Source organism: Vibrio sp. Isolate25, assembly GCF_022398025.1.
Taxonomy (GTDB): domain Bacteria; phylum Pseudomonadota; class Gammaproteobacteria; order Enterobacterales; family Vibrionaceae; genus Vibrio; species Vibrio coralliilyticus_A.
Genome location: NZ_JAKEUT010000005.1, coordinates 57,672 through 114,874, shown reverse-complemented (window position 1 = coordinate 114,874; position 57,203 = coordinate 57,672). Strand labels below are relative to the sequence as shown.

Below are 57,203 nucleotides of genomic sequence, written 5' to 3'. Positions count from 1 at the left end.
TCGGCGGGATCGATTCCTTCATAACCTATACCAGCATCTAAATCTATTGACGGTAGATAAGCGCCACTGGACGCATCTGCTTGCTTTATAGCGCTTTGATACTCATTGAAAGCGCTTTTTATTTCGGGATTGCTAGCTAATGTAATAGCGACGGCTTGCTCGAGGGTTTGACCGAAAGTGAAACTGTGATAAATGGCAAATAGAGCAACGATTGGTGCAAACTTGTTTGTAGACACATCGTCCTCCTTATTGAAAGGCAATTATGTATTTAGTGGTAAGTTATTAAAATCGTAGTACATAAATGTCTAAAAAGGAGAAATTATCATGAAGAAATTGGCACTATATGGCGAGCCTTCAAATTGCAAGCTTCACTTATTGTGATTAGTTGATGAACTAACATTCTTAATAGAAGATTGAAAAAGGGTTCGAGTTTTCAATGGTAGAGGTACTTCGTCAAGTATGCAGAATAGCGAAGGAAATGTACTTTAGTTTTACACAAGTTGGTATTTGATAAGTTCCAACTCAAAAAATGTTGCGAACTGTTTTCATTTTGTGATAACTTCGCGCGCAATCTCGGAGGTGAGTCGCAAAAAGACATTCTGGGGGATACGCGTAGTGAGCATTCAGGCTGAGTGAACACTCCGTAGGGTAGGTATCGGCAAGTCCTTTTGTCGATAGACGGGATACTGTTGTCGCTGTAGCGGCATGTTTATGGGAAACCCAACATTGAACTCACATAACAAACAACCATTAATCAGCTTAGTTCTTCCTAAATGCCCTGTTTTGCAAAACAGCAGCATTACTGAACCTTGATTTACCGATTGAACATGTAGTCCATCGAAATGATGGAGCGATTTCGTGTACGCGCTATTTGAGTTGCTAACACGAAATGGATAACTGTACCTGCTATTTGCATTTCACGTATGGCAGGAGAATTACATTTCAAAGGGATTAAATCATGAGCACAGCCTTTGAAGTCGATAATCCAGTGAACGACACTGTTATCGCAACACCATTTTCCACCCAGATTCCTGCTGTAGAAGGCGTTTATGATCTGACACCTGATCGGGTTTTACAAGATCAGGCCGAGCACGAATCAGCGGTACGTTCTTATCCTCGCCGCCTTCCTATTGCGATTAAGCAAGCTTATGGCGCACTGGTTGAAGACACTCGCGGTCAAGTATTTTTAGATTGTCTTGCCGGTGCGGGTACGTTGGCTCTGGGTTACAACCATCCAGAAATCAACCAGGCACTCAAAGATCAGCTCGACTCTGGTCTTCCTTATCAGACACTGGATATCGCAACAGAAGCCAAAACAAATTTCATACGCTCAGTGAAGAATTTTCTTCCTCAAGAGCTGAGCGAAAACTGCGTGATCCAATTTTGTGGTCCGTCAGGTGCGGATGCTGTGGAAGCTGCAATCAAACTGGCGAAGCAAACCACAGGCCGTAATACCATGTTTGCTTTCCGTGGTGCTTACCATGGCATGACAAATGGCACGATGGGAATGATGGGTAATCTAGGAACAAAAGCGCGTCGTACTGGCTTGATGTCAGATGTGCACTTTATGCCATTTCCCTACAGTCTGCGCTGCCCATTTGGTTTAGGTGGTGATGAAGGTGCAAGAGCCGGTATCCGTTACATTGAGCGTCTACTCAATGATGATGAAGCTGGAATCATGAAACCAGCCGCTATAGTTGTTGAGCCTGTGCAGGGCGAGGGCGGTGTTGTACCTGCGCCTGCGTTTTGGTTGAAAGAACTACGTCGTATCTGCGATGAGCACGGTATCTTACTGATCTTTGATGAGATTCAGTGTGGTGTAGGTAAATCAGGCTACAACTTTGCGTTTGAAGAAGCGGGCATAGTGCCAGACATTCTTTGCCTATCGAAAGCGATTGGTGGCGGTATGCCAATGTCGCTCCTGGTCATCAATAAGAAACATGATACTTGGCTGCCAGGTGAGCACACGGGCACATTCCGTGGTAATCAGTTGGCGATGGTCTCTGGGGCGAAAGCTCTGGAAATCATCGAGCGAGACAATCTTGTTGAGCACGCGAACGTTGCTGGTCAGTACTTGCGTTTAGGGCTTGAGTCGATTCAAAAACGAGTCAACTGTATTGCTGAAGTCCGTGGCAAGGGCTTAATGCTTGGTGTGGAAATCCGTAAACCCGGTACAGAGCGTAATAAATTTGGTGAGCCAGTCGCTGATGGTGAATTGACCTTGGCGATTCAGAGAGCAGCCCTTGAACGCGGGCTGATGGTTGAAAAAGGTGGACGTGACGGTTCGGTGATTCGATTCCTGCCACCATTGATCATCACCTTTGAGCAGATCGACTTTGCACTTCGAGTGCTGGAAGAGGCGATTCTGGTCGCTGGTGGAAGCCAAGTAGAGCCGCAAGACGCCAATCAGCAATGGAAACAGCATTTCATTCATACCGGTGAGTCTGGCAGTGATGAGTTCTGCAAAGTCATGAATCACACAACTGCGGCAATGAAACAAGTCTTTGAACAAGTCGATGCGCCTTATTCAGGTCTTGAACCAAAGCAGTTAGAACAAGCTATTAATGCAGTTGATCTGAATAACAAAAATGCCTGTCTAACCGATGTGATTAGTGATACCGCTGAGCTAGTGGCGAAGAATGCTATTTTCACCCAGCACCCAAACTGTATCGCTCATCTTCACACTCCGCCGCTAATGTCTGCCGTTGCAGCAGAAGCGATGATTGCGTCTCTTAACCAGTCAATGGATTCCTGGGATCAAGCTTCTTCTGCAACTTATGTCGAGCAGAAAGTGGTGGATTGGCTGTGTGAGAGATACGAGCTTGGCACACAGGCTGATGGCATATTTACCAGCGGTGGTACTCAAAGTAATCAAATGGGTTTAATGCTGGCTCGTGATTGGATTGCAGACAAGCTGTCAGGACACTCTATCCAGAAATTTGGATTGCCGGATTATGCCGACAAACTGCGTATCATCTGCTCGAAGAAGTCTCACTTCACGGTGCAAAAATCAGCGTCTTGGATGGGGCTGGGTGAGAAAGCGGTGCTAACCGTTGACGCTCATAGTAATGGCACGATGGATGTTGCTCAGCTTGATGAAGTGATTAGTGAGGCGAAGTCTCAAGGGTTGATTCCATTTGCCATCGTTGGGACGGCAGGAACCACTGACCATGGTGCTATTGATGACTTGAATGTGATTGCCGATGCAGCGCAAAAACACCAGATGTGGATGCATGTTGATGGTGCTTACGGTGGTGCACTGATTTTAAGCCGCCACAAAGAGCGCCTAGCGGGTATCGAGCGCGCAGATTCAGTCAGCGTCGACTTTCATAAGTTGTTCTACCAAACCATCAGTTGTGGAGCTTTGTTAGTTAAAGACAAACACAACTTTAAGTATCTGCTGCATCATGCGGATTACCTCAATCGTGAGCATGATGAGTTGCCTAACTTGGTGGATAAGTCGATTGCGACGACGAAGCGATTCGACGCATTGAAAGTCTTTATGACGATGCAGAATGTTGGCCCAGATACATTGGGTGCAATGTATGACCATCTTCTCGAACAAACTCAGCAAGTCGCGGAGCTCGTTCGTAGCAACGACAACTTAGAATTGCTGACTGAGCCATCATTGTCGACCGTGTTATTCCGCGTCGCGAATGCTCAGGTAGCAGATCTGGACGAGCTGAACAAAGTCGTAAGACTGGAAGCCTTGACTCGTGGCGTTGCGGTATTAGGTGAAACCATTGTTGATGGTAAAACCGCATTGAAATTTACGATTCTGAATCCGTGCCTGACGATGGCTGATTTTGAATCTTTACTAATTAAAATCAATAAGCTAGCCGCTGAGCTGGCGTAATTAAGGTAACGGAAAACTATGGCAATTCTACAGATTGGTGCAGGCGGCGTTGGCTGGGTAGTTGCACATAAAGCGGCGCAAAACAACGAAGTACTGGGTGACATCACTATTGCATCACGTACAGTGAGCAAGTGTGAAAAAATCATCGAATCTATTCAAAAGAAAAACAACCTGAAAGACCCATCGAAGAAGCTGGAAGCGCGTGCTGTTGATGCGGATGACGTTGATGCATTAGTTGCTCTTATTAAAGAAGTTCAACCTGACCTTGTCATTAACGCAGGCCCTCCTTGGGTTAACATGACGATCATGGAAGCCTGTTACCAAGCAAAAGTGAACTACCTAGATACCTCTGTTGCTGTTGACCTATGTTCTGAAGGCCAGCAAGTTCCTCAAGCTTACGATTGGCAGTGGGGCTACCGTGAGAAGTTCGCTGAAGCGGGCATCACAGGTATTTTGGGTGCTGGTTTCGATCCGGGCGTGGTTTCGGTATTTGCAGCTTACGCAGTGAAGCATCTGTTTGATGAAATCGACACCATTGACGTAATGGATGTAAATGCAGGTGATCACGGTAAGAAGTTCGCGACCAACTTCGACCCAGAAACCAACATGTTAGAAATCCAAGGGGACTCTTTCTACTGGGAAAATGAAGAGTGGAAACAAGTCCCGTGTCACTCACGTATGCTTGAATTCGATTTCCCGCTAGTGGGTAAGCACAAAGTGTACTCTATGGCGCACGATGAAGTTCGTTCTATGCAAGAGTTCATTCCAGCTAAACGTATCGAGTTCTGGATGGGCTTTGGTGAAAAATACCTGAACTACTTTAACTGCATGCGTGACATCGGGCTACTAAGCCCAGATCCGCTGACGCTTCACGATGGTACGGTTGTACAGCCCCTACATGTACTTAAAGCACTGCTGCCAGACCCAACTTCTCTTGCTCCGGGTTATACAGGTAAAACTTGTATCGGTACTTGGGTTCAGGGGACGAAAGATTGCAAGCAGCGTAGCGTATTTATCTACAATAACGCTGATCATGAAGTCGCGTACGAAGACGTTGAGCATCAAGCAATTTCTTACACCACAGGTGTACCAGCGATCACCGCTGCACTTCAGTTCTTCCGTGGTGAGTGGGCGGGTAAAGGTGTGTTCAATATGGAACAGCTCAATCCAGACCCATTCCTTGAGACTATGCCAAGCATTGGTCTTGATTGGCATGTTCAGGAACTAGAGCCGGGTCAACCTGTTATCCACAAACTAAAGTAAGCACTTATTGTTCTTAATTTGGATTTATAAGATTAAGCCGATGCACTAGTGTCGGCTTTGTTCGATTTTTACGGTATTAATTGGGTAAGAATATAAAATGCAAAAAAACGAACTGAAAACACCATACTTTATGATCAATGAAGATAAGTTGGTCGAAAATCTAGAAAAAGCCAAGCAACTCAAAGAAATCTCGGGTGTGAAGCTGGTATTGGCGTTGAAGTGTTTTTCTACATGGGGTGTTTTCGACATCATCAAGCCTTACTTGGATGGAACAACGAGTTCTGGCCCATTTGAGGTTAAACTGGGGCATGAAACTTTTGGTGGTGAAACTCACGCGTACAGTGTCGGATACAGTGAGGATGATGTACGTGATGTGGCTGATATTTGCGACAAAATGATTTTTAACTCACAAAATCAATTGGCTGCGTACCGTCACATTGTTGAAGGCAAGGCTTCGCTTGGTTTACGCCTTAATCCAGGTGTGAGTTATGCCGGGCAAGATTTAGCGAATCCAGCGCGTCAGTTTTCTCGTCTTGGTGTGCAAGCGGACCATATTGATCCAGAAGTCTTTGAAGATATTGACGGTGTGATGTTCCACATGAATTGTGAGAACAAAGACGTCGACGCGTTTATCGGTCTGCTTGGCTCCATCTCAGAGCAATTTGGTCAGTACTTGGATAAGCTTGACTGGGTGAGTATGGGCGGAGGTGTGTTTTTTACCTGGCCGGGCTACGACATCGAAAAACTTGGCTTAGCGCTTAAAGCCTTTTCTGAGAAGCACGGTGTTCAAATGTACCTTGAACCGGGTGAAGCTATCATCACCAAGACAACAGACTTGGTTGTGACCGTGGTGGATATCGTTGAGAACGTTAAAAAAACAGCGATTGTTGATTCTGCAACTGAAGCTCATCGCTTGGATACGCTAATTTACAATGAACCCGCTTCTATTCTAGAAGCTTCGGATAAAGGTGAGCATGGGTATGTGATTGGCTCTTGTTCATGTTTGGCGGGTGATCAGTTCTGTGAAGCTAGCTTTGATAAACCATTGGAAATAGGTCAGCGTCTTCATATCTTAGATAGTGCGGGCTATACAATGGTGAAGCTTAACTGGTTTAACGGCTTAAGAATGCCTTCTGTGTACTGTGAACGCTCAGGCGATGAAATTCAGAAGCTAAATGAATTCGATTATTCAGATTTCAAACGCTCGCTCTCACAGTGGAGTGTCGAATAACCTAAAAGAGCAGCCTAATCGCTGCTCTTTGTGTTTATTATGCTTCCACCATGACTCGAATATCTTCGCTTAAGGCTTCAAGCTCTTTAGCTACATCGTCTATCTGAACTTCGGTCGGTAACTTCAATGCGATATTCGCCGTGAACAAGCTAGAGCTAACGCCTCCACCACCCGCGATAAACACACGCTGGCAGTCCATATCTAGAATATTAATGCCTTGATTGTCCAGAACATGGGTGATCTCATTAACAATACCCGCTCGGTCATTGGAGTCTAAGCGGACCTGATAGATGGCATCGGCATTGTGCGTATTACTTTCAGAGTCGACTATCTGGACCAATAACTCATCGTTGCTGCGAAAGGCCGCTTTAACTGCATCCGCTGACTCCTCAGGGAGTTCCACTTTGATGACTGCAGCGACCTGATTCTCAATAAAGTTCACTTTACTGATTAACCATTTACCTCCATTCTCGTGAGTGACCGCCGCCAACTGCTTGATCGTGGCAGGGGTTGCTTTACCAACAAAGTTGACGATAAATGTGCAATTCATAATGTGCCTCCTGAATGCAAGCATTTCTTTTTATAGAACTAAATTGAGTGTAGGAGTCGCAGAAAAGTTAGGTTTGATTTAGGTCAAACTTTAGCCTTGTCTCCTAGGTTATGGGGATAATGTTGTGCAGCAGGCATAAAAAAGCGGCAACTGAGTGCCGCTTTTTCAATGACTGTTGAGTTCAGGTTAAAAGCTGATTTTCATTTCTACGCCATAGAAGACGCTGTCGTAGCTGGCACCAGCATCCATTGCAAATTTCGCGGCATCCTGATTACCAAACCAAGGTTTACTATTATATTGAAATTCAGCGCTGCCGCCCCAAGCATTGCTTACCCAGCCGTGGATGTGCCCAACAGGGTTAAGGAAGAACAAGGTTACGTCACCCATGGTTTGAGAGCCCCAAACTTCACCGCCAGTCGCGACGATGTCTTGTTCTGCCTCAAACATCATCTCACCAACAACGGCACCAAAGAAGGGCGTTATGAAGAGATCTTGCCATGATGGGACTTCAGCAAAAGCCTCAACACCATATTCCCAGAAGAAGGTCGACAGAGTGGCAGAGTATAAAAAAGATTCGAATTCATTGAACCCAGCGTGACGGGCTGCTGTATAGTAAACACCACCAAAATAAGGATGCATGACATAGTTTAAGAAATGGTCATCTCGGTCCCAAACCGGTCCTGAGGTTACATTATCTTTCCATTTTGTACCTAAACCACTCAAATCACGATCTTCTTCATCCCATTTTGTTATGGATTCCGGCAGTAGTGTCATCAAGCCAACTGTCGCAACACTAAGACCTAAAATGGTGTAAGTTTGGCCTTTGAGGTAATCCCAATCTTTCTCACTTTGTACAGTGAGATATCTAGGGAGTTCTGGCTCTTCAAGTTTTAATTCACTTTCTGTTAAACCTAAGGCATAACTATTGCTAGGCTTATAGGAGTAAGAGTTGCTGAAAAGACTGTAGTTTTCGGTGTTATCTACGGTATAAGAGAACTCAATATGTTGAGGAGAATCGTAGATATTGGCATTGGCGCAAGCAGAAGCCAACAACATCAAAGCGGTGATGTGTTTTTTGTACACGGATAAACTCCACAGTCTATATCTTATTATGATCAGGCTCACAATTATCCATTAAAGCAAGAGGAATGGAAACCGGAAATTGTCTTAATTAAGAAACTTAGTTTCTTAATTACACTCAAACAATGAAAACATGCAGTTTGATTGTCTTTGTTTGTGACACAAAACCAAAGGCTTCCTGAAAGGAAAAATAATTATGTTGAAAATAGCGATGTTAAGTACCGGTGAAGAAGTCCTTCACGGCGATATCGTTGATACTAATGCGGCTTGGTTGTCAGAAAAATTCTTTCAACAAGGCTTTTCCCTATCGAAACGCTCAACGGTTGGTGATAGCCAGTCAGCGCTGGTTGAAGAGCTGATGATGTTGAGCTTTAACTGTGATGTTGTCATTGTAAATGGTGGATTAGGCCCAACCACGGATGATCTTAGTGCAGAAGCAGCAGCGCAAGCCTCGGATAAGGAGTTAGAGCTTTATCCTGAATGGCTAGAGAAGTTGGAGCAGTTTTTTAGTGCTCGCGGTGTTGCAATGCCAGAAAGTAATCGTAAGCAAGCTATGTTGCCACAAGGGTCGGTAATTCTGGATAATCCAATCGGTACTGCTTGCGGTTTCTTGTTGAACTTTAACGATTGTGATTTTTACTTTACTCCTGGCGTACCAAGCGAATTTAAGTTGATGACAGAGTCCCAGATTTTGCCACACCTGAAACAGAAGTATGCTGATGTTACTGGTTATGAATGTAGCAAACTTCATACTTTTGGGACCTCAGAGTCCGCGTTGTCAGATAAACTTGATAAAGTGCAGCTACCCGAAGGTTATTTCTTAGGTTACCGTTCCTATCTGCCTTATATTGAAGTCAAATTATTTGGCCCTAAAGGTGATTTAGATAACCGCGTTAAGTTACTTCAGCTGGTTTTCAACTTGATAGAAAGTAACGTGGTGAGCGTTGATGAATCAATGCAAGAGAATGTCGGCCATTTGATTCTCGAGAAAAAGCTGTCGATTTCGACTGCGGAGCAATCGACTCACGGTAGTTTGTCGCAATGGCTTCACTCAAACGAAGAAGCGGCTAATTACTGCGGCCATGGGTGGGTACTCGGTAATAAAGTGGATGTCGGGAACAGTGATAACGACGAACTTGCTGCTGCGTTTGCACTTGCAGGTGCGACCAAAGATAAATGTGCGACCGATATAGCCATCGCTACAGGTAAAGTAACAGAAAGAACTTTTTCAGTGGCTATGTCGGCAAGAGAAGGGGAGTGGGGGCAGACACTCACCTTTAACCGAACGTTTTCTAGAACTGACCAAACGACCATTATCACGACAGTCGCAGCGGACATGTTGAGACGCTATCTCTCAGGAAAAACCATGTTTCCGAATTACAGTTCACTGACCAGGGAAAAAGAAATGTATGTCCCTCAAAGTGTTATTGCTGGCTAGAACAAGCTTAAAAAACTGTCAAACTCCTACCGAGCAGCATGCAGTAATAAGTGAATGAATATGTTTCTTATTACTCGCATGCTTTCATAAATATTTCTTAGAAGAAAATCATCTATCACTTAAATTGATGATTTTAAATAGATGCCAACTTTGTCGCTTATTTGCAACGTGCATTTGCTTCAATTGTGCTTAAAATGATAGTTCGTTGCGGGTTTTGCTCAGGGAGGTAAGCATGTTCCATCATTCAAAAATAATGGTTTGGTATCAGGTGGCGAGTCAGAAAGTTGTTTTAGGAGAGGCACTTAGCGATGATAATCAGGACGTTATTTCTATGTGGCTCCATGCTCCGGAAGAAAAAAATCAAGAAAATTCATTAGGCTACCGCCTGTCTTTATTCGATGATGACGGACGAGAGATTGCCGACAAAGCAGTGTCCATGTTGACCGCCGATGAGTTCTTATCCGGTATTCAGATTCGTGCCTAAATAATAAAACAAAACCCGGCATAACAGGCCGGGCTTTTTATAATTTGCATAGTTATGCGCGTTTTTCTTTTAACGCATAATTTACGCTTTCAATTTCAATGTCGGATTTAGCCTTGCAAATACAAGGTAATATCTCATCACTTTGCGTATATGCCATTGCAAAACCAACGTATTCCACTGCACCTTTGACTAGCTTGCAGCGGCAAGCGCCACAATGCCCGTCTCGGCAGTTGTATTCAGGTTCAATTCCTGCCTTTTCCATTGTTTCGAGAATGGTGTTAGAAGGATTAGATTGAATCGCAGTGATCCCATTGATTTTTATGTTGGGCATTACAGCTCGAAATCTTTAAAGTCGTCTGCGCGCACATCACTATCAATCTGACCGACTAGGTAAGAGGAGATCTCTGCTTCTTGTGGAGCAACCTGTACGTTATCGGAAGATAACCACGCATTAATCCATGGGATAGGGTTGGAGGTCGCTTCTGGATATGCGGCATCTAGGCCTACTGCTTGCATACGGATATTGGTGATGTACTCAACGTACTGACAAAGAATGTCCTTGTTTAGACCAATCATAGAGCCATCTTTGAAAAGGTACTCTGCCCATTCCTTCTCTTGCTCTGCGGCTGCTTTAAATAGATCAAAACATTCCTGCTTACATTCTTCAGCAATTTGCATGAAGGAAAAATCATCCTGACCGTTACGCAGCAAGTTAATCATGTGCTGTGTACCCGTTAGGTGAAGGGCTTCATCGCGAGCAATTAGCTTAATGATCTTCGCGTTACCTTCCATTAGCTCACGCTCAGCAAAGGCAAATGAACAAGCAAAGCTTACGTAGAAACGAATCGCTTCTAATGCGTTGACGGACATCAGACATACGTAAAGCTTTTTCTTCAGCTCATGAAGTGACACCTTCACTTCCTCACCATTGATGTTATGCGTCCCCTCACCGTAGCGATGGTAGTCATTCGTCATTTGGATCAGGTCGTCATAGTATTGCGAAATGTCTTCAGCACGCTTTAGGATGTGCTCGTTTTCGACGATATCATCAAATACTAAGCCTGGGTCGTTTACGATATTACGTATGATGTGTGTGTAAGAACGCGAGTGGATTGTTTCAGAGAACGACCAAGTTTCGATCCACGTCTCTACTTCAGGTAGTGAGACTAATGGAAGTAGCGCGACGTTTGGACTACGGCCTTGGATAGAATCCAGAAGAGTTTGGTACTTCAAGTTTGAGATGAAGATATGCTTCTCATGCTCTGGAAGTTTGTTGTAGTCGATGCGATCGCTTGATACGTCAACTTCTTCTGGGCGCCAGAAGAAAGACAGCTGCTTCTCGATCAGCTTTTCGAAGATTTCGAATTTTTGCTGGTCATAACGAGCTACGTTTACGGATTGACCTAAGAACATTGGTTCTTTTAGCTGGTCATTTTTGTTTCGGTTAAAAGTACTGTAAGCCATGATGCCTCAATTCCTTTTAAGCCCCTCTCAGAGGGGCAAATAATCTGTTAAGCCTTGCTAATCCAATCGTTGGATTAGTGATTAGATCTTACAACCGCCGCCTGCACAATCGTCATCTTGTGGTTGTACTGCGTCTTTTTGGTCATCACTCGCGCCATCACGAGTGTTATGGTAGTAAAGTGTCTTCACACCATATTTATACGCAGTCAAAAGATCTTGTAGCAGTTTCTTCATTGGCACTTTGCCACTTTCAAAACGGCTAGGGTCATAGTTAGTGTTAGCTGAAATTGCCTGATCGACAAACTTCTGCATGATACCAACCAGATGTAGATAACCATCGTTAGAACCAATGTTCCAAAGAAGCTCGTAGTTATCTTTGTATTCAGTGAATTCAGGCACAACCTGTTTCAAAATACCGTCTTTCGATGCTTTAACTGACACGTAGCCGCGTGGTGGCTCGATGCCGTTTGTTGCGTTCGAGATCTGAGAAGACGTTTCAGAAGGCATCAAAGCAGTCAGTGTTGAGTTACGTAGACCATGAGTCATGATCTCTTCTCGCAAACCGTCCCAATCGTAATGAAGAGGTTCATCACAAACTAGGTCAACATCTTTTTTATACGTATCAATTGGAAGCAGGCCTTTCGCGTAGTTGGTCTCGTGGAAAGAAGGGCATTTACCTTGTTCTTTCGCCAGAGCAACAGATGCTTTGAGCAGGTAGTATTGCATCGCTTCAAAAGTACGGTGTGTTAGGCCGTTTGCACTGCCGTCAGAGTACTTCACGCCATTCTTAGCTAGGTAGTAAGCGTAGTTAATCACACCTACACCCAGAGTTCGGCGGTTCATCGTTGATTTGTATGCCGCTGGAAGTGGGTAGTCTTGATAATCCAGCAGAGCATCAAGTGCTCGAACAACCAACTCAGACAGCTCTTCGAAATCATCAAGAGACTTGATGGCCCCCAAGTTGAACGCTGAAAGCGTACATAGAGCAATTTCACCAGAGTCATCTTCTACGTTAGTCAGTGGCTTGGTTGGAAGAGCAATTTCCAAACATAGATTCGACTGACGAACAGGCGCCACCTCTGAATCAAATGGGCTGTGCGTGTTACAGTGGTCTACGTTTTGAATGTAGATACGACCAGTTGAAGCGCGCTCTTGCATCAAGATAGAGAACATCTCGATAGCTTTAACGGTTTCTTTCTTGATTGACGGATCGTTTTCGTACTTAACGTACAGACGTTCAAACTCGTCTTGATTCTCAAAGAACGCATCGTATAGGCCCGGCACGTCTGACGGAGAGAATAGGGTAATATTTCCGCCTTCAACCAAACGCTGATACATCAGGCGGTTTAGCTGAACACCGTAATCCATATGACGAACACGGTTCTCTTCTACACCACGGTTATTCTTAAGCACCATCAATGCCTGAGATTCACCATGCCATAGAGGGTAGAATACGGTTGCTGCGCCACCACGAACACCACCTTGAGAACAACATTTTACTGCTGTTTGGAAGTACTTGTAGAAAGGGATACAGCCTGTATGGAAAGCTTCACCGTTACGGATCTCTGAGCCTAGCGCACGAATACGACCAGCGTTGATACCAATACCTGCACGTTGTGAAACGTAGCGCACAATAGAGCTTGCTGTAGCATTGATGGAATCTAGGCTGTCTCCACACTCAATCAAGACACACGAACTGAATTGGCGGGTCGGAGTACGCACACCAGACATGATCGGTGTCGGTAGGGAAATCTTGAACGTTGACGTTGCATCATAGAAACGCTTGATGTAATCAAGACGAGTTTCTTTTGGATACTTAGCAAACAGACAGGCAGCTACAAGGATATACAGGAACTGAGCGCTTTCGTAGATTTCGCCTGATACACGGTTCTGGACGAAGTACTTACCTTCCAGCTGTTTCACCGCAGCGTATGAGAAGTCTAGGTCACGTTTATGATCTATGTACGCATCGAGTTCATCCAGCTCAGCTTTTGTATAGTCTTCCAAAATGTGCTGATCGTATTTGCCTTTATCGACGAGCTTCGCCACATGGTCATAAAGCGTTGGTGGCTCGTACTGGCCGTATGCTTTTTTACGCAGGTGGAAAACGGCCAGTCGAGCCGCTAGATATTGGTAGTCTGGCGTTTCTTCAGAGATCAAATCGGCCGCTGATTTGATGATAGTCTCATGGATATCTGTTGTTGTGATTCCATCGTAGAACTGAATGTGAGCGCGAAGTTCCACTTGAGAGACAGACACATTATCTAGACCTTCCGCAGCCCAAGTAATGACTCTGTGGATCTTTTCTAGATCAATATTTTCTTTGCGGCCGTCACGTTTGGTAACGGTTAGTTGTTGGTTCATTCTGCTTAATTTCCCTAACAAAACTGATAAAAGCCGTGTTTTCGTGTAATTCTTGTAAAAATTGTTCCGGCTTTGTGATCAAAGTCTATCTATATATTGTAGTCCAAACACAACATATAGGGGTGCATTGCTGTGCGAGTTACAAGATAGTGCTATCTATGGTGCTTTTCAAGTTACAGATCTTGGATGACTTGTGGATAACTAACAAAATTGAAAATTTCAGTAAGTGGATACTAACCGATGGGATTAGAGTCTAATTGATTGTATAAAATTACCGTTTTAGGATCGGTTTATAAGTAACCACAAACAAAAAAAAATTCCTTGATCTTTCAGTCATTCTGAGCGTGATTTTGAGTCTGTATATTTTGGAATCAGAGCCCCAAAAATGGGCGAAAAACAACAAAAAAAGCGGGGTATATATACCACCGCTTTCTATAGGTTAGTCACATGAATAGTATGTCTAAATATTAAAACTTTTGCGTATGAACGATATAGTTGACGTCAACTTTGTTACCGAGTTTATAGGTGTCCGTGATGGGATTATAGTGTAATCCAGTAATTCCCATTTCGGTTAGGTCGGTATGGTCAATCATTTTTATCAACTCCGCTGGGCGGATAAACTTCTCATGATCGTGGGTACCTTCTGGAACAATACGCAATAGCTTTTCTGCGCCAACGATAGCGAATAGGTACGATTTAAAATTGCGATTCAATGTTGAGAAAAAGACATGGCCGCCGGGTTTAACCAAAGCTGCACATGCGCTGATGACTGACTGAGGGTTTGGAACGTGCTCCAGCATTTCCATACAAGTCACGACATCATATTTTTCTGGGTGTGCATCAGCGTGATCTTCAATTGTACTCTGAATATAAGTCAGCTCAGTACCGGTTTCCAGTGCATGCAATCGAGCCACCTCTAGCGGCTCTTTACCCATATCAAGTCCAGTCACTGTTGCGCCTTCTTTCGCCATACTCTCAGCAAGAATACCTCCACCACAGCCAACATCGAGGACGGTTTTGCCAAATAAACCATCGGCATTATCCAGAACGTAATTGAGACGTAGCGGGTTAATTTGATGGAGTGGCTTGAATTCTCCCTCCAAATCCCACCATCGAGAGGCCATTTCTTCAAACTTCTTAATTTCGTTTGGATCGACATTTTGTGACTGGGTCATAACTACTCTACTTAGCAACCGGCTTCCTTGAAACTGGAAGGCATTATAACTCCTAACTCTCAACACTCCATAGACAGGATCACTTTTCTCTTGAGGTGGTGAAAATATAACCATTAATCAGCAAGATAAAACTAGAGTGTGCAATTTCTCAGCATTTGATTCACAACCAAGCTCACAACCTGATAAAAGGAGAGGGAAAGTAATGCCGAACTGTTGATTTGTGTGTTATATTTTTGCACCTTAAACGTATTGTACATACGATCTATAAATAGAGGGATATTGGCTCTATGAGCGATCTAGCTAAAGAGATCACGCCCGTAAACATTGAAGATGAGCTTCGTGGTTCGTACCTTGACTATGCGATGTCCGTTATCGTTGGTCGTGCTCTTCCTGATGTGCGTGATGGCCTAAAGCCTGTACACCGCCGCGTTTTGTTCGCGATGAATGTGCTAGGTAATGACTGGAATAAACCATACAAAAAATCTGCCCGTGTTGTTGGCGACGTAATCGGTAAATATCACCCGCACGGTGATAGCGCTGTGTACGATACTATCGTACGTATGGCTCAGCCGTTCTCATTACGTTATATGCTTGTTGATGGCCAAGGTAACTTTGGTTCCATTGATGGTGACTCAGCGGCGGCAATGCGTTATACCGAAGTTCGCATGGCGAAGATCGCCCATGAGCTTCTGGCTGACCTAGATAAAGAAACCGTTGATTATGTACCTAACTATGACGGTACAGAGCAAATCCCTGCGGTTCTTCCGACAAAAATTCCTAACCTGCTGGTTAACGGTGCTTCTGGTATCGCAGTAGGTATGGCAACCAACATTCCTCCTCACAATTTAACTGAGGTGATTGATGGTTGCCTTGCATACATCAATAATGAAGATATCACTATTGATGAGCTTATGGACTACATTCCGGGTCCTGACTTCCCGACAGCGGCGCTTATCAGTGGCCGTAAAGGTATCGTAGACGCGTACAAGACTGGTCGCGGTAAAATTTACATGCGATCTAAAGCGGAAGTTGAAGCAGACAAGAATGGCAAAGAGACCATTATTGTTACCGAGATTCCATATCAAGTGAACAAAGCTCGTTTGATTGAGAAGATCGCAGAGCTTGTAAAAGATAAGAAAGTTGAAGGCATCAGCGCACTACGTGACGAGTCTGATAAAGACGGTATGCGAATTGTTATCGAGTGTAAGCGTGATGCGGTAGGTGAAGTGGTTTTAAACAACCTATACGCTAACACTCAATTACAAACGACTTTCGGCATCAACATGGTTGCACTGAACAATGGTCAGCCGCAGCTATTCAATCTGAAAGACATGTTGAAGTGCTTCGTTGATCACCGCCGTGAAGTGGTGACTCGTCGTACTATCTATGAATTGCGTAAAGCACGTGAGCGTGCACACATCCTTGAAGGTCTTGCTTTAGCACTGGCCAACATTGATGAGATCATTGACCTTATCCGTAAAGCGCCAACACCGGCAGAAGCGAAGGCTGGCCTTGTTGCTCGTGGATGGGATTTGGGTAATGTTGCAGCAATGCTTGAACGAGCAGGTACCGATGCAGCTCGCCCTGAATGGCTAGAAGACCAATATGGTATTCGTGATGGTCAGTACTTCTTAACTGAGCAGCAAGCGCAAGCAATTCTTGACCTACGTCTACACAAATTGACCGGTCTTGAGCACGAGAAGATTCTTGATGAGTACAAAGCTCTACTAGATGAAATTGCAGAGCTAATGCACATTCTTGCAAGCACTGAGCGTTTGATGGAAGTCATCCGTGAAGAGCTAGAAACCGTTCGTGACAGTTTTGGTGATGCACGCCGTACTGAAATTACAGCAGCAAGCCATGACATTGACATGGAAGAGCTGATTGCGCGCGAAGATGTGGTTGTGACCCTTTCGAACGCAGGTTACGTTAAGTACCAAATCCTAAGCGATTATGAGGCTCAGCGTCGTGGTGGTAAAGGTAAGAGTGCAACTAAGATGAAAGACGAAGATTATATCGAACGTCTTCTCGTCGCGAATACTCACGACAACATCTTATGTTTCTCGACTCGCGGTAAAACTTACCGTCTGAAAGTCTACCAATTACCGTTAGCAAGTCGTACTGCGCGTGGTAAGCCAATCGTCAATATTCTTCCTCTTGAAGAAGGCGAACGTATTACCGCGATTCTACCTGTTTCAGAATTTAGCCCAGAGAAGTTCATCTTCATGGCCACCGGTGATGGAACGGTTAAGAAGACGTCTTTAGATCAGTTTGCGAACGTACGTTCTAATGGTCTGATTGCGGTCAACCTACGTGAAGATGATTCACTCATTGGTGTTGATATCACCAACGGTGATAGTGACATCATGTTGTTCTCTCAAGCAGGTAAAGTCGTTCGCTTTAGCGAAGACAAAGTCCGTGCTATGGGTCGTACCGCTGCCGGTGTTCGTGGTATGAAGCTTGCCGAAGATGATCAGGTGGTTTCACTGATTGTTCCTTCGAACGAAGGTGATATTCTGACTGTGACACAAAACGGTTACGGTAAACGTACAGAACTTGCGGAATACCCAACGAAAGGCCGCGCGACTCAAGGCGTTGTGTCCATCAAAGTATCTGAGCGTAATGGTCCTGTAGTCGGAGCGGTACAAGTAGAAGAAGGCGATGAGATGATGATGATCACCGACGCTGGTACTCTGGTTCGTACACGTGTTGCGGAAGTGAGCCAAGTAGGTCGTAATACGCAAGGTGTCACTCTTATCCGAACTGCCGAAGACGAGAACGTTGTAGGTCTGCAGCGTATAGATGAAGTTGAAGAAGTGGACTTACCAGAAGGTGAGGAAATGGAAGGTCAGGAAGGGGAAACGGCTCAAGCTGCACCAGAATCAACCTCAGAAACGGATACAGACGAACAAGAATAATCGTTGATATTATCTTCAAAGCCGGGCCGTGACCCGGCTTTTTTATATCCAGAGTTTTAGTTAAGTAACCAATAGTAAAGGTGAAATGGGCCTCTCATTATTTAAAATATACAGCCAAACTTAGAGAGCAAGTAGGCTGTTTATAAATTATTGATAACACCATTAGTGACAAAGGTATGACGCCAAAAAAATAGCGTTAATACAGTCAGTTACAGCTAAATAATATTTCAATAATATTACGTGCATGAATGATAAATAGTCTATAAAATTCGCAGTCTCTGTCTGTTCCACAAATATTATTAACTATTATGAAACTGTCACTGAAACAAAAACTCATCGGTGCCAGCTTATTAGCCGTTGTGCTAATGGCGAGTGCACTTACTTGGCTTTCTGCCGACCAACTTTTTCAACAAACTCGTAACGGCGTTAATGCCCGAGCAGAGAGTCTAGCGACTGCTGCTTCGGAAGGAATTTCTGACTGGATTGCCATTCGTAAAGATATTGCCAAAGCGTTCAATGATTACAGCCAAGAGCAAGAGGTTGTGCCTTTTCTTCAACAAGCTCGTAAAGCGGGCGGATTTGACGATATTTTCCTAGGTACGCCACAAGGTGAGATGTTCCGCTCTCACCCTGAGCGTAACCGTGCCGACTACGATCCGCGAGTTCGCCCTTGGTATAAAGATGCGAATGCAGCTGGTCGCCAGATCATAACTACAGCGTATCAAGATGCGATTACCAATGCACTCTTAGTCACCATTGCCGAGCCCGTTCGTCGTAATGGCCAATTGGTGGGTGTTGTTGGTGCGGATGTATTGATTGACCAGCTGATCGACGACGTTATCAACTTAGATGCCGGTGAAAATGCCTATGCGATGTTGATTGACACGCAAAACGGTACATTCCTCGCGCACCCGAACAAAGATCTTTCCCTAAAGCCGGTGAATACGCTATCTAAAAAGCTAACCATGAATGCTATCGAGCAAGCGGCGAATTCTGGTGTAATGGAAATCATTGAACGTAAAGGGCAAGAAAAGTTCTACTTCTTCAAAAAGGTTCCGGGCACACAGTGGATTTTTGCTATTGAAATGGACCGTCAAACAGAAGAAGCAGCGCACACCGCATTACTGAAAAACTTACTGCTGACGGCAACGATTATCACAATCGTTGTTATCGCTGTTGTGTCTTGGCTAGTGAGTTTCTTGTTCCGCGATCTTGGACGTGTCTCTCAAGCACTTGAAGAAATTGCCTCTGGTGAAGGGGATCTCACACAGCGCCTTGAGCCACGCAGCGATGATGAAGTCGGCCAGCTAGCGACGAACTTCAACACCTTTGTTGGCAATATGCATGTCATGGTCTCTAAGCTAAGTCATGTATCAGCGTCACTGTCTGAACAAGCTAAGCAGACGGCAGAGCACGCCGAAGAGCGCAGCGCACGTATTCGTCTCCAGCAAGATGAAATTAACATGGTTGCGACTGCGATTAATGAAATGGCCGCTGCAACCCAAGAAATCGCAGGCAATGCAGACAATACCGCACAAAACTCAACGGAGGCGGTGACGGCGTGTGTTCATGGTGGCAAGCAGGTTGTGCAGACTCAGTCTTCAATTCAGAATCTGGCACAAGAAGTTCAAGTTGCAACGGATGTGATCCAAGAGTTGGAAACTCACGGTAACAGCATCAGTACGATTCTTTCGACCATCCAAGATATCGCTGAGCAAACGAACCTGCTTGCTCTGAATGCGGCGATTGAGGCGGCGCGTGCTGGTGAACAAGGTCGTGGTTTCGCAGTCGTTGCTGATGAAGTTCGAGTTCTAAGCCAGCGCACACATGCCTCGACGCAAGAAATTCAACAGATGATTGAAACACTCCAAAGTACCACTGGCAAAGCGGTAAGCATTATGGGTGATAGCCGCCAGCTTGCAGACACCAGTGTGACTGACGCGGATTCAGCAGCGGTCAGCTTAACTCAAATTCAATCAGCGGTTGAGCAAATCAGCGATATGGCCACACAGATTGCGTCTGCAGCAGAAGAGCAAGCATCGGTAACGTCTGAAATTACACGTAACACAGTGGGTATCCGAGACGTATCAAATGAGCTTGCGGATGAAGCTCATGATGCTGCAGCTCAAGCCGCTCAGCTTTCAGAGCTTTCGTACGAGCTTGAACAAGAAATTGGTCGATTTAAGCTTTAAGTGCCTAATTAAAAAACAAAAGACTCGGTTGCTACTGAGTCTTTTTTTATTTGCTTTGATTTCCAAAATGGAAAAGAAGGTTGAAAGATATTTCAATTGTCGACATGGAGAGTAGACGTTTAAAATCCTTAAAAACAATAAGGAATAGACAATGTCTGAAGCTCTCAACTCTTTCCAACAACGTGTACAAGAAATTGTCACTGATGCCAAATTAAACCCTAAACAGAAGAATCAATTCTTAGCCATAGAAGCAGAGGCAAGCCTCCCTTATATGCCTGTCTCAGAGCCTGTTCGTCTTGCAATGGAAGAAGGCATTTTATGCGACATGTTTGAAGGTCACGCACCATTTAAACCACGCTATGTCTTGCCTGATTATGCCAAGTTTCTTCAGCAAGGCTCTGAGTATTTAGAGCTTGAACCTGCGAGTGATTTTGACGATGCAATCAACTTGCTGACCATCATTTATCATCATGTGCCGTCAGTGACCAATATCCCGGTATATCTAGGCCAGCTTGATGATGTACTGTTACCTTACGTGGGTGAATTAAGTGAGCAGGCGATTTATCAGAAGCTCAAACGATTTTGGATCATGCTAGACCGAACTCTGCCTGATGCTTTTATGCACGTTAATATTGGCCCCTCGGATAATATTATTTGTCGGACGATCTTGAAGATAGACGCTGAGCTCAAGCAAATTGCACCAAATCTGACCTTTATGTATGACCCGAACGTGACACCGGATGATTTGTTACGTCAGGCAACGAGTAACATTTGTGAATGCAGTAAACCTCATATTGCTAACTACCCAATGCACGCAAGCAGCTACGGCGAGAAGCGATTTGGTATTGTGAGTTGCTACAATTCTCTGCCTTTGGCTGGTGGGTCGAACACTCTAGTCAGAATGAACCTTAAGCTGTTGGCGAACCTAGCATCAGACACTGAAGACTTTCTCAATCAACTGTTGCCTTATTACAGTGAATTAATGGTCGAGTTGATGGACTCACGAAGTTCACATTTGCATGAGAAATCGAATTTCTTTAAAGGTTTCTTAACCAAAGAAGGTTTGATTGACGAAGCGCGCTTTGCGCCAATGTTTGGTATCTACGGCATGGCTGAAGCGGTGAATCTTCTTATGGAGAAGTCGGGAGAAAAGGGTTGCTATGGGCACGATTTAGAAGCGAACCAGCTAGGCCATCTAATTTCTGAGAAACTGGCTGAGATCGTGCAAGGCTCAGAGGTGAAATACGGCCTTGAAGGCAAGGCGCTTCTACATGCTCAAGGGGGAATAAGCCTTGATGAAGGAGTGACTCCGGGAGTTCGCATTCCATACGGCACCGAGCCAGACCCTGTCGCTTATGTGCAAGCGACCGCAAAGCACCATCAGCATTACATCTCTGGTATAAGTGACATCCTGACAATAGACGAAACGGTGAAATCAAACCCAGAAGCCATGTTTAATCTGTGCAAGGGAGCATTGAATCTAGGGTTTAGGGAATTTACGGCTAATGTTGCTTCGAATGATTTGGTGCGAGTTACTGGCTATATGATCAAACTGTCAGATATAGAGAAGTTCTCAGATCAGGGGTCGCGCAAGAATACGACTTTCCTTGGCGCAGAAGCCGCCAACAATACTGGGATCCTAGATCGGGCTCCACGAGTAGTGAGTATGGAAAGTCAGCCTGTTTACAAATAGGGTAAGCATATGAGCGAAAGGCAGGCCATCGTTAGCCGTATCCTCAAGTTCTCGTGCGTGGATGGGCCAGGTAACCGACTGGTCCTTTTCCTACAGGGGTGCAATTTTAACTGCATTAACTGCCATAATCCCCATACGATTAATTATTGTAATCACTGTGGGGATTGTGTTGAAGGGTGTCCGGAAAATGCTCTGTCGTTCGACACGACCCAGAAAGTTGTATGGGATGAGAGTAAATGTACGCATTGCGATCAGTGCATTGATGTGTGCACACATCGTTCTAGCCCTAAAGTAAGTCACTACTCGGTATCAGAAATCATTGAGCTGATAAATGAGCAAAAATGGTTTATCAGTGGCATCACGATCTCGGGTGGTGAAGCAACAATGCAGTTACCTTTCATCATAGAATTATTCAAATGCATCAAAGCCGATTCGGAACTTAGCCATCTAACGTGCTTTATAGACAGTAATGGGTACTTAAGTCAGTCGGGCTGGGATCGAGTGCTTCCTTATCTTGATGGCGCAATGATTGACTTGAAGTCATGGCAGGAAGAGACACATCACTGGTTGGTTGGCCGTGATAATCACAAGGTGGTTCAATCAATACGTTATTTGGCTGAGAAGCAGAAATTGCACGAGCTTCGCTTACTCCATATCCCGAACCGAAGCGATCTGGACAAAGAAGTCACAGAAGTCGCACGTCTTATTAATACGCTGCCTGATAGCGTTAATGTGCGGCTTAATGCGTTTCAGCATCATGGAGTAATGGGTAAAGCGTTAGAGTGGCCGAAATGCACTGAATCGCAAATGTTGCAGTTTCATGATGCTTTACGGCCACTGATTCACCAAAACATTCAGCTACCTAGCGTGTATGTCTAAATAGGTTTAATCAGTTGAGAATGCAGCCATTTTAGGGCCGGGTCATTCGAGCTGGCTTGATTCCAGACCAAGCTATAAGCCACTTTCCCATAGGAAAACGGCAGAGGCTTTTGGATCAGAGACTGTGCCTGCAATGATTTCTCAGCCCACATTTTTGAACAGGTAAGTAAGAACTCAGTCTGATGGCAGATGACTGCAGCAGAACCAAAATCAGCGACGGAGATGGCGATGTTTCTCGACGAGTATTGCTGAGTAAGGTTTTGTTCAAAGTACGGCGTAGAGAGGTCTTTATCTAAAATACCAATGTGCTGGTAAGCGAGATATTCTTCAGTGTTTAGCGATTGGTTAGCCAGAGGATGCTGTGGACTCATCAGGCAGACCATTTCATCGTCTTGAATCTGTTCCCAGACAAGCTCTCGGCTTCTCGTTGGTGGTTGGCTGATATCGTGAGGTAAAATCATAAAATCAACTTGTCCACGCAGCAGGGCATCAAAGCTAAGTTGCTCCTTGGCGAAAATCTGGATGTTAGCTGACGTTAACTGAGCGTTGATCTCAGTAATTCTCCCAGAAAATAGCTCGAAGGTGCTCTCACGCATCGAAAGCGCTATTGTTCCAATAAAATTCTCAGGCTCGAATTCACCTTGGTGGAGGATCCCGTTCATACAAGCAAGAATTTTATGTACGTCTGTGGCAATAGATAATGCAAACGGTGTGGGAACTAACGAAGTTTTCTCTCGATAAAACAGTTCATCCTTAAGCTGTGTTCGCAGTTGACTGAGCGTTTTACTTACGCTGGAAGGGGTTACACATAAAATTTGAGCGGTACCACTGACACTGTGTGTGCTCAATAATACTTGCAATACCGTCAGGTGCTTTAAGCTAATTCGAGAAAGGGCAAGGTAATCCATGAAAAGGCCAAATAAACAAGATGGAGTAGTTATACCTTTGATGGCCCCAATTAGATACGAGCCTGATCAAAACTTCTTCTTGAACTTACATCTCTAATTCGAAGTTTCAATCGCTGAGCTAAACTATTAGATGAGAAGAGTGAGATACAAGGAGCCAATCATGCAGCATTCTTTGAGCATAATATTAGCGGCTTTGCTATTTTTATCCCCCTCTGTCTTGGCGCAGGAAGATGAGCAAAGTGAAGGAAATAATGCAACGAAGTCTCCCCCTGAGTTATCAGCGATGGATACCGATGGAGATGGTCAAGTTTCTAAAGAAGAATTCGATCAATTTCGTAAGTCGGAGGACTCTGAAGGTGATGAGGAATCTGAGAACGAAAGTGGCTTGAGTGCCTTTGCATCGTTTGACAAAAACAAGGATGGCTTTGTTTCAGAAGATGAGCTGGCTGCCCATGCGAAGTACTCAAACCCCGGTAATGGTACAGGTGACTTAAAAAATAAACCAGATGACGCTGACTCTGAAGCTCGAGGTAATAGTGGTAATGGCAAAGGAAACAGCGGTGGTAAAGGCAATAGTGGCGGAAATAAAGGCGGAAGTGACAAAGGAGGTAAAGGTAAAGATAAATAAGTGCCAGGTTAAATCGTAACTCAAACCGTTGAGAAATACGCCCAAGCTTATGTTTGGGCGTATTCCATTTAGTCGATCAACCCGTATTCTTCACTCAGTACCTTGATGATTTCTTGTTTGGGGTTATCGCCCATTCTGACTGGTTTTCCTGTGATTTTTTCTGCAATCCCGGTATAAGTCGTGGAAATATCCATAAGAGCTTCTAGTGGAAGCTCATTATCGCGAGCTAATGCTTCACGTTCATCCATACGCTCTTTGTTAAGGAGAATGTCAGGGTCAGGAAAATGATTAAGCAAAAACTGACGGAAACCTTCTTTTGAGTTTTCAACGATCCTTCCAGCATCATACTCGCGTTCGTCCCAAATGCGTGAAGAATCTGGTGTGCCTACTTCATCCATATAGATGAGCTTTTCATTTCCAGCCGCATCATGTACGTAGCCAAATTCAAATTTAGTGTCGACGAAGATTTGCTCTATTTCGGCTAGAGCATTACTAATTACCACAAAACCTTCACGGAGTAGCTTTTCATATTGGGCAATATCATCCGCTTTAGAAAAATTGAATGCAGCGAAGTTATCAACAATGTCTTGGCGAGTGATATTGACGTCATCTGCTTCAGGAACGCCGGGAATACCTTTTAAGATCCCCTTGGTAGACGGGGTCATTAGCAATTGAGGGAGGGCCTTGTCTTTTTCGAGTCCTTCTGGTAACTCAATACCACAGAACTCGCGTTCACCTTTCTCATAAGCGCGCCACATTGAGCCAGTGATGTACTGTCGGCAAATGGCCTCAATCATGATAGGTTTGGCTTTTTGCACAATCCACACTAAGGGGTGAGGAATATCTAAGATATGACTGTCAGCTAGGCCATTCTCTTTGAAGAGTTTAAACCAGTGATTGGAGATCGCGTTGAGTGCAGCGCCTTTACCGGGAACACCTTTCAGTCCCCCCTGTCCGTGCCAGATGCAGTCGAATGCAGAAATACGATCGCTGATGACCATGATGGCGAGCGGCGCATCTTCAGCAACATCGTAGCCTTTTTCTTTGATTAGGCGTTTACTGTCTTCCTCTGTTAACCAGTATACAGAGCGTACTTTGCCACTGTGAACTGGCTTGTTGGTACGAATGGGAAGATCATCATTAACAGCAAGAACTTGATCAGCAAGACTCATTTAGACATTCCTATCTTTGTCAAAAATGGGGGATTGCGCGTGAGAGGCAATCAATTTGCAAGGCATGATACCAGAACTAGATGAACCTTCCAGAGAAAAAGCAAACGTTTGCTTTTAAATCTTATCGGAAACTTAAAAATAGCGTAAAACAAAAAGCCTCTCAATGAAGAGAGGCAGAAGGCAGTGCAATGTAATTAGTGAAATCGAGAGAGTTTACTTGCAACAAAGAAGACTTCGCAGCGGTGCTGAACAGCTAAATCGCGGAGCATAGATTGTTCTACGGGTTCAATGTTATCTGATGCGACAACAGCGCTAGCGTTACCGGATTTGATTGCTTTCATTACGATCTCAAATTCGGATTGGGTCTGTGAAGGCTTCATCTGAATGATTTTTTTACAGCTGACATTGTATGAAGAAAACTGATCATAGTCTGGTCGAGGACACTCAGCGGTGAACAGTATCCATTGCTTCTGGTTAGACAGCCCTGCTAAACGGCTGAGTGTCGAGTCTGCAATGTTCATTGGCTGAGTAGGTTGAGCCAAAACATTGAATTTAGAAACTGAGCGATTTGTTCTGTGTATCTGAAACATAGTTACTGTCCTTACATACATGCTGTATATGTATACAGTAGTTTGATTGAGTGAACTGATCAAGCAATATTTGCTGTGTTTTTGTACGTTAACAACGTTGTTCTTTTGATTGAATTGTTTTATATCTCTGTTTTATAAGAGTAATTTTTGTTTTTGGTCTGGTGGCCAGATGCAAGGGAAGGATGAGAAAGTGTGATCTGAAACATCATTTTCTATACAGTGTTATACAGTATTTTTCTAAATGTCAGGCCGTCTGCTTGCGGTGCTGCAATGGTGAAAATACACGTTAATTCTGCCTAACATTAGTCTCATAGACGGTTCTGATAGGTATTATGAATAGTTTAAAGATGCATGTTATTGACTGCAAAAATGTAATAAGACTTTTCTTGGTAATTGTTGAATAAATCTGAGACTATCGGAAATTCATGAATTAACAGAATAATAATTAAGAGAATTTATGTTGAACTCAGAAAGCAAAGCTGCTTGGATTCTTGTTGTTACCACTGCACTGGCCGGGTTGGGCTGGATTTTTTCGAAAGAAACGATTCAGGGGCTACCACCATTTGGCTTTGTCGGCTTACGCTTTTTGGTTGCTTCTGTATGTTTACTCCCGTTCTGTTTTAAATCATTCAAACAACTTAATCTCAGACTACTTGCTCAAGCAATGGGTGGTGGCTGTATTCTTGCCTTGGCTCTTTTGGCTTGGGTACACGCTATTGCCGTTAGTGAAACCCTTGGGGAAGGCGCATTTATCGTTAGTCTATCTATGATCATTGTGCCTATTGTTGCTTGGGCTTTGTATAAAGAACGCCCAAAGCGTGCTTTTTGGATTGCGATGCCGATTGCGGTATCAGGCTTGGCATTCTTGTCACTCAAAGGGGAATGGAATAGTTCCGCTGGGCAATTGTGGTTTTTGGCTAATGCGTGCTTGCTCGCGCTACATTTCAATGTAAATAGTCGCTTAGCGCAAAGTATGCCAGTGCTGATGCTGACTTGTCTCCAACTCTTTACCACTGGAGTTATTGCTTTGGTTGCTTCGGCAATATTTGAAACTGTTCCTATTAGTGTTAATTCGAGTATTTGGGCATGGTTTGCGGCTAGCGCTATTTTGGCGACGAGTCTGCGTTACGTGATGCAGACGCTGGGTCAAAAGCACAGTAATCCGGGCAATGCCGCATTGATCATGTTACTTGAGCCTATATGGACTGTTATCTTGAGTATCCTTTGGTATGGTGAGCAGCTATCTTCTAATAAGTTATTAGGGTGCAGTCTTATTTTGCTTGCTCTGCTCTTCTATCGGACAGACGGTCGTCTTTTCAGACTAAAACGCTAATCCGTATAACTCAGTAACTGGTCCGACTTCACACCTATAAGCGCTCACTCTGTTTATTCTTAGGCTTGTTGCTACATTGGCAGATGTAAATGAATTGTTAAGAATGGCAGTGAAATGAAGCTACATACTATTGATGGTTATATTCAGAAAATGTATCTCGCTGAATATCCGGATAAGTTAATGTTACTGGACGGAGCGAGTAGGGCAGACATCCCTTATTTAGAGCGCTACATCACCGAAACGATTGGGCAGCCTTTTCATACATTGAAAGTTGTTGTTGTGACTCATATGCACCCAGATCATGCGGGTGCGGCGCATAAACTAAGGAAGCTGACGGGATGTAAAATCGTTTCTGCTAAGAAGGAAGCGCAGTGGTATGCTGGATTGGATGGCGTATTAATGCACTGGACGGATCTTGCGTTAGCTGGTTGGGTTGCGGGAAGAATGAAACGCCCTAAGCGTAAATTATGGTATTCGAGGCATCTGCACCCCGATATCATGCTTACTGACGGGCAAGCTATTCCCAGTTTTGAAGACTGGAAAGTACTGGAAACACCAGGTCATACTGATCGCGATTTATCCCTTCACCATGAGCAGCAAGATATTCTTTATGTCGCGGACTTAATGGTAGAAGTTAAAAAACGTTTGATTGCTCCATTCCCGATCTTTCATCCTAATAAATACCGTGAATCTTTACATCGTGTATACCAGATGGCGCCTCAAACTTTGTTACTCGCCCATGGTGGGCAAGTCCAATTTGACCAAAACGCTTATGATCACCTACTCAAGGTGGCTCCACGCACCCCTGCAACTCATTGGAGAGCAACCAAAGTTAAATTACGGGGACTGTTGGGGGCGATTTGGGCGTTTGGATTGAAGAAAAAGCGTTGAGTATCCCCTGTATAGTACTTAGTGCAGAAGGCTCAACTTACCTCTAAATGCATATTGAGCATATGGTTTATTGAAATTTTATCTAATCGCGTTACTATGTCGGTCGAGTGAAAATGAGATTGCTTCTCACTAATCTGTTTGACAGCATTGAAAAATACCCTTTATGAATCTATTTAAAACCAGTTTGGCGTTGATGGTTACGGCTGTAGGCTTCAGTGCAGCGGCCTCGAGCCTTGACCGTGCTCAATCTATTCAAAGTAAAACCCACTCTTCATCCGCAGCGAGCCAGAAGCGCATTGATGTCAGTGCTGAAAATACGCTTAGCCTTCAAGCTGAAATCGAGCAACTTCAGGAAGAAGTCAAGAATCTTGATGTTTATCGATCTCACTTAACTGCATTGGTAGAAAGCCAGCAGCAAGAAGCAAATCGTCTTGAAAGTCAGATAGATGAGATCAAAACAACTCGTCAGGGAGTCGTCCCATTGATGTATCAAATGCTATCGGGCTTACAAGCTTTAATCGCTGATGATGTGCCGATCAAACAAGCACAACGTCAGGAGCGTGTCGCCAAGTTAGAAAAAATGATGACCCGTGCGGATGTTAGTGATGCAGAGAAGTATCGTCGTATTTTAGAGGCGTATCAGATAGAACTTGATTACGGCACTAAGCTTGGCTTGTATCAAGACCAGATTGCAGTGAATGATGGCAAGCGTGAGGTCGATATTCTTCATCTGGGTCGAGTTTCACTGGTTGCACGCAGTTTAAATGGCACGAAATTTTGGTCATGGAATCAATCAGAAAAGCAATGGCAGAGTGTTGACAGTTCAATGAAGTCAGATCTAGACAAGGCTTTTAACGTTGCGGCGAAACAAGTGGCACCAAGCCTGATTACGCTTCCGGTTTCTCTTAACGTTGCGGAGGCGAAATAAATGAAACGTACATTAATTGCTACCTTGATTGCGTTATCTGGATTAGCGTTCAATGCACAAGCCTCGTCTGAGTTAGTCAATAAAGCACAAGCAGAGAACAAGCAGCAAGCGCAGCACAACATCGAAAGAGAGTCCGGTTTTAAACAAACGGAACAAGAGCTCAAAGCCCTGAAAGCACAGTTAATCAAACAGCGCGACGATTTACAAAAGCAAAATGACAAGCTAGCTGCCACATTCAGTGACAATGAGAACACTCTAGCTCGGTTGGAAGAAAAACTTCGCTTAGAAACAGGCAGCTTAGGGGAAGTGTTTGGTGTTGTTCGTCAGAACGCGAAAGAGCTTGAATCTGAGTTGCAATACTCAGTCACGTCGGTCGATGCACAGACTCATTCTGACGTTGTTAAAGAGATTGTCGCAGCCACAACATTGCCTTCTATGGTTCAGTTAAATGGTTTTTGGAAAGCGCTGGAAGAGCAAATCACTGCTAGTGGTGAAGTGGCTCTCACGAAAGTTCGTTTTGTGAATGGTGATGGTATTGCCCAGACTGAATCTGTACTTCGACTTGGTTCTATCGGTTTGGTTGGAGAGCAAGGGTATCTGAACTGGAATGCGCTAAAAGGTGAAGCGCAGGCTTATATCAAGCAACCTGAAAAAGCGCCGACGATTTCCTCTTTATCTTCTCTCATAAATGGTGAGGTTGAGACTGTGGTTCTTGACCCATCTCGTGGTGTCATGCTTGAACAACTTGCTCACAACCCAAGCTTTGTGGATAGACTGCAAGCAGGCGGTGTCGTGGGTAAAATCATTCTTGGGCTGCTCGCGATTGGTTTGATCATTGCCGTTGTTCGCGGTGTAAGCCTATCTATTGCACGCCAGAAGATTCGTGCCCAGCTTAAATCACCGCAAAACCCAGGTAATAATCCACTAGGACGTGTTTTATCTGTTTACTGCAAAGAGAAAAACCGTAGCGTTGAAGCGTTGGAGTTGCGTCTACTTGAAGCGGTCGTTGATGAACAAGCAACGCTAGAAAAAGGCTTGTCCATGCTTAAGCTACTCGCGGCTTTGGCACCGATGTTAGGCCTTCTTGGCACTGTGACAGGCATGATTGAAACATTCCAAGTGATCACTCAATTTGGTAACGGTGATCCGAAAGTGATGGCGGGTGGTATCTCAATGGCGCTCGTGACCACTGTACTTGGCTTGATTGCAGCGATGCCATTGCTGCTAGCTCACAATATTCTGAGCTCGCAAGCAGAAGCGATTCGCAACATTCTTGAGAAGCAGGGGATTTCACTTGTCGCTGAACAAGCAGAGAAAGATCTGAAACCGACTCAGGATGCGTTGGGGAATGTTGCGTAATGGATGCACTATTCGCATTGTTACCTGAATCCTTGGCTAGTAGTGACTGGCTACTCACACTGCAAAATTTTATGCAGAAGGGTGGTCAGGTGCTGTGGTGGTTGTTGGGTGTGGTAGCCTTGTGTTGGTTATTGATTCTGGAGCGTATCCTTTATCTGCTTGTTGAGTTTCCAAAGCAGAGAGTGAGTTGGATTGAAGCTTGGCGCGAGAGGAGCGACCAAACCTCTTGGTACGCTCGTTCTATCCGAGAGGGCTGGCTTTCACAAGCACGCAGTCAGCTTTATCAAAACCTGAACATCATTAAGGTTCTAGTGGCGATATGTCCAATGCTGGGCTTACTCGGTACGGTAACGGGGATGATCTCTGTTTTTGATGTGATGGCTAACCAAGGTAGTAGCAATCCTAAATTGATGGCTTCAGGTATCTCACTCGCCACCTTGCCCACAATGGCAGGTATGGTTGCAGCGTTGACTGGAATGTTTTTCCATGCGCGGTTGATCAAAGCCTGTCAATTGAGAGAAATTAAACTAGAAAAATCTTTAAGGAGTCAGCGATGAGACTCGGTCGACGCCACCATAAACAAGATGAAGCTCAGGTCGATCTGACTTCTATGCTTGATATCGTTTTTATCATGTTGATCTTCTTCATCGTTACCAGTTCGTTCGTTCGTGAATCTGGTGTGGAAGTTAATCGTCCTCAGGCATCGAATGTGGTTAGCCAAAAAGACGCTGGCATCTTTGTCGCGGTCACTTCGGCAAACGATATTTATATTGATAAGCGCAATGTTGATATTGAACGTGTACAAGCCACACTTGAGCACTTGTTACTTGATAAGCCAGACGCGTCCCTTGTTATCCAGGCCGATGAGCATGCTTATAGCGGTACAGTGGTGAAAGTGATGGATGCGGCAAAAGGTGCGGGCGTTAAGAACATTGCATTAGCTGCGGAGAAAAGGTAGTGGGACGTTTGTTCATTGCTACGCCTTTTGCTATTACTTGTGCTTTAGCTATCTTCAGTTTTATGGCTTGGATGGTTGATAGCGAACACCGCAAAATAAATGAGTCTAATGAGTCGTTGAGTTTCAATATGGTGATGGTGGAAAACGAGCAAGATGTTCAGCGTCGTCAGCGCACGGTACCTGAGCAACCTAAAGCACCAGAAGTCCCTGAGCAGATGCCTACATCGCAAGCCAACACAGAGCTGTCGAAAATCTCGCCTATCGCTCAGCCATCTCTTGGCTTAAATACGAGCATAGAAGGTGTGGCTATCAGTGCGCCAACGTTTGGTGATTTTGGCGTGAATCAGGAGGCGATGCCTCTATACCGTGTTGAGCCAAAGTATCCGACGAAAGCTATGAAGCGCCAAGTGGAAGGGTACGTAGTGCTGAAATTTACCATCGATCCTACAGGTCGCCCGACAGATATTGAGGTTGTGGAAGCCAGCCCGAAGCGCATGTTTGAACGCAATGCGATTCAAGCGCTTAAGAAGTGGAAGTATCAACCTAAAGTAGTTGATGGAGCGGCCGTTTCTCAACCGAATAAAACGGCTAGAGTGGAGTTTAAGTTAGACAAATGATGAAACGATTCGTCCTTACTGTTTTGCTTCTTGCTTCGCCAATGCTTTTGGCACAGGAGTTGACTCAATACACTGCTGTTCGTGTTCAAAAAGCAAATGAATTGGCGCAGCAAGAACAATTGAAAGAGGCGATTGCTGTGCTTAAAGACATCGAGACCTCACGTGATTATGACAAAGCATTCGTCGCTCGTATGCTGGCAGTTTTTTATTGGCAGGATGGAAATACCAAGCAAGCGATTTCCAAAATGGAGTATGCCGTTGAAAGTGGTTTGCTTCGAGATGAGCAAGCGTGGGTAAGCCAGCGTATGTTGGCAGACCTTTATCTAAATGATCAAAAGTTTGCCAAAGCGCTTAAGCACTATTACCCATTGGTTAAGTCGGTACCGGAAACTCAAAAAGCGCAGGACTTATGGCTGCGAATCGCGCAATCTCATTATCAGTTGTCGCAATGGGAGAAAGTTGTCTCTGCTGCTGACCAGTACATGAAAGTGGAAAAGAAAAGGCTCCTTCAGTCTTTATCTCTCAAGCTGGGGGCTCAGTTGGAACTGAAACGCTGGAGTGCAGCCATTCCAACGCTGGAACAAATGATTACCATTCAGCCCGACAAGCTAAGCTGGTGGCGTCAACTGGTTGGTTTGCAAATGCGCATTGGTAAAGACAAAGAGGCACTGGACACATTAGCACTAGCAAAGCTTAATGATTTGCCTTTAAGCCAAAGTGACAGGCGCATGTTGGCTCAGATGTACGCTAAACGTGGCATCCCCGAAAAAGCAGCGATAGAGATCAGCGAATTAGATGAGGCAGATACGGATGTACAGCTATTGTCAGAGCAAGCGACTTACTGGCAATTGGCAAAAGAGTGGGATAAGTCTTTATCTATTTGGAAGTTGGCGGCTAAGAAAGATGCTAAGTATCACTGGAGCGTCGCTCAACTGATGGTTCAGCAAGGCTATTACAAAGATTCATTATCAGTGTTGGACAAAGTGAAAGGCCGTGATGCAGACGTCGCACTGGCAAAAACGAGGGCGCTGTATAAACTGAACCAGTTGGATAAAGCGTTGGTTCAAGCAAAACGAGCAAACAATATTGAACCTTCAAGCCAAGCGAAAAGTTGGATTAAATACCTCTCTCAATTAAGGGAAGTCAGTCAACAACAGCAGCAGACTACAGGCTGAGCCATTAAAAAAGGGAAGCGATTTGCTTCCCTTTGATTTTGTCTAGCTTATTACTTTTGGCTTAAGCAGACATACTCAGCTCGCCACAGTAACCGCTTGGAAGACTTAATAGTCGTGAGCAGCTCTTGCCCTGATAGTTGTGGAAAGGCGTGCATCACTTTCACTTCGTTATCATGACTGGACTGCTCGTAAGCCCTTACATGAGTAAAGGTGCTGGACAAGTTGTGTGACAGCATAGATTTTGACAGGCAGATGCCAAACATATCCCGTTTCATTGTCTTTCCTTCTGACATTATATCGCAGACAGTGGGTTATAATTTTTTTAGTCTGTTGCCTACTGTCTACATCTAGTGTTTCTACACGTTTATGCTCAATAATTATACAGTCAAATTGAGCTGCCAGTACAAAAAATGTTCTAAATCTCTTGTGATCAAAATCAACTATTCCACTGGTTTTATATGAATGGGCATTTATACTCTCAACTCACGCTTGTAGTGAATGGGTAGATGCCGGCTATCCACTCCAACTATGCTTTGCTTTGTAGGCCTCACAAAATACAGCTCATTAACTCGTATAAATGTTAATTGGGTGTTAGCCTCGTTGGTCGATAAGGGAGAGTTTATGCAATGGAGCAGTATCAGCTTTCGTAAAAGAATGCTGATTATCATGACACTTTCTGGTTTGATAGAGTTATTGCTGCTGACAGCGGCTGGCTTCTTTTACGTCAAGCAGGCACAGGAAGAGGAAGTAGGAATGAAAGCCTTAGGAGTGGCTTCATTTCTTGCTAAGTCTCCCTTTGTGGTCAATATGATCGAAGAGGGCGGAGGCTCAGAATATCAACACCGTTTTCGTAATCTTACCGAGTTAATTGGTGCCGCTTTTATCGTCATAGGTGATAAAGAGGGTATCCGAATCATCCACCCTATCGACGATCGCATTGGTAAACCAATGAAAGGGGGCGATAACAATCGTGCTCTGGTTGAAGGAAAGGAATACATCTCTTTTGCTCAAGGCTCATTAGGCTATTCCGTTCGAGGAAAAGCGGCAGTTTTTGATTCAAACGGAAATATTATTGGTGTGGTTTCTGTCGGCTATTTGATTGATCGCCTTCAGGATCGTATTGAACCATTTCTTGCTTTTTTGATAGTGATGGCGTTATTGGTTGTGGCCGCCAACGCTATCATATCGAGTTATGCTTCTCGTCGCTTCCAGAAAGCCATTCTTGGTTTCGAGCCTGAAGAAATAGGCCGATTATATGTCGAGTTAGATGTGACAATGGAGACTCTTAAAGAGGGGATCTTGAGTATCGATCAATCTGGCCGACTACGTTCGATCAACAAGAGTGCTTGCCAAATTCTTGGCCTCGACAAGAATCAATGCTTGAATAAGCCGCTGAACGATGTGCTGCCAGAAAGTGATTTGCATAGTGTTCTGACGAGTGCTAGGACTGATCACGATATAAATCTTTATCTGAATAAGCAAAGGCTGATCGCGAATCGAAGCCCAATTATTGTCGATGGTAAAGTGGTAGGTGCAGTGTCGAGTTTTCGATTAAGGGATGAGTTGAATGAACTCTCAGAGCAACTGGCAAAAACGAAAGAGTACGCAGAAATGCTTCGCTCCCAGACCCACGAGCATCGTAATAAGTTAAATACCATCAGTGGAATGGTACAGATGGGGGAACTCGATGCGGTGCAGCATCTTATTGGCCAGGAAACGGCTCATTATCAATCTTTGATTGAATTCTTGCGAGAAACGATTAAGGAACCTTTAATCGCAGGCATGTTGTTAGGAAAAACAGAAAGAGCGCGAGAGCTGGGACTTGAGTTAGTGGTTGAAGATGGTTCTCGGCTTGAGCCATTACCTGAGCGCATCAACGCAGAAGATGTAGTGACGATATTAGGTAATCTCATTGATAACGCTTTTGACGCCACGCGCAGTGCCGTCACAACTGACCCTGTTTTTTCTCCTACTCGACGCCAGATAGAGGTGTCCATCAGTGACTTTGGTAATGAAGTGATCTTAGAAGTTACCGACCAGGGCTGTGGGCTGCCTTCTCAACTCTCTTCAGAACAATTAGTCGAGCGTGGCGTCTCTACCAAAGATGAAAGCACCCGTGGGGTAGGCTTACATCTAGTGAATGAATTCGCCATGCGTTATCACGGCGCTTTAGAAATCACAAATAACGCTCCCTATGGAGCTAGAATGACGGTATATCTACCAAAGGAAGAACAGATATGACATCCGTAACACGAGTGATGATCATTGAAGATGATCTCAATATCGCTCAGTTGCATCAGCGATATTTGGAACAAATAGATGGCTACGATGTTATTGGTATTGCCACAACCAAAGTGGAAGCAGAAATTCAGCTAGATGTATTTAGCCCAGATCTATTGCTGCTTGATGTGTATCTTCCCGATGGTACAGGATTAGAGCTTCTCCAGACGCTTCGATCTCGAAATCAGAGCTGTGACGTCATTCTTATCACAGCAGCTCGTGATGTTGATACTTTACAACAGGCGATGCGTGGTGGAGTGGTTGACTATTTATTAAAGCCGGTAGTTTTCCCTCGACTTGAGGCTGCTTTGAAAAAGTATGTAGCTCAAAAGCATCAGCTAACGTGTGCACTAGATTTGGATCAAAACTTAGTGGATAAGATGATGCAAACTGCTTCACCCGCTGACACAAATGTGCAGAGGCTGCCAAAAGGTATCGACGGCGTGACGCTGGACAAAATACGCGCATTGTTTTCTGGCTGTGAGAGTATGACAGCAGATGAAGCTGGAGAGCGTATCGGCGCTAGTCGGACTACCGCGAGACGCTACCTTGAGTACCTGAACAGTGCTGGAGAGTTGGTGGCAGATCTTAACTATGGGACTGTCGGAAGGCCAGAACGTTGCTATAAACGTGCATCACGATAACTTTCTTCTCCTAACTGCCTAGACGGATGTACTATCCGCCTCTACAGTTTTATTGATAGATAAAATATTAAAACTGCTAGAGGCGGCTATGAAATATATACTCAGCCTGTCTTTATCGCTCTTTGTTTTCTCACTACCGATTGGAGCGGTAGAGCTCGATGAACTTGTTTTTTTGACCGAAGAGTACCCCCCATATAACTTTACTCAAGATGGTGAAGTAAAAGGCATCTCGATTGACTTGCTGATAGCGGCTGCACAGTCTCAAGGGGTTGAAATCAATAAAGAAGAGATCAAGGTTCAGCCATGGGCGCGAGCATATAGAACGGCTTTGATTAAGCCTAATGCCGTGCTTTTTGCCACTACCCGCACTCGGCTGCGTGAACACTTATTTCAGTGGGTTGGCCCTTTGAGTACCACACGAATTGTGGTTATGGCCAAGAAGTCCCGAAATATTAGTATTGAGAATGCGATGGACTTTGCTCAATATCGTATTGGTGTCATTCGCGATGATGTCGGTGAACAGTTAATGCTGGAACTTGGCGTTCCAAGAGATTCTATGCAAGAAAACTCTGTTGCTGAAACACTGGCCAAACAATTAGCGAAAGGGCGTATTGATTTATGGGCATATGAAGAAAATGTTGCTAAATGGTGGTTAAAGAAAATTGGCCAAGATACGGACGATTATGAACCTGTCTTTGTGCTCAGCGAAGGTGAACTCTACTATGCTTTTAATTTAGCGGTTGATGAAAAATTGACTGAGAAACTGCAGCGCGGTATCGATCAAATGAAGAAAACGATCAATGAGGCCAGTATATCAAGGTATCAGGAGATTGTTGAAATCTATCGCTGATTTGGAATAGTTACAGTAGTATCAGGACAAGTATAGATGCGTCTAATCGGTTTTTTTCTATTCATATTTTGCCAGGGTGCATTCGCTCATCAAGCAGTGCAACTTGTATTGCCGTCTCAAGTTGATGGGGGGCACGTCTTCTATCATGAACTTTTGCATAAATCTTTATCTGAACTTGGTTACAAGGTCACAATTGAGGTGCCTCAAGAGCATATTCCTCAAAAAAGGTCGACAAAAATGGTGGCAAGAAATCAGTTATCTTTAACTTGGTTGATTGCTACTGAAGAGAGAAATAAAAAATACATCCCTGTTCGAGTGCCGTTAACGAATGGATTGATCGGTAAAAGAGTGCTCCTTATTCCCCCTCAGCTACAAAATAAATTCGATACCATTAATACGCTACAAGATCTAAAAGAGTCAGGGTTAGTCGCTGGTTTAGGGATGCAATGGTACGATGTTGAGGTCTGGAAAGCCAATCAATTGCCAGTCTATACGGAAGACGGTGAATGGCGCTCTTTGTATTCCAAACTAACCCCTGAAGGGAGCGTCAATTATTTTCCGAGAGGAATGACAGAAATCCTTAGAGAGGCGTCTCAGAATACCCATTTAGCGATAGAACAACGTTTACTATTAACATACGAAAACGACTTCTATTTCTACCTTTCTGATGATGCAGCACATTACCAACCCATTTTGGAAGAGGCTTTAACTCGGGCAAGAGAGAGTGGCCTTATGGATCGCTTGTTAGAGAAATACTGGCGATTGACGTTTGAGCAGATTAAACCTGAAAATCGAGTTGTGATTAATTTGAGCTTACCTGAGGCTGGATCCCACAAACAGTAACCTATTCCTATATAAAAACTGACAGATACTTTAAGTTAGCGTATAAATTCTTTAAGAGTTTCATACGTTTTCTCACCAGTGGGAGTAGTTAAAGCGAAATGGAAAGTGTTTTCATCGTTGTCGTCTTGTTGGTTTTATTTTTTGTTTTTGTTCAAAAGCGTTATCTAAAACAGGACGAGCTGAAAGACAGTGCTTATAAGAAAAAAGGGCCATTAATGAATATGCAGGAATCGGCGTTTTACAACGCTTTAATTACTGCAGTTGGCCAGCATGGTGTGGTGATGTCAAAGGTGAATATGGCTAATGTTGTGACACCGTTGGCTACGGATAAAAAACAATGGTTTATCGCCAATAATAGGATTGCTAAAAGCTATTTTGATTATGTTGTTTGTGATCCACGCACATTGCAAGTTCGTGTCGCTATTGAGCTCGATGATGGTCGGGCATTGGACAAAGGCAAAATAGAGCGCCAGAAGCTGTTAATGCATGTCTGTAAATCGTCTGGGATTCCTTTGATTGGTACATCCGTAAAGCATAGCTATCAAGTGGGGAAGCTTAGACGTCTTTTGGCTTCTCATATTGATCTTATCGAACCTGATAAAGAGGTGCGTTTCTGCAAACGTTGTGGTAGCCCGATGGTGATTAAAACCGCATCACAAGGAGAGTTTAAAGGTCGACGCTTCTTTACTTGTAGTCGTCAGCCACAGTGTACTTATACAGAAAACTACAACGTTATATTTGATGAAGAAGACATGAGCGAGTAACTAGACTAGGTATATATAGCTGATGCTAAAGGGAAAACTCTCCAACCATCCAGTTAACGGACTTTAAAATAAAAAGCCATTCGATACTCGAATGGCTTTCATCATTACCACATCAGATCGTCTGGGACTACATAGTCTGCATAAGGATCGTCTTCAGCTGGCACGTCTGATTCCGGCTCTTTGAGCTCAATGATCACCTGGTCATCACGCTGTGCAATTTTGTTTGCAACAACCCCGGGGATCACCGCATAACCATCTTCATGACGGGCAATAGCAAGGATACCTTTGATAAGTTGTTCGCGGATAATCGATTCAACGTAAAGGGATTTGACGAGTGTTCCATCGGTGAAGTTGTATTTAATATCACCATCTTTCTGATCGATTTTGTTCATCTCAATCAACTGTTTGATTTGCGAATGAATTTCTTTGTTCAGACGCTGCTCGTTTTGTTGGTTGCTTAGCTCTTTATCACGCTCTTGCTGTTGACGTTTTTGTTCTTCGACCGCGGCTTTTACTTCACGAGCTTGTACGCGTGATTTTTTTGAACCTTTTTTGGCCTTCTTTAGTTTTTTTTCATTCACTAAACCAGCTTTCAGCATTTGTTCTTGCAGAGTAAGTTTTGCCATGGGGTATCCGTGTTGATAAATGTTTTGCGTATTTTATAGGGACGGGGCCTGCAAATAAAGATATGTGAAGAATGTGCGTTAAGTTTTCTTTATCAATAGACGTGTTTCATATGGCAGTCTGGAGTGATATCTTCAGGCTATCTACGTCGCTAAGTATATATCACGCAGAGTTTACTCTTTTCTCGAATTAATTATTTCGGGTTAAGGAGTATGTTGCTCATGGAATGATTAATATTGATGCCGGTTGATGTAGGTATTTTTAATTCGCATGCAAAGAAAAACGGACGCTATATCAGTTCCGTTTGGCTGGAAAAATTATTTGGATAATTATGATTTCTATAGAAAAGTACAGTGCTGAAAAAGCACACCTTATACATGCATTAAGCGTTACACCTAAACAAGCTCAGTTTACCGTTGATAACATTGGTGAAATGATCCCCGAACTGAAAGAAAGTGAACATCCCTACGTGATTATGAAAGGTGATCAGCCCGTCGGCTTCTTTCTTCTTGATATAGGCTATGCTGAGAAATTCAGTTTCTGCCCGGAAGACGGTATTGGAATCAGAGCATTGTTGATTGATCGTAATCTACAGGGGCAAGGTATTGCACGTGATGCACTTAAATTGCTTCCCCAGTATGTTGGTGAAGTCTATCCACAAGTCAACTCGCTTTATCTCACAGTAAACTGTCGAAACGAGCCCGCCTATCGATGCTATCTACGTAGTGGTTTTACCGATACTGAAGAACTCTATTTGGGTGGTCCTGTTGGCCCTCAACATATCATGATGACATCCGTTTGTGGTCGAGGTTAGAAGATAAGTATGGTTAAGCTAAGAGAAATGCGAACGCAAGAGTTTGCGGATTTTTATCACTATGCGGCCGAGGCCTATGCGCAGGATATTGCAGAGAATCAAGGCCACGCTGCTGAAAAATCTCTTGAACTCTCTCATCAGGCTTTAAAGCGTTGTTTTCCCGATGGTGTTGAATCGAAGGGGCAGTCACTATTGTGTATTGACTCTGAACAAGAGGGCGCCCCCGTGTTGGCTGGCTACTTATGGCATTGCGTTAATCAAAAAGAAGGGTCGACATTTATCTACGACTTTTACGTTATGGAAGCTTTTCGAGGGAAAGGGATAGGTAGCAAAGCCATCGAGCTGTTGGAAGAAAAAATGGAAAACGTCGGTATTAAACAGATTAAATTGCGCGTTGCCTTCAACAATGAGCGGGCACGCAAACTCTATGAAGAGTTAGGCTTTGTGGTTACTGGTTATAATATGTCTAAAATCATCGCTAGCTCAGTTAACTGTATTATTGATGAATAAACATTTTGCAATATTGAAATCTCTAGGAGCCGGTGATTTTAAGCATTTAAATGGTTCGCTTGAATCCCACTTGATTGCAACAGAGTCCTTGCTGGCAAAATGACAGGCGAAGAGTGATGGTTTAGCGCAGGAGAGGTTATATGGTAGTTGTAGCTCGTTTTTCTTTCCCTCATGAGGCTCATATTGCGAAAGCGAGCTTGGAAGCCGCTGGAATTGAAAGCAATATTGCTGACGAACATACCGTTAACACTCAGTGGCTCTATTCAAATGCGATTGGCGGAGTTCGTTTAATGGTTCAGGAAGAGGATGCCGAGCAAGCGACCATTATCCTTAATACCGACTATTCTGATGCTTTATGCTCTGAAGAAAGTTCCACTTCACAAGATCATTGCCCTAACTGTGGTAGCCTAAAACTAGAGCCGTTTACCAAAGGTAAGCGACCCGCTTTTTTAGTCTTTATTCTTTTAGGCTTTCCGCTGTTTTTCTATAAACACGGTTATAAATGTAGCGATTGCGGACATTTCACCGAAAAAACGGCCTAGCTTACTAAACTAGAGGGAATTCTAATGAAGGTAGCAGTGGTTTTGGGGACGTCGAAAACAGATGGTAATACGCGTCACTTAGTGAATAAATTTGTTGAGATGACAAATGCTCCGGTGTTTGATTTAGCGGATTACCAGCTCTCTTATTATGACTATCTACACGAAAATCGCAGCGATGATTTTATTCCTTTGATTCGCATGCTTACCACCTATGATCACATTGTGTTCGCTTCGCCCGTCTATTGGTATTCCATGTCGGCACAACTGAAAGTGTTCTTCGATCGCTTGTCAGATCTGTTGACCATAGAAAAACCACTTGGACGCCAGCTGAAAGGTAAGGAAATATCTGTTATCTCGACTGGCTACAATCATGAATTACCAGATTGTTTTATTGAACCTTTTAAGCTTACTGCTCGCTACATGCAGCTTGAGTTTAGAGGCTTTGCTTATCTTCCTGTTAGCGAAGAAGGAGACCTTGGGCGAGCTCGTGCCATTGCTGAATGGTTTAGTGAGAGTATTTGTCGAGAGCCCTCTAAGGTCTGATGTAGCTAACTCTTTGTAACATAGGACTTATCTTTAGCAGATTCGCACAATTATTCTTGCCTTTTGTATTTTCTTGATTTATAAATCTCTCTGCATTCATAAGTAACTCCATGTATATCGTAGTTTTTGTACATTTTTCATAACATGGAGAAAAGTGATGAGTAAAATCACTCATAGTAAAAAGCTAGTGGATTTTTTTCGTTTTCGCAGAACGGTAAGCGAGCAAGACTTCATGCTTACTTCTAACGAGTTAGTGGTTAAGTCTGACGCTTATAAGTTGAGCAAAATCAAGCGTTTTGAAGTTCGTCGATTAGGTATCAAAGAAAATATTGTTCGAGTGTTATCTTTGGCATTGGTGTTGTCTGCAGCTACATGGGCATTTGTTCCTCAGTTCGGACTGTATACTTTAGCGTTAACCCTCGTTATGGCCTTTGTTACGTGGCGTAAGTATGAATTGCGTGCGGAGTTTAAAGGAACTGATGAAACGGGTGATCACTGGGTGTCGATTGTTCGTGGCTGTGATAAAGAAGAATACCAAATTTTAAAACAGGTTGAAGAAAAGCTACAGGCTGCTATTTAAAGGTAAAGCTCGCTAATGATTAGCGAGCTTTTTTTATGTTATAACAAAGACCTGTAATCTAAGGGGAGCGTTATGATCACTATTCGTCAATATCAGCCAGAAGATGCTAAAGCGCTTTGGGAAGTGTTTTTCCATACAGTCCGAAATGTAAATCGCCAGCATTACAGTCAGGATCAGGTTGAAGCATGGGCGCCAGAAGGATGGGACATTGAAACATGGAAAAAAACAATGTCCCAAATTAACCCTTACATCGCTGAAATGAACGGTCAAGTCGCGGGGTATACAGATTTGCAAGATTCCGGATTAGTTGATCATTTCTTTTGTCATCACGCTTTTCAGGGTAAGGGCGTTGGTCGGGCGCTTATGGAGCATGTGCTAAAGGTTGCGAACGACAAGGGTATCAGCCGCCTCTACTCGGAGGTGAGCATTACTGCTCGTCCTTTCTATGAGCGGATGGGGTTTAAAGTAGTGAAAGAGCAACAGGTTGAGATGCGTGGTCAGGTACTGACCAATTTTGTTATGGAAAAGCACCTTTAGGGAAAGCAATTGTTTAGGTTAGAAACACCAAGACTTGTTATCAGAGACATGTCGCTAGAAGATGAAGCCAATGAATAACGGGTTGGACGAGCAAGGTTACATTCTCAATCATTGTTCAGTCGCCTATATTCAGCCCGCGTTTAGGCAGTCAGTTGATCGTGTGGTTAGCTGTTTATGTGACACTTTTTCAGGAAAAATTCATAGCCTTTATCTATACGGGAGTGTACCTAGGGGTACTGCGGTTGAGTTTGAGTCAGATTTAGACTTATCTATTGTTTTCACTAAGCCTTTAGATCTTGAAACCGAACGAAAACTTGAGGCCACCAAATTAAAATTAGAACAAGAGCTAACTATTTTCAGCAAGATAGACTTCGATCCTGGCCATCTAGAAGCAATCCTTTCTCCAAATGAAATTTATCACTGGCAGTTTTGGTTAAAGCACTGCTGTTGTTGTGTGTCAGGTGATGATTTGTCCCTGAAATTCAATCTGTTGAAACCAAACCGAAAAATCGGTTTTGCTCTCAACGGTGATCTCTTATCTTTCATTACTCAAGCATGTGATGAGCTTAATGAGTCTAACCATAAGTATATTGGTAAAATGTTGGCTAAGAAGATCCTCCGTAGCGCTTACACCTTGATCGCAGAAAAGGACAAAAGTTGGCATGTGGAGATAAAGTGGTGTGCAAAAGCCGTATTACGCCATTATCCAAAAGAATCACAGAGTGTCGAACTTGCACTACGCATGATTGAAGGTCAACCCTATGGTGTTGAGGATATTCAGCAATTGGCAAACGGGTGGGGTAGACGAGTCGCTTACCAGTTTGAAGTTGAGGAGTACTAATATGGGATCTAACCTAGGTTTTTCCTTTGAAGAGAATCGGGCTGAACTAAGGATTTTGCGTAACGGTAAGATTGTTACCATATTGCGTGGAAAATAGGCATCTGAATTCGTTTCTAAGGTCAGTGCGCTCTCAAATCATGACCAACAGCAACTGATGGCAAGAGTAACTGGCAACTATAAACGGGGCAACGAAAGGCTAGCTAAAAAGCACCATAAACACAGATGAGTTTAATAGTAAGGGAGGTTCCGGTGGAAGCATATCGTACAAACAGGTTAACCATAAAGCAGTTTAAAGATGGTGACCGCAATGCTCATTTTCTATCTGAAATTCAAGCAACCTTGACAGAAAAGGTTGTTGAGAATTTACCACCGTACTTTCACCAAGTCAGGTCTAATGAATCAGCAGATAGCTGGTTAAGCAAAATGAATGATGAAAGCATGCTTTACGTAGTGAGAGTTAACGATGGTGCGTTAGCAGGGTTCGTATTTGTCTATCAAGACAGCGGTAGTGCTCATATCGGCTATTTACTCGCAGAAGAGTATTGGGGGCAAGGGTTGGCTAGTGAGCTGCTCACTGGGTTTATTGATTCTATTGCGAACAAAAGTGGCTGGAGAGAGCTCGTAGCTGGTGTTGATGAGTCAAACATTACATCGTTGAAACTTTTAGAAAAGCTTGGCTTTGTAAAACAGTCCACGAATGAACATCGAGTGGTTTTCTATCAATATGATCTAAAAAATAACTCTGAGAGTGAGGAATAGAATTGATGAGATTAATCCCCCCTTCATTGCAATTCAAAGAGGCATTTTCTCGATTCTACCAAGATTTCAAGCACAATGATCCTGAGAACGCAGATTACTATGAGGAAGGTGAGAGTGATATCGAACGCTATGTAAGTCGACTTTCCAATGAATCCTTGGGTATCGATTTAAAACCGGGTTACGTCCCTTGTAGTCATTTCTGGTTGATTGATGAAAATAAGAGCATTCGAGGAGCTATTCGGGTTCGTCATCATATTGAAAATGAATTCCTTTCTTTTGAGGCCGGTCATATCGGGTATGACATCGCCCCTAGTTTCCGAGGTCAAGGTAACGGTAAGCTGATGCTGAAGTTAGCCTTGGTGGAAGCCCGCAAGCTGGGGATATCCAACGCACTTGTGACTGCAGATGATGATAATTGGCCATCCCGAAAAGTGATTGAAGCGAATGGTGGTCAATTAGAAAACATTGTTATGGGTAAAGTGTTTCCCAACCTTTTGGCAAGGTACTGGATACCGTGTAGGGAGTAAATGGCTGGCTGTAGAGAATAAACTGATTTTTTGTCAATATTTTCGGGTGCATATTGTTTATCAGGCTATTCGTTACACGGTTATTTTCTAGTTTTTAATTTTCTAATCTATCAATTAATTTTTGAGTAATTACTGGTAGAGAATAGACTATTTAAAATAGCCATTAGTGAGCTTATATTACTTTTTAACTTTAACATAAGCTCATTAATGAATTTTTGAATATAGATATTAGATAAAAGTTCCCATTCTTAAGAGTTCTTCTAGGTTATCAATATTAATTTTTAATACGTGTTCTTTACCTAACACGTCGAGCTTTACGAACATTACCTTACGAGATTTTAAACTCGCGAACAGCTTGGCATCTCTTTCTTTACTTAGACGAGTTAGCGTGGGCCTGATGTAGTGACGATTGGTGGTCAGATCATAGACGTCTGGGTCTTGGCTAAAACGAATCTGAATCTTGCCTGATATAGGCCTAGTAACGTAATGACTTTTGTTTAAGTTAGTCGCGTATATCCGCACTAAATCGGACTTTTCGTTTTTCTGAAATACCACGGTTTTATCGGAACCTTGATCTTTCAAAACAAGTTCAAAAGTTCTGTTATTGGGTGAGAAAGCATCATAGCTTTCAGATAAGTAATTGCTCCCAGAGTGATAGATTTGCTCAGTTATTCCTTTTTCTGAGGATTCTGCGAATGACAACGGAGAAAAAGCACAAATGACGGTGAGTAATGCAGTTCTTATAAACATTATTATGCATGTATTGTTATTAAGACGGTGCAGTTTAACAAGCTATATTTATGCTATCAATATTATTGACTATAAAATATCTGAGAAATAGTGGAGAGAAAGTAATCAGATATTAATGGCTACTTTACTGAGTGATATTTAATCAAGAAAGGTCTGTTAAGAGCCAGTAATATAAGCTGGCTCTAATTTAGTGATATTTAATGAGTAAGATAGTGTTTGACAAATTGAGATATCTTTACCATATCATTAACTGCGATATATTCTTCAGTAGTATGCACTTTTGCCATACCTGTTGAAACGTTGATTGTTGTTAACCCTTTCGCGTTAAAGTTATTCGCATCGCTGCCACCGCCTGTGCCTTTGGTGTAAGGTGTGGCGCCGATGGCTTCGAATGATGCTTTAACGGACTCAATATGCGGATGATCGTCAGCGATAACAAATGCATTGTATGCGCGGGTGGATTTAATCTCTACGTCAGCACCGTGTTGCTGACAGGCTTGCTCAAATGTTTCAATCATATGAGAAACTTGGTGCGTCAACTTATCATCATTAAGTGAACGTGCTTCAGCTACAATTTTGAGTTCTGGCATAACGATGTTAGTCGCATTTCCTCCTTCTACAATGCCAATGTTTGCAGTTGTTTCATTGTCAATGCGGAGTAATTTCATATTGTTGATGGCTTCTGCTGCAACTTGGATAGCACTTATCCCTTCTTCTGGGGCTAATCCAGCATGAGCAGGCTTGCCTTTGATTGTCGCGATTATCTTCTGTTGACCTGGTGCGGCATTGACAATTGTGCCGATAGGGCCTCCTGTGTCCAGCACAATGGCTTTATCTGAAGTAATGAATGACATATCAAAATGTTGGGAGCCAAATAGCCCACCTTCTTCATGGACAGTAAATGCAAGCTCAATGGTTTTGTGGGCTGAACCAGAAGATTGGATACAGCGTACAGCCTCCATAATGGCAGCGATGCCAGATTTGTCATCCCCGCCAAGAATAGTATCGCCTTTGGATCGAATAATGCCGTCTTGGATAACAGGCTCGACACCTATACCGGGTGTGACTGTATCCATATGACTGCTCAAAACAACACTATCCTCTATGCTGCCATCGAGTCGGGCATAGAGGTTAAAACCATTCGACACCTCATCGGGGACCGGTAGTTTATGTACAGTAAACCCCATATTACCCAGTTGTTCTGAAAGTGCTTCAGCTATTTGTTTTTCGTTACGTGATTCACTGTCGATTTTGATGAGTTGACAAAAATGCTCAATCAGACGTTCGCGGTTAATTTCACTCATTATTGTATGACCTTTTCGGGAACAGAGGTCGTTACCATATCTTTGCCATATGGCATGGTTCTCTGAGTTAAATCAATAAATGCAAGGCTTATGACGTAAAATGCTGTTTTGTTTAGGGTCGGATTTTCTTGGGTTATGATTCTGGTATTTACAGATTCACTTTGCCGATGAACCTAGGCTTTATTATGATCGATATTAAGAGTAAGTCGCGACGGTTTGATTTTTTTGATTACAGACCATAACTTGATTGCGCCCGTTCTTTTTGGCTTTATACAATTCTTTATCCGCTTCTTTAAGCACGCTTTCTAGGTCGTTGTACAGATCACACTGATAAATTCCAATGCTTGCTGTAAGGGAGATAGGTTGGTCATTGCTGTTAAATCGATAGCGTTCAATCGCCATTCTGATCTGTTCAGCTTTGATCATCGCATGTTGGATATTCGTGTTGTGTAGAGCAATGCAGAATTCTTCACCGCCAATACGATAGACCAAATGTTCGTCAGTTAACCCATCGATCAAGGCGGCTGTTTGTACTAAGACCTTGTCGCCAATATCGTGACCAAACTCATCATTCACCTGCTTAAAATAATCCAAATCGAGAACCAATAGTGACAAAGGCAATGTTTCACTTTCTTGGCGATATCGATCGAAGTTGTGGATGAGGGCATGGCGGTTGTACACACTAGTTAGCGCATCACGAGAAGCGAGTTGGCCAAGAGAGGCTTCCGATGTTTTTCTTTTGACCTCTAGAATGTGGCTTGCTAACCAGACGCTAAGGTAGGCGAGGGCAAAGTTGATGATTAGTTCATAGTGAGCGGTCACATGGCCAGAGATGGATTTATCCGCGACCAAAAACAGCTGGCTGATAAAGCCTGCTAAGGTGGCTAGGAATCCATAGCGTTTACCTAAAATGAGATAAAACAGAACGGGATAAAGAAAGCTCCAAACAAACAAGCCGTGCTCAATGGGATACACCAGTGTGGTGAAATAAATCAAACCGATAATACAGTAAACATAACAGTTAGAGAGCAGGAGAGATGCAGAACTCCGATAACTGTTAAATGCGATATAAAGAGAAAAGCTACAAAAAAGACTCTGAACGATAGCAAGAAGGTGATAAATGCCAAAAAACACATTTATAGTGGCAATAATCAGCGATATTAGGGCTAGAAGCATACTCAGCCAGAACAAGACTGCACGACGTAACTGTCTGGAAGGGTTAAATATGTCTAGCTCCATTCTGAGTAGCCTTGTCTAGGAATATGCCCAAGTATGAATATCAAACAATAGTATGCTTTTCACATGTGGAATCAAGCATAATGTTGAACAAAGATCACACTTTTAAGACTATGGATGACACTGTTTATTAAAACTATGCGAGTAAAATGTGCGCAAGTAAATGTATTGCCGGTAAAATAATCAGTTTTCATCTTTATTTTCCCATTCTAAACTCAATCAAGAAATTGTTAAATAGTGGAACTAATATCACTGTTGTTAATGATTTTATTTTCTTACTGAAGTCACAAAAATGCGACAAAGTGTGAATAAATACTAATTGTGAGCTAGATTGAGGCGAAGTCTGTATCATTAATAAGATTTATAGGCCAAATAGACCAGTTTTTCGTGATTTCTTTGTCGTTAACTCCTGGTAATAAAGAGTAACAAGTCTATTCTTTGCTTTGATAGACAAGCAGCGGCTTGTAAAGCCGTGTTAGCAGAAAGAGATATTACTTGATTTTCTATGGGAACATTAATTCATTAATGTAATTTATATACACATTTTTATGGGTTTAGTCTTTAATCTACCCCTTTAGGGTAGTTTGATTTTGTAATTGATTTACATCATGTATTAATTTTCTTTCACATTTAACAATGCACATAGTGATAAAAACCTAACCCTTAGGAAGTACTATGAGCAAGTTGAAGCTGGTCATTATAGGTAACGGCATGGTCGGGCACCGTTACATAGAAGACCTTGTTGAGAAGACGGATGTTTCTCAATATGAAATATCTGTCTTCTGTGAAGAACCTCGCGTCGCTTATGACCGTGTCCATCTCTCTTCTTACTTTTCCCATCATACTGCTGATGAGCTTTCTCTTGTAAAAGAAGGCTTTTACGAAAAGCATAATATCAACATGTTGATTGGTGAGCGTGCCATCAATATTAACCGAGAAAAGCAGACGGTTTATTCAAGCACTGGGCGTGAAATTCAGTATGACAAACTTGTCATGGCCACAGGGTCGTTTCCTTTCGTTCCACCAATTAAAGGCCACGAAAGCAAAGACTGTTTTGTCTACCGTACAATCGAAGATCTCAAAGCGATCGAAGCATGTGCCAAGAATAGCAAAGTTGGTGTCGTTATTGGTGGCGGTTTACTTGGCCTTGAAGCCGCAGGTGCACTGAAAGCACTAGGTGTGCAAACCCATGTGGTGGAGTTTGCTCCGAAATTGATGGCTGAACAGTTAGATCAGGCTGGTGGTGATCAATTACGTCAGAAAATTGAACGTATGGGCGTAACGGTGCACGTTAGCAAAAACACTCTAGAGATTGCACCAGAAGGCAAAACAGCAAGAAATGTCATGCGATTCGCTGATGGTAGCGAGTTGGAGACGGACTTTATTGTGTTTTCTGCTGGCATTCGCCCACAAGATAAACTTGCTCGCCAAATGGGGTTAGGCATAGCACCACGTGGCGGTGTTGAGATTAATGATTTCTGTCAGACAACTGACGAAAATGTCTACGCTATTGGTGAATGTGCATCTTGGAATCGCACGTTTTACGGCCTTGTCGCTCCAGGTTATAAGATGGCGACAGTCGCCGTTGATCACCTATTAGGAAACGACAGCAAGTTTGAAGGCGCAGATATGTCTGCGAAACTCAAACTGCTTGGTGTGAAAGTTGGCTCAATTGGTGATGCAAATGGGCGTACACCGGGATGCAAGAGCTACGTCTATCAAAACGAAGAGCAGGAAGTGTACAAGCGAATTATCGTTTCCGAAGATGGTAAAAAGCTGCTTGGCGCTGTTATGGTAGGGGACACGTCAGATTACGGCGATTTGCTGCAACTTAAACTCAATGAAATCGAGCTTCCAGAGCATCCTGATACGTTAATTCTTCCGGCTCACGCTGGGGCAGAAAAGCCAACGTTAGGCGCTGATGCGCTTCCAGAATCAGCGGTTATCTGTTCTTGCTTTGATGTGACAAAAGGCAAGATTGCTGAAGCCGTGGCACAAGGTCATCACACTATCGGCGATATCAAAGCGGTAACTGGTGCAGGTACGGGTTGTGGTGGTTGTATTCCACTGGTGACTTCTGTACTCAACGCTGAATTAGCCAAAGCGGGTGTCGAAGTAAAAAATGATGTGTGTGAGCACTTTGCTTATTCTCGTCAGGAGTTGTTCCACCTTATCCGTATTGAAGAAATCAAAACGTTTGATGAGCTGTTGGAAAAATATGGTAAGGGCTACGGCTGTGAAGTGTGCAAGCCACTGGTAGGCTCAATCCTCGCGTCCTGCTGGGGTGAGCACATTCTAAAGCCTGAACTGGTCAAGCTTCACGACACCAACGATAACTTCCTCGGCAACATGCAGAAAGACGGTACTTACTCTGTGATCCCTCGTATGGCGGGTGGTGAAGTGACGCCTGAGGCACTTAAGGTATTGGCTGAAGTTGCTGCGGAGTACAACCTTTATACTAAAGTTACCGGTGCTCAGCGTATCGGCTTGTTTGGCGCTCAAAAAGACGACCTACCTGCGATTTGGAAGAAGCTGATCGCTGCAGGCTATGAAACAGGGCAGGCCTATGCCAAAGCGCTTCGCATGGCAAAGACCTGTGTAGGCTCAACTTGGTGTCGTTATGGCGTTCAAGATTCTGTTGGCCTTGGTGTGATGATCGAAAACCGCTACAAGGGCATTCGTACTCCGCACAAGATGAAGTTCGGTGTATCGGGTTGTACGCGTGAATGTGCAGAAGCTCAAGGTAAAGACTTAGGTATCATCGCGACAGACGCCGGCTGGAACATGTACGTGTGTGGTAATGGAGGAATGAAGCCAAGACACGCTGACCTTCTAGCGAGCGACCTCGATAAGGACACCCTCATCAAATACATCGACCGTTTCATGATGTTCTACATTCGTACGGCAGCGCCACTGCAACGCACTTCTGTGTGGATGGAAAATCTGGAAGGTGGTGTTGATTACCTGAGAGAAGTCATCGTCAATGACAAACTCGGTATCAATGCTCAACTGGAAGCTGATGTTGCCAAGCTAGTAGAAGAGTTCCGTTGCGAATGGACTGATACCATCAACGATGAAGCCCAGCTAAAACGCTTCGCACATTTCATTAACAGTGATGAGCGCGATGACAACGTTGTCTTTGTCCAAGAGCGTGAACAGCACCGTCCGGCGACGTACACAGAAAAACATCCAGAAGAGAAGGGTGACATCCTTCATGTCGAGTTAGTCTAAGGGAGACGACATCATGGCATTTACAAAAGTATGCAGTATTGAAGATATCATCCCGGGCACTGGCGTGTGTGCGTTGGTTTCTGGGGAGCAGATTGCCATTTTTCGCCCTTCCCATGCTGAAGAAGTGATGGCAATTAGCAACACCGATCCATTCTATCAGTCGAATGTGCTTTCTCGTGGATTGATCGTCGAGCACAACCAAGAGTTGTGGGTCGCTAGCCCACTGAAAAAGCAGCGTTTTAACCTATCAACGGGTGTATGTATGGAAGATGAACAGTTCAGTGTTAAAGCATACAAAACACGGGTTGTTAAAGGGCAGGTTGAAGTATCGGCTTAGCAAGGCATTAAACGAGATTTAATAGCTTAAAGGTTTGTTGCTTTCCTTTTGGGAACAGGTAAAGCAACGAACCTTTCACTATTCAATTTTAACTTTCAATTTTAATAAGGACGCAGCTATGTCTTCTGCATTAAAACCTGCCGAATTCGTACAAACTATGATCGATGTTGGCGAAGCGAAAACTAAAACCAGTACACGTGATTTGGTTTTACGCGGCACAATGGCGGGTATTATCTTATCTTTGGCCGTTGTGGTTGCCATTACAACTATTGTACAGACAGGTATTGGTATTGTCGGTGCGCTAGTGTTTCCAGTTGGCTTCTGTATTCTCAGCCTGATGGGCTACGATTTGGTCACTGGTGTTTTTGGCCTCGCACCTCTTGCCAAGTTTGACAACCGACCAGGTATCACTTGGCACCGCGTTTTCCGTTGTTGGAGCTGGGTTGGCCTAGGTAATTTGATCGGCTCTCTGATTGTCGCTTATCTGGTTGCTATCTCTCTAACAGGTAACTTCACGTTGGACCCGAATGCAGTAGTTAAGAAATTTATCGCGGTATCAACAGCACGTACAGTTGGCTTTGAAAATATGGGAATGGACGGATGGATTACCTGTTTTGTCCGTGGCATTTTCTGTAACCTGATGGTTTGCCTTGGTGTGATTGGTAATATGACGGCTCGCAGTGTGGCTGGCAAGATCGCAGCCATGTGGTTACCGATTTTCATCTTCTTTGCCTTGGTGTTTGAGCATACTGTTGTGAACATGTTCTTGTTCCCACTGGGTATGATTCTTGGTGCCGATTTTGGTATTGCAACTTGGCTGAACTTCAACCTTATCCCAACGATTCTGGGTAACATTGTCGGTGGCTTGTTGTTCACTTGTATTCCTCTTTACCTGACTCACGCGAAAACTGCCCCTGCCATTGATTCTGAGCAGGAAGTTAAAGCTAAGCCAGTAATGGCGAAATAAGTTGATACGGCCCCATGACATACCGTGGGGCTTTTTAGAGCTATTGTGAGTTTGGCAATAAAAAGTCGCGATTGATGATTGAGTGCTACTTCTTATATCCAAATTTGAATCAACAGGCCCAGCTATGACTACTCATCCCAATTCTTCTCCAAAATGCGGTTTTGTTTCTCTTGTGGGCGCAGGCCCTGGAGACCCAGATTTACTGACCGTGAAAGGCTATCGAGTAATACAGCAAGCAGAAGTGATTGTTTATGATCGCCTTGTCTCTAAAGAAATATTGGCGTTAGCCAATCCTCAAGCTGAGATGGTTTATGTCGGCAAGAAGTTGGATTTTCATTGCGTGCCTCAGGATCAAATCAACCAGATTTTGGTGGAAAAAGCACTGGCAGGAAAACGTGTTGTTCGGCTCAAGGGTGGGGACTCATTTATTTTTGGTCGTGGTGGTGAAGAGCTGGAAGAGTTGGCTGTCCACGGAATTCACTTTGAAGTGGTACCGGGAATAACAGCGGCAGCTGGCGCGACTGCTTACGCTGGCATTCCGTTGACACACCGTGACCACGCTCAGAGCGTTCAGTTTATTACGGGGCATGTGCAAAAAGATGGTCGAGAAATTGAATGGCAATCACTGGCCCAATCTAACAACACACTGGTATTTTATATGGGTCTAAAGCAGAGCCAGCGAATTACCACCAAGCTTATCGAAAATGGTCTGGATGAACAGATATCTTGCGCCATTATTGAAAACGGAACACGCAGCGAACAGCGTGTATTCACTGGGCCACTAAAAGACTTACCCAAGCTGGCAGAGGGAGCAGTCAGCCCTGCACTTATTGTTGTTGGTAGCGTGACCTCGCTGCACGATAAGCTGAAATGGTTTAATTAAAGAGTCTTTGCCTTTCGCATCAGAATCCATAGAAAACCAACTGCTTGAGTTCAATAACTGTTACTATGCCTGCGTTATTGATTAAACAGGATTCCTGATGGAAAAAGTCGCCATTTTCGTTGATGTCCAGAACATCTACTACACAACACGAGAAAAGTACCGTGCAAACTTTGACTACAATGAGTTTTGGTACGTTGCAACGGAAGGTCGAGACGTCACTGAGGCTCATGCGTATGCGATTGCTTCACATGACCCGAAACAAAGACAGTTTCATCATATCCTTCGCGGTATTGGCTTTAACGTTAAACTGAAGCCATTTATTCAACGACAAGATGGCAGCGCCAAAGGCGATTGGGATGTGGGTATTGCTTTGGATGTGTACGAAGCTGCCAGCAAGGTTGACCGAGTCATTCTGTTATCTGGAGATGGTGACTTTGACGTGTTAGTCAAACGAGTCCAGGAAAGGTTTGGTACCAAAGTGGATGTGTTTGGTGTGCCGGGCCTTAGCGCACAGTCACTAATCGACGTGTGCGATAAGTTCATCCCGATTGAAGAAGAATTATTGCTCAGACGAACCTGAGTCTGCGCTTTGTTCATTTTCCGCTTGTGCAGCGGCTTGCTGCTCTTTTTCTTCTGCTTCAAGCTTCGCTCGTTCCGCTTTAGAAATGTAGCGAGGTTTGTTGCTTTTATGTAGCTTCGCGTTTTGCTTCTTCTGTTTCGATTTTAGGATCTGGTTAATTTTCTTCTTACGGTTCATCACTGTCGCCCAGTATTCAGAGGGGCGCGCATAGTAACAGACTTTGTTTGACTCTTCATCTTTCCTATTTGGATACGTGGCCCCACTGGTTCATCTGATCTGTTTTGGCATGGGGTTTATTAAAATAGGTGGGGAAAGGGAATGAAAGCTCAAAAAAACGGGGGCGAGAAGGGCCCCCAAAAAAACACACAGCTAATCACGTCTTAATGTCCAAGCTAGCTCTGTAGGGAATGAAGTAACAACAAACTACAGGACGCCGTAAGTGAGCAATTTACTGTTACTTCGCACAATTCACCCTACCGATTTGTTGCGATGAATATTAGTCATTAAGGATGATTTATGCTTTTTAGAAAGTTAGCGCTTTAAAATTAAACTCAAAGTAGCGCTGTTTAGAAGGAAAATTAGCCTTCATTTAAGCTTCCACTAACCTAATTTCAAACGTATGGCTTATGTTGTATCTGTCTATATGAATCAAGGCCTGTCTCATAATTGAACTGTGTTCAAAATAAGTTTGTTAAGCGCACTTTTGATAAGTGCAACTTTGATAGCCTTGCGCTAATATTATCTCACCTCAAATTTCAGAATTCTGGTAAATGGTTGATGAGCTCTTTGCAATCCCTATTTATAGTTGAAGACGATGTAAAGCTACGTTCTATGTTGGAAGAATACTTCGTTAAACAAGATTTTGATGTCACGACTTTTGAAGATGGAAGTAGCGCTATTGATGCAATTGTCGAGCGACAACCTGATTTATTATTGCTTGATCTGATGCTGCCGGGAATGGACGGCCTGACAATTTGTAGACAGATTCGAGCGAAATACTCCGGTAAAGTATTAATGTTGACAGCAAGTGATGATGATTTTGACCATGTTGCGGCGCTTGAAATCGGTGCGGATGACTTTGTGAGTAAACCAATCAAGCCACGTGTCTTACTTGCCCGAATGCGTATGTTACTGCGACGAGCCCCTATTGGAGAATCAACAACAGAGAGTGAGTCAAAACTGGCGAATACCTTGACTTATGGTCAGTTAAGCCTGAATCATGCGCGTAAGATCTGCACGTTAGCAGGCAGCCAAGTCAGTATGTCTGACAGTGATTTTGATCTGTTGTGGATATTGGCCAGCTCACCAGACGAAGTGCTATCACGTGATGTCCTGACTCAGAGATTACGTGGTATTGAGTATGATGGTTTAGATCGTACGGTTGACAACAAAGTGGTGAGTTTAAGAAAAAAACTCGGTGATAACTCTGCCACACCGAAACGCATCATCACTGTTAGAGGCAAAGGTTACTTGTTCGTACCAGATAGCTGGTCATAAATTTGAGGGTAAGGGTGTATGCGCCGAATTTACATTGAGGCATTTTTCGGATTATTGGTGCTGTTCACCCTAAGTTTGTTTGCGTATGAAATCATAATCTATCAATTGAACACAGATTATGACTTTGTTTTAGAAGACCTAGAAGGAGCTGCATTTAGAGAGGTGTTGATGACGATTTCAGACCATCAGGGCAAGGAGAATGCCTTGGCCGTTTTGAAAGAATTCATCGATAATACCGCAAAAACTTTGACTGTTTTTCCTAGCTCTGATGTGCCTGACGAAGTAAAAAACTACTTCGACAATGATCGTATTCACCCATTCACTTTCTACGATGGTGAGCGTGACTTTTGGTTCATGCTGTCGTCTCCTGATGTTATTTATAGAGTTCAACCTGATGTGGAGTCCGATCTTCGTAAAGCCATTGAATTTGACGATGACATTCTCTGGGGGTTTATTTTAGGCGGCTTTTTTATCTACACCTCTGGATTGATCTGGTTCCTAAGCCGGCGAGTCCGTACTCTTGAGGAGGCGACGATGAAGTTCGCACAAGGGGACTTTAACTCAAGAGCGCCAACAGGCAGTCGATATCGAGTAGGATCGCTGAACGACAGTTTCAACTATATGGCAGATAAAATATCCGATCTGATTACCAGTAACCGTTCACTGACAAATTCTGTTGCTCATGACTTAAGAACTCCCGTTTTTCGTATTCAATGGCAGGCTGAAATGCTTCAAGACGAGAGCCTCACTCAAGATCAACATGAAAAGGTTGCCAGTATTATTGAAGACACGGAAGAGATGGAGCAAATGGTTGATGAGCTTCTCTACTTCGCTAAAGTTGAGCGTCCGGACTCAGTGCTTAACATTGAAGCAATTGATCTCAACCAATTTATGCATGCGCTGACCAATAAACTGCCCGATGTAAAAGCTGAGATGGTTAAAGTAGAAGTTGAGCACAGCTTATTCATTGAAGGCGATAGTGCGTTGCTTAAGCGTGCTATTAATAACCTGTTGTCTAATGCGCTGCGCTATGCCGAACAGAAGATACGCCTTTCCGCCATGTTAGAGAACGATGCCGTTTTGATCATTGTCGAAGATGACGGTCCAGGTATTCCTACTGATCATTGGAATTTCATCTTTGATCCATTTTATAGTGCGGACCCTTCTCGAAATAAGACCAATACAGGGTTTGGCTTGGGGTTAGCGATCGTAAAATTGATCATTGAACGCCATGGTGGACACGCAGAAGTGGGGGCTAGTATGTTAGGTGGAGCCAAGTTTGTATTACGTTTACCTCGTTTGTCAGAGGAATCTGACAAACGATGACAAACGTAATACAAAGTCAATATATTGTCAGTTTGAATTGTTTTGTACAGTGTTCATAACAAGTTAACACAAGGACAAAATGATGAAAAAATTGACCATTCTAATCTCCACGCTTGTTGCTGCGACTGCGGCACATGCAGCAGGCGATACTTACATTCGCAACGGTAATATCTATACCAAGGAAAATAGTTGGATTGCTGAGTTAGGTGTTGCTGGCGTTAGTGACCTTTACAAGGACCAAAAACATAATGCGACGCTTCTTGGTAACTTTGGTTACCAAGGCGAAGA

At 43.6% G+C, this 57,203-nt stretch carries 56 protein-coding genes (2 of these 56 cut by a window edge); 40 read left to right on the top strand and 16 right to left on the bottom strand.

Features of this window, described 5'->3' with window-relative positions; translation table 11 throughout:
* On the bottom strand, positions 1–212 hold the 5' portion of the coding sequence (locus tag L1D15_RS12825; protein ID WP_239876102.1) for a TolC family outer membrane protein. The gene continues 1,081 nt to the left of window position 1, outside the view; only the first 212 of its 1,293 coding nucleotides appear in the window; the start codon lies at positions 210–212; the stop codon falls past the left edge of the window.
* 746 nt (positions 213–958) lie between these two features.
* Here L1D15_RS12825 and L1D15_RS12820 point away from each other — a divergent pair.
* The 3 genes from L1D15_RS12820 (at position 959) to nspC (ending at position 6,350) form a co-directional block, all read left to right on the top strand.
* Complete coding sequence (locus L1D15_RS12820) at positions 959–3,856, top strand: pyridoxal phosphate-dependent class III aminotransferase (RefSeq protein ID WP_239875993.1); 2,898 nt, start codon at positions 959–961, stop codon at positions 3,854–3,856.
* 18 nt (positions 3,857–3,874) lie between these two features.
* Positions 3,875–5,119, top strand: a complete 1,245-nt coding sequence (locus tag L1D15_RS12815) for a carboxynorspermidine synthase (protein WP_239875991.1) — start codon at positions 3,875–3,877, stop codon at positions 5,117–5,119.
* 97 nt (positions 5,120–5,216) lie between these two features.
* The gene (gene nspC / locus L1D15_RS12810; RefSeq protein WP_239875989.1) at positions 5,217–6,350 is read left to right on the top strand and encodes a carboxynorspermidine decarboxylase; all 1,134 of its coding nucleotides are present in this window, start codon (positions 5,217–5,219) and stop codon (positions 6,348–6,350) included.
* A gap of 37 nt (positions 6,351–6,387) precedes the next feature.
* On the opposite strand, the gene L1D15_RS12805 is transcribed toward nspC, so the two are convergent.
* Complete coding sequence (locus L1D15_RS12805; protein ID WP_239837106.1) at positions 6,388–6,900, bottom strand: ACT domain-containing protein; 513 nt, start codon at positions 6,898–6,900, stop codon at positions 6,388–6,390.
* 186 nt (positions 6,901–7,086) lie between these two features.
* A complete protein-coding gene (locus L1D15_RS12800; RefSeq protein WP_239875987.1) occupies positions 7,087–7,983 on the bottom strand; it encodes a DUF3943 domain-containing protein in 897 nt (298 codons plus the stop codon).
* Between the two features lie 193 nt (positions 7,984–8,176).
* Between L1D15_RS12800 and L1D15_RS12795 the strand changes: the two genes are divergently transcribed.
* Positions 8,177–9,418 (top strand): CinA family nicotinamide mononucleotide deamidase-related protein, encoded by a 1,242-nt coding sequence (locus L1D15_RS12795; RefSeq protein WP_239837104.1) that lies wholly within the window; start codon positions 8,177–8,179, stop codon positions 9,416–9,418.
* 232 nt (positions 9,419–9,650) lie between these two features.
* Positions 9,651–9,902: a hypothetical protein gene (locus L1D15_RS12790; RefSeq protein ID WP_045973853.1), complete on the top strand. Its 252-nt coding sequence runs from the start codon at positions 9,651–9,653 to the stop codon at positions 9,900–9,902.
* 52 nt (positions 9,903–9,954) lie between these two features.
* Here L1D15_RS12790 and yfaE read toward each other — a convergent pair whose 3' ends face one another.
* The 4 genes from yfaE to ubiG all read right to left on the bottom strand — a co-directional run bounded on the left by yfaE (position 9,955) and on the right by ubiG (position 14,905).
* Complete coding sequence (gene yfaE, locus L1D15_RS12785) at positions 9,955–10,233, bottom strand: class I ribonucleotide reductase maintenance protein YfaE (protein ID WP_239837103.1); 279 nt, start codon at positions 10,231–10,233, stop codon at positions 9,955–9,957.
* Complete coding sequence (gene nrdB / locus L1D15_RS12780) at positions 10,233–11,366, bottom strand: class Ia ribonucleoside-diphosphate reductase subunit beta (protein WP_239875985.1); 1,134 nt, start codon at positions 11,364–11,366, stop codon at positions 10,233–10,235. Before nrdB ends, yfaE begins: the two co-directional genes overlap by 1 nt.
* An 81-nt stretch (positions 11,367–11,447) precedes the next feature.
* Complete coding sequence (gene nrdA, locus L1D15_RS12775) at positions 11,448–13,730, bottom strand: class 1a ribonucleoside-diphosphate reductase subunit alpha (RefSeq protein WP_239866208.1); 2,283 nt, start codon at positions 13,728–13,730, stop codon at positions 11,448–11,450.
* A 467-nt stretch (positions 13,731–14,197) separates the two neighbouring features.
* Positions 14,198–14,905: a bifunctional 2-polyprenyl-6-hydroxyphenol methylase/3-demethylubiquinol 3-O-methyltransferase UbiG gene (gene ubiG / locus L1D15_RS12770; protein WP_239875984.1), complete on the bottom strand. Its 708-nt coding sequence runs from the start codon at positions 14,903–14,905 to the stop codon at positions 14,198–14,200.
* 287 nt (positions 14,906–15,192) lie between these two features.
* Here ubiG and gyrA point away from each other — a divergent pair, with 287 nt between their 5' ends.
* The 4 genes from gyrA to L1D15_RS12750 all read left to right on the top strand — a co-directional run bounded on the left by gyrA (position 15,193) and on the right by L1D15_RS12750 (position 22,587).
* On the top strand, positions 15,193–17,823 hold the full coding sequence (gyrA, locus tag L1D15_RS12765) for a DNA topoisomerase (ATP-hydrolyzing) subunit A (RefSeq protein ID WP_239875982.1): 2,631 nt from the start codon (positions 15,193–15,195) through the stop codon (positions 17,821–17,823).
* 308 nt (positions 17,824–18,131) lie between these two features.
* On the top strand, positions 18,132–20,015 hold the full coding sequence (locus L1D15_RS12760) for a methyl-accepting chemotaxis protein (RefSeq protein WP_239875981.1): 1,884 nt from the start codon (positions 18,132–18,134) through the stop codon (positions 20,013–20,015).
* Positions 20,016–20,166: 151 nt separating this feature from the next.
* A complete protein-coding gene (locus tag L1D15_RS12755; protein ID WP_239875979.1) occupies positions 20,167–21,708 on the top strand; it encodes a YjjI family glycine radical enzyme in 1,542 nt (513 codons plus the stop codon).
* Between the two features lie 9 nt (positions 21,709–21,717).
* Complete coding sequence (locus L1D15_RS12750) at positions 21,718–22,587, top strand: YjjW family glycine radical enzyme activase (protein WP_239875977.1); 870 nt, start codon at positions 21,718–21,720, stop codon at positions 22,585–22,587.
* Here L1D15_RS12750 and L1D15_RS12745 read toward each other — a convergent pair.
* A complete protein-coding gene (locus L1D15_RS12745; protein WP_239875974.1) occupies positions 22,584–23,495 on the bottom strand; it encodes a LysR family transcriptional regulator in 912 nt (303 codons plus the stop codon). The two genes, L1D15_RS12750 and L1D15_RS12745, sit on opposite strands and share 4 nt — an antisense overlap.
* Before the next feature lie 160 nt (positions 23,496–23,655).
* Here L1D15_RS12745 and L1D15_RS12740 point away from each other — a divergent pair, with 160 nt between their 5' ends.
* Entirely contained in the window at positions 23,656–24,123 is a 468-nt protein-coding gene (locus L1D15_RS12740; RefSeq protein ID WP_239875972.1) for an EF-hand domain-containing protein, read from the top strand.
* A 68-nt stretch (positions 24,124–24,191) separates the two neighbouring features.
* Here L1D15_RS12740 and L1D15_RS12735 read toward each other — a convergent pair whose 3' ends face one another.
* Positions 24,192–25,295, bottom strand: a complete 1,104-nt coding sequence (locus L1D15_RS12735; RefSeq protein ID WP_239866222.1) for a phosphoribosylaminoimidazolesuccinocarboxamide synthase — start codon at positions 25,293–25,295, stop codon at positions 24,192–24,194.
* A gap of 194 nt (positions 25,296–25,489) precedes the next feature.
* Positions 25,490–25,885: a hypothetical protein gene (locus tag L1D15_RS12730; protein WP_239875971.1), complete on the bottom strand. Its 396-nt coding sequence runs from the start codon at positions 25,883–25,885 to the stop codon at positions 25,490–25,492.
* A 460-nt stretch (positions 25,886–26,345) separates the two neighbouring features.
* Between L1D15_RS12730 and L1D15_RS12725 the strand changes: the two genes are divergently transcribed.
* The 8 genes from L1D15_RS12725 (at position 26,346) to L1D15_RS12690 (ending at position 33,146) form a co-directional block, all read left to right on the top strand.
* Complete coding sequence (locus tag L1D15_RS12725; protein ID WP_239876101.1) at positions 26,346–27,218, top strand: DMT family transporter; 873 nt, start codon at positions 26,346–26,348, stop codon at positions 27,216–27,218.
* 114 nt (positions 27,219–27,332) lie between these two features.
* Positions 27,333–28,109, top strand: a complete 777-nt coding sequence (locus L1D15_RS12720; protein ID WP_239866226.1) for an MBL fold metallo-hydrolase — start codon at positions 27,333–27,335, stop codon at positions 28,107–28,109.
* 163 nt (positions 28,110–28,272) lie between these two features.
* On the top strand, positions 28,273–29,037 hold the full coding sequence (locus L1D15_RS12715) for a DUF3450 domain-containing protein (RefSeq protein ID WP_239875969.1): 765 nt from the start codon (positions 28,273–28,275) through the stop codon (positions 29,035–29,037).
* Positions 29,038–30,396 (top strand): MotA/TolQ/ExbB proton channel family protein, encoded by a 1,359-nt coding sequence (locus L1D15_RS12710; RefSeq protein WP_239875968.1) that lies wholly within the window; start codon positions 29,038–29,040, stop codon positions 30,394–30,396.
* Complete coding sequence (locus L1D15_RS12705; protein ID WP_239875966.1) at positions 30,396–30,953, top strand: MotA/TolQ/ExbB proton channel family protein; 558 nt, start codon at positions 30,396–30,398, stop codon at positions 30,951–30,953. The genes L1D15_RS12710 and L1D15_RS12705 overlap by 1 nt, the downstream gene beginning before the upstream one ends.
* Positions 30,950–31,354: a biopolymer transporter ExbD gene (locus L1D15_RS12700; protein WP_239875964.1), complete on the top strand. Its 405-nt coding sequence runs from the start codon at positions 30,950–30,952 to the stop codon at positions 31,352–31,354. Before L1D15_RS12705 ends, L1D15_RS12700 begins: the two co-directional genes overlap by 4 nt.
* On the top strand, positions 31,354–31,971 hold the full coding sequence (locus L1D15_RS12695) for an energy transducer TonB (RefSeq protein WP_239875962.1): 618 nt from the start codon (positions 31,354–31,356) through the stop codon (positions 31,969–31,971). The genes L1D15_RS12700 and L1D15_RS12695 overlap by 1 nt, the downstream gene beginning before the upstream one ends.
* Positions 31,968–33,146 (top strand): tetratricopeptide repeat protein, encoded by a 1,179-nt coding sequence (locus tag L1D15_RS12690; RefSeq protein ID WP_239866237.1) that lies wholly within the window; start codon positions 31,968–31,970, stop codon positions 33,144–33,146. Before L1D15_RS12695 ends, L1D15_RS12690 begins: the two co-directional genes overlap by 4 nt.
* Before the next feature lie 50 nt (positions 33,147–33,196).
* Here L1D15_RS12690 and L1D15_RS12685 read toward each other — a convergent pair whose 3' ends face one another.
* Positions 33,197–33,421, bottom strand: coding sequence for a hypothetical protein (locus L1D15_RS12685; RefSeq protein ID WP_239837083.1), 225 nt, complete (start codon positions 33,419–33,421; stop codon positions 33,197–33,199).
* A 346-nt stretch (positions 33,422–33,767) separates the two neighbouring features.
* Here L1D15_RS12685 and L1D15_RS12680 point away from each other — a divergent pair, with 346 nt between their 5' ends.
* The 5 genes from L1D15_RS12680 to L1D15_RS12660 all read left to right on the top strand — a co-directional run bounded on the left by L1D15_RS12680 (position 33,768) and on the right by L1D15_RS12660 (position 38,527).
* Positions 33,768–35,387: a sensor histidine kinase gene (locus tag L1D15_RS12680; RefSeq protein ID WP_239875961.1), complete on the top strand. Its 1,620-nt coding sequence runs from the start codon at positions 33,768–33,770 to the stop codon at positions 35,385–35,387.
* Positions 35,384–36,070 carry a response regulator gene (locus L1D15_RS12675; protein ID WP_239875959.1) on the top strand — a complete coding sequence of 229 codons (687 nt, stop codon included), beginning with the start codon at positions 35,384–35,386 and terminating at the stop codon, positions 36,068–36,070. Before L1D15_RS12680 ends, L1D15_RS12675 begins: the two co-directional genes overlap by 4 nt.
* An 88-nt stretch (positions 36,071–36,158) precedes the next feature.
* Positions 36,159–36,920 (top strand): transporter substrate-binding domain-containing protein, encoded by a 762-nt coding sequence (locus L1D15_RS12670; protein ID WP_239866252.1) that lies wholly within the window; start codon positions 36,159–36,161, stop codon positions 36,918–36,920.
* Between the two features lie 36 nt (positions 36,921–36,956).
* Positions 36,957–37,763 (top strand): hypothetical protein, encoded by an 807-nt coding sequence (locus L1D15_RS12665; protein WP_239875957.1) that lies wholly within the window; start codon positions 36,957–36,959, stop codon positions 37,761–37,763.
* A 98-nt stretch (positions 37,764–37,861) separates the two neighbouring features.
* The gene (locus L1D15_RS12660) at positions 37,862–38,527 is read left to right on the top strand and encodes a DUF2726 domain-containing protein (RefSeq protein WP_239866256.1); all 666 of its coding nucleotides are present in this window, start codon (positions 37,862–37,864) and stop codon (positions 38,525–38,527) included.
* Positions 38,528–38,631: 104 nt separating this feature from the next.
* Here L1D15_RS12660 and L1D15_RS12655 read toward each other — a convergent pair whose 3' ends face one another.
* Positions 38,632–39,153: a DUF2058 domain-containing protein gene (locus L1D15_RS12655; RefSeq protein ID WP_152472153.1), complete on the bottom strand. Its 522-nt coding sequence runs from the start codon at positions 39,151–39,153 to the stop codon at positions 38,632–38,634.
* A 329-nt stretch (positions 39,154–39,482) separates the two neighbouring features.
* Between L1D15_RS12655 and L1D15_RS12650 the strand changes: the two genes are divergently transcribed.
* From L1D15_RS12650 to L1D15_RS12610, 9 genes are all read left to right on the top strand, one after another.
* Positions 39,483–39,965 carry a GNAT family N-acetyltransferase gene (locus L1D15_RS12650; protein ID WP_239875955.1) on the top strand — a complete coding sequence of 161 codons (483 nt, stop codon included), beginning with the start codon at positions 39,483–39,485 and terminating at the stop codon, positions 39,963–39,965.
* Between the two features lie 9 nt (positions 39,966–39,974).
* The gene (locus L1D15_RS12645; RefSeq protein ID WP_239875953.1) at positions 39,975–40,475 is read left to right on the top strand and encodes a GNAT family N-acetyltransferase; all 501 of its coding nucleotides are present in this window, start codon (positions 39,975–39,977) and stop codon (positions 40,473–40,475) included.
* A gap of 140 nt (positions 40,476–40,615) precedes the next feature.
* Positions 40,616–41,017, top strand: a complete 402-nt coding sequence (locus L1D15_RS12640) for a DUF2007 domain-containing protein (protein WP_021456444.1) — start codon at positions 40,616–40,618, stop codon at positions 41,015–41,017.
* A gap of 24 nt (positions 41,018–41,041) precedes the next feature.
* On the top strand, positions 41,042–41,560 hold the full coding sequence (locus L1D15_RS12635) for an NAD(P)H-dependent oxidoreductase (RefSeq protein ID WP_239875951.1): 519 nt from the start codon (positions 41,042–41,044) through the stop codon (positions 41,558–41,560).
* A 157-nt stretch (positions 41,561–41,717) separates the two neighbouring features.
* A complete protein-coding gene (locus L1D15_RS12630) occupies positions 41,718–42,140 on the top strand; it encodes a DUF6232 family protein (protein ID WP_239875950.1) in 423 nt (140 codons plus the stop codon).
* A gap of 72 nt (positions 42,141–42,212) precedes the next feature.
* A complete protein-coding gene (locus tag L1D15_RS12625; RefSeq protein WP_239866266.1) occupies positions 42,213–42,677 on the top strand; it encodes a GNAT family N-acetyltransferase in 465 nt (154 codons plus the stop codon).
* 70 nt (positions 42,678–42,747) lie between these two features.
* Positions 42,748–43,518 carry a nucleotidyltransferase domain-containing protein gene (locus L1D15_RS12620; protein WP_239875948.1) on the top strand — a complete coding sequence of 257 codons (771 nt, stop codon included), beginning with the start codon at positions 42,748–42,750 and terminating at the stop codon, positions 43,516–43,518.
* A 249-nt stretch (positions 43,519–43,767) separates the two neighbouring features.
* On the top strand, positions 43,768–44,277 hold the full coding sequence (locus L1D15_RS12615) for a GNAT family N-acetyltransferase (RefSeq protein WP_239875946.1): 510 nt from the start codon (positions 43,768–43,770) through the stop codon (positions 44,275–44,277).
* A 5-nt stretch (positions 44,278–44,282) separates the two neighbouring features.
* A complete protein-coding gene (locus tag L1D15_RS12610; RefSeq protein WP_239875945.1) occupies positions 44,283–44,804 on the top strand; it encodes a GNAT family N-acetyltransferase in 522 nt (173 codons plus the stop codon).
* A gap of 228 nt (positions 44,805–45,032) precedes the next feature.
* Here L1D15_RS12610 and L1D15_RS12605 read toward each other — a convergent pair whose 3' ends face one another.
* The 3 genes from L1D15_RS12605 to L1D15_RS12595 form a co-directional block, all read right to left on the bottom strand.
* Complete coding sequence (locus L1D15_RS12605) at positions 45,033–45,554, bottom strand: hypothetical protein (protein ID WP_239837067.1); 522 nt, start codon at positions 45,552–45,554, stop codon at positions 45,033–45,035.
* Positions 45,555–45,751: 197 nt separating this feature from the next.
* Entirely contained in the window at positions 45,752–46,858 is a 1,107-nt protein-coding gene (locus L1D15_RS12600) for a M20/M25/M40 family metallo-hydrolase (RefSeq protein WP_239875943.1), read from the bottom strand.
* A 195-nt stretch (positions 46,859–47,053) separates the two neighbouring features.
* Positions 47,054–48,097, bottom strand: a complete 1,044-nt coding sequence (locus L1D15_RS12595; RefSeq protein ID WP_239875941.1) for a GGDEF domain-containing protein — start codon at positions 48,095–48,097, stop codon at positions 47,054–47,056.
* Positions 48,098–48,769: 672 nt separating this feature from the next.
* Here L1D15_RS12595 and nirB point away from each other — a divergent pair.
* The 5 genes from nirB to L1D15_RS12570 all read left to right on the top strand — a co-directional run bounded on the left by nirB (position 48,770) and on the right by L1D15_RS12570 (position 54,092).
* Positions 48,770–51,325 (top strand): nitrite reductase large subunit NirB, encoded by a 2,556-nt coding sequence (nirB, locus tag L1D15_RS12590; RefSeq protein WP_239866280.1) that lies wholly within the window; start codon positions 48,770–48,772, stop codon positions 51,323–51,325.
* Positions 51,326–51,338: 13 nt separating this feature from the next.
* Positions 51,339–51,662: a nitrite reductase small subunit NirD gene (nirD, locus tag L1D15_RS12585; protein WP_239875939.1), complete on the top strand. Its 324-nt coding sequence runs from the start codon at positions 51,339–51,341 to the stop codon at positions 51,660–51,662.
* A 118-nt stretch (positions 51,663–51,780) separates the two neighbouring features.
* Positions 51,781–52,629, top strand: coding sequence for a formate/nitrite transporter family protein (locus L1D15_RS12580; RefSeq protein ID WP_239875937.1), 849 nt, complete (start codon positions 51,781–51,783; stop codon positions 52,627–52,629).
* 124 nt (positions 52,630–52,753) lie between these two features.
* Positions 52,754–53,512 carry a uroporphyrinogen-III C-methyltransferase gene (gene cobA, locus L1D15_RS12575; protein WP_239875936.1) on the top strand — a complete coding sequence of 253 codons (759 nt, stop codon included), beginning with the start codon at positions 52,754–52,756 and terminating at the stop codon, positions 53,510–53,512.
* A gap of 97 nt (positions 53,513–53,609) precedes the next feature.
* On the top strand, positions 53,610–54,092 hold the full coding sequence (locus L1D15_RS12570; RefSeq protein ID WP_006962420.1) for an NYN domain-containing protein: 483 nt from the start codon (positions 53,610–53,612) through the stop codon (positions 54,090–54,092).
* Here L1D15_RS12570 and L1D15_RS12565 read toward each other — a convergent pair.
* The gene (locus L1D15_RS12565; RefSeq protein WP_239866294.1) at positions 54,072–54,269 is read right to left on the bottom strand and encodes a DUF2986 domain-containing protein; all 198 of its coding nucleotides are present in this window, start codon (positions 54,267–54,269) and stop codon (positions 54,072–54,074) included. The two genes, L1D15_RS12570 and L1D15_RS12565, sit on opposite strands and share 21 nt — an antisense overlap.
* A 600-nt stretch (positions 54,270–54,869) precedes the next feature.
* Here L1D15_RS12565 and L1D15_RS12560 point away from each other — a divergent pair.
* From L1D15_RS12560 to ompV, 3 genes are all read left to right on the top strand, one after another.
* Positions 54,870–55,589 carry a response regulator gene (locus L1D15_RS12560; RefSeq protein WP_239875935.1) on the top strand — a complete coding sequence of 240 codons (720 nt, stop codon included), beginning with the start codon at positions 54,870–54,872 and terminating at the stop codon, positions 55,587–55,589.
* An 18-nt stretch (positions 55,590–55,607) separates the two neighbouring features.
* Entirely contained in the window at positions 55,608–56,915 is a 1,308-nt protein-coding gene (locus tag L1D15_RS12555) for an ATP-binding protein (RefSeq protein WP_239875933.1), read from the top strand.
* Positions 56,916–56,997: 82 nt separating this feature from the next.
* Positions 56,998–57,203 carry the beginning of an outer membrane protein OmpV gene (gene ompV, locus L1D15_RS12550; protein ID WP_239876100.1) on the top strand. The gene runs 571 nt beyond the window's last position, so the window shows 206 of its 777 coding nt (coding positions 1–206); its start codon is at positions 56,998–57,000; the stop codon falls past the right edge of the window.

What these genes read in the sequence shown, in the direction of transcription:
- L1D15_RS12820 (WP_239875993.1), top strand. Translation starts at nt 959, where the DNA reads ATGAGCACAGCCTTTGAAGTCGATAATCCAGTGAACGACACTGTTATC.
- L1D15_RS12700 (WP_239875964.1), top strand. Translation starts at nt 30,950, where the DNA reads ATGAGACTCGGTCGACGCCACCATAAACAAGATGAAGCTCAGGTCGAT.
- L1D15_RS12760 (WP_239875981.1), top strand. Translation starts at nt 18,132, where the DNA reads ATGAAACTGTCACTGAAACAAAAACTCATCGGTGCCAGCTTATTAGCC.
- L1D15_RS12645 (WP_239875953.1), top strand. Translation starts at nt 39,975, where the DNA reads ATGGTTAAGCTAAGAGAAATGCGAACGCAAGAGTTTGCGGATTTTTAT.
- L1D15_RS12675 (WP_239875959.1), top strand. Translation starts at nt 35,384, where the DNA reads ATGACATCCGTAACACGAGTGATGATCATTGAAGATGATCTCAATATC.
- L1D15_RS12630 (WP_239875950.1), top strand. Translation starts at nt 41,718, where the DNA reads ATGAGTAAAATCACTCATAGTAAAAAGCTAGTGGATTTTTTTCGTTTT.
- L1D15_RS12650 (WP_239875955.1), top strand. Translation starts at nt 39,483, where the DNA reads ATGATTTCTATAGAAAAGTACAGTGCTGAAAAAGCACACCTTATACAT.
- L1D15_RS12750 (WP_239875977.1), top strand. Translation starts at nt 21,718, where the DNA reads ATGAGCGAAAGGCAGGCCATCGTTAGCCGTATCCTCAAGTTCTCGTGC.
- L1D15_RS12815 (WP_239875991.1), top strand. Translation starts at nt 3,875, where the DNA reads ATGGCAATTCTACAGATTGGTGCAGGCGGCGTTGGCTGGGTAGTTGCA.
- gyrA (WP_239875982.1), top strand. Translation starts at nt 15,193, where the DNA reads ATGAGCGATCTAGCTAAAGAGATCACGCCCGTAAACATTGAAGATGAG.
- L1D15_RS12755 (WP_239875979.1), top strand. Translation starts at nt 20,167, where the DNA reads ATGTCTGAAGCTCTCAACTCTTTCCAACAACGTGTACAAGAAATTGTC.
- cobA (WP_239875936.1), top strand. Translation starts at nt 52,754, where the DNA reads ATGACTACTCATCCCAATTCTTCTCCAAAATGCGGTTTTGTTTCTCTT.
- L1D15_RS12795 (WP_239837104.1), top strand. Translation starts at nt 8,177, where the DNA reads ATGTTGAAAATAGCGATGTTAAGTACCGGTGAAGAAGTCCTTCACGGC.
- L1D15_RS12680 (WP_239875961.1), top strand. Translation starts at nt 33,768, where the DNA reads ATGCAATGGAGCAGTATCAGCTTTCGTAAAAGAATGCTGATTATCATG.
- L1D15_RS12565 (WP_239866294.1), bottom strand. Translation starts at nt 54,269, where the DNA reads ATGAACCGTAAGAAGAAAATTAACCAGATCCTAAAATCGAAACAGAAG.
- L1D15_RS12570 (WP_006962420.1), top strand. Translation starts at nt 53,610, where the DNA reads ATGGAAAAAGTCGCCATTTTCGTTGATGTCCAGAACATCTACTACACA.
- L1D15_RS12715 (WP_239875969.1), top strand. Translation starts at nt 28,273, where the DNA reads ATGAATCTATTTAAAACCAGTTTGGCGTTGATGGTTACGGCTGTAGGC.
- L1D15_RS12805 (WP_239837106.1), bottom strand. Translation starts at nt 6,900, where the DNA reads ATGAATTGCACATTTATCGTCAACTTTGTTGGTAAAGCAACCCCTGCC.
- nirB (WP_239866280.1), top strand. Translation starts at nt 48,770, where the DNA reads ATGAGCAAGTTGAAGCTGGTCATTATAGGTAACGGCATGGTCGGGCAC.
- L1D15_RS12605 (WP_239837067.1), bottom strand. Translation starts at nt 45,554, where the DNA reads ATGTTTATAAGAACTGCATTACTCACCGTCATTTGTGCTTTTTCTCCG.
- L1D15_RS12610 (WP_239875945.1), top strand. Translation starts at nt 44,283, where the DNA reads ATGAGATTAATCCCCCCTTCATTGCAATTCAAAGAGGCATTTTCTCGA.
- L1D15_RS12720 (WP_239866226.1), top strand. Translation starts at nt 27,333, where the DNA reads ATGAAGCTACATACTATTGATGGTTATATTCAGAAAATGTATCTCGCT.
- L1D15_RS12560 (WP_239875935.1), top strand. Translation starts at nt 54,870, where the DNA reads ATGAGCTCTTTGCAATCCCTATTTATAGTTGAAGACGATGTAAAGCTA.
- L1D15_RS12745 (WP_239875974.1), bottom strand. Translation starts at nt 23,495, where the DNA reads ATGGATTACCTTGCCCTTTCTCGAATTAGCTTAAAGCACCTGACGGTA.
- L1D15_RS12790 (WP_045973853.1), top strand. Translation starts at nt 9,651, where the DNA reads ATGTTCCATCATTCAAAAATAATGGTTTGGTATCAGGTGGCGAGTCAG.
- L1D15_RS12685 (WP_239837083.1), bottom strand. Translation starts at nt 33,421, where the DNA reads ATGAAACGGGATATGTTTGGCATCTGCCTGTCAAAATCTATGCTGTCA.
- L1D15_RS12555 (WP_239875933.1), top strand. Translation starts at nt 55,608, where the DNA reads ATGCGCCGAATTTACATTGAGGCATTTTTCGGATTATTGGTGCTGTTC.
- nrdA (WP_239866208.1), bottom strand. Translation starts at nt 13,730, where the DNA reads ATGAACCAACAACTAACCGTTACCAAACGTGACGGCCGCAAAGAAAAT.
- L1D15_RS12735 (WP_239866222.1), bottom strand. Translation starts at nt 25,295, where the DNA reads ATGAGTCTTGCTGATCAAGTTCTTGCTGTTAATGATGATCTTCCCATT.
- L1D15_RS12730 (WP_239875971.1), bottom strand. Translation starts at nt 25,885, where the DNA reads ATGTTTCAGATACACAGAACAAATCGCTCAGTTTCTAAATTCAATGTT.
- L1D15_RS12655 (WP_152472153.1), bottom strand. Translation starts at nt 39,153, where the DNA reads ATGGCAAAACTTACTCTGCAAGAACAAATGCTGAAAGCTGGTTTAGTG.
- L1D15_RS12580 (WP_239875937.1), top strand. Translation starts at nt 51,781, where the DNA reads ATGTCTTCTGCATTAAAACCTGCCGAATTCGTACAAACTATGATCGAT.
- L1D15_RS12740 (WP_239875972.1), top strand. Translation starts at nt 23,656, where the DNA reads ATGCAGCATTCTTTGAGCATAATATTAGCGGCTTTGCTATTTTTATCC.
- L1D15_RS12620 (WP_239875948.1), top strand. Translation starts at nt 42,748, where the DNA reads ATGAATAACGGGTTGGACGAGCAAGGTTACATTCTCAATCATTGTTCA.
- nrdB (WP_239875985.1), bottom strand. Translation starts at nt 11,366, where the DNA reads ATGGCTTACAGTACTTTTAACCGAAACAAAAATGACCAGCTAAAAGAA.
- L1D15_RS12670 (WP_239866252.1), top strand. Translation starts at nt 36,159, where the DNA reads ATGAAATATATACTCAGCCTGTCTTTATCGCTCTTTGTTTTCTCACTA.
- L1D15_RS12640 (WP_021456444.1), top strand. Translation starts at nt 40,616, where the DNA reads ATGGTAGTTGTAGCTCGTTTTTCTTTCCCTCATGAGGCTCATATTGCG.
- L1D15_RS12625 (WP_239866266.1), top strand. Translation starts at nt 42,213, where the DNA reads ATGATCACTATTCGTCAATATCAGCCAGAAGATGCTAAAGCGCTTTGG.
- L1D15_RS12635 (WP_239875951.1), top strand. Translation starts at nt 41,042, where the DNA reads ATGAAGGTAGCAGTGGTTTTGGGGACGTCGAAAACAGATGGTAATACG.
- nirD (WP_239875939.1), top strand. Translation starts at nt 51,339, where the DNA reads ATGGCATTTACAAAAGTATGCAGTATTGAAGATATCATCCCGGGCACT.
- L1D15_RS12705 (WP_239875966.1), top strand. Translation starts at nt 30,396, where the DNA reads ATGGATGCACTATTCGCATTGTTACCTGAATCCTTGGCTAGTAGTGAC.
- L1D15_RS12660 (WP_239866256.1), top strand. Translation starts at nt 37,862, where the DNA reads ATGGAAAGTGTTTTCATCGTTGTCGTCTTGTTGGTTTTATTTTTTGTT.
- nspC (WP_239875989.1), top strand. Translation starts at nt 5,217, where the DNA reads ATGCAAAAAAACGAACTGAAAACACCATACTTTATGATCAATGAAGAT.
- L1D15_RS12600 (WP_239875943.1), bottom strand. Translation starts at nt 46,858, where the DNA reads ATGAGTGAAATTAACCGCGAACGTCTGATTGAGCATTTTTGTCAACTC.
- L1D15_RS12710 (WP_239875968.1), top strand. Translation starts at nt 29,038, where the DNA reads ATGAAACGTACATTAATTGCTACCTTGATTGCGTTATCTGGATTAGCG.
- L1D15_RS12595 (WP_239875941.1), bottom strand. Translation starts at nt 48,097, where the DNA reads ATGGAGCTAGACATATTTAACCCTTCCAGACAGTTACGTCGTGCAGTC.
- L1D15_RS12665 (WP_239875957.1), top strand. Translation starts at nt 36,957, where the DNA reads ATGCGTCTAATCGGTTTTTTTCTATTCATATTTTGCCAGGGTGCATTC.
- ubiG (WP_239875984.1), bottom strand. Translation starts at nt 14,905, where the DNA reads ATGACCCAGTCACAAAATGTCGATCCAAACGAAATTAAGAAGTTTGAA.
- yfaE (WP_239837103.1), bottom strand. Translation starts at nt 10,233, where the DNA reads ATGCCCAACATAAAAATCAATGGGATCACTGCGATTCAATCTAATCCT.
- L1D15_RS12690 (WP_239866237.1), top strand. Translation starts at nt 31,968, where the DNA reads ATGATGAAACGATTCGTCCTTACTGTTTTGCTTCTTGCTTCGCCAATG.